Origin of the sequence: Variovorax sp. LjRoot84, from assembly GCF_964254305.1 — a bacterium.
Lineage (GTDB): Bacteria > Pseudomonadota > Gammaproteobacteria > Burkholderiales > Burkholderiaceae_C > Variovorax.
On record NZ_CAXUTE020000001.1, the window covers coordinates 6,173,075 to 6,213,537 of the forward strand.

The following is a 40,463-nucleotide window of genomic DNA, read 5'->3' on the forward strand; positions in this document are numbered from 1 at the left end:
GCTTGCTCCAGCGCGCGGCCCAGGGTGGCCCAGTACTCGATCTGGCTGGCCACCGACCGGCGCATGGGCTGCGCCGCATTGCGCGCCTTGTCGACCAGCGCGGCCGGAAGCTTGACGGAAGCAAAGGGGGTTGCCGTGGACATGGTTTCACTCCTGATTGGCGCATTTTGCGCCAATCCGCAAAATCAGGTCAAGCAGCGGCTCCACCGGCCGCTGCCAGATGTCCGCGCGTGAACGCTTCTTCGAAGATCGAATAGCCCGACCAGTCGCTGTGCGCGAAGGCGAGCCGGCCGGCGGCGACGCGCTCACGCGCGCCGAGCTGGCCGAGCAGGCCGAGCAGGCCGGGCGCCGGTATCGCCATCGCATGGCCGTAGCGCGTGATCTCGATGCGGGTGGCGAGCCCGGCGAGGTCTGGATGGGGCAGCGAGAGTTCGGCCAGCAGGTCGTCGCGCCAGGCCGTCCATGGGCGATCGAGCAGCCGGCGGCGGCCGTCCGGCCCATCGTAGGCACTCGGGCCGAGCGGGCGATACCAGCTCAGCACGGTGGCACCCGGCGTGGGGTCCAGCGCCTGGTGGCGCGCGTCGACATAGCCGAGCCCGCGCGTGCCGTAGATCACGTTGTCCCAGCTCGGCGCCGCGCCGGGCCGGTCGGCCAGTGGAGCTCGCAGATGCGCGTTGGCGACCAGCCACGGCGCGTAGCCCAGGTGCGCGGCCGCGTGGCGCAACAGCTCGGGCGGGTTCTCGACCAAGCGCGCGGCGATGAACATCGGCAACGCAACGATGCAGCGCTCGGCCTGCCAGCGCACGCGGGAACGGGTGGCGACATCGAAGGCATCGACCTCGACCCCGGAACGGGTGTCCGCGATGCGCACGACGGCATGGCCCGCCTTCAAGCGATCGCCGAGCGGGTCGACGAGCCGGCGCGTGAGCCAGCCGTTGCCCTCGGGCCAGGTCAGCACCGCATCGCGCTCGGCGCCATCGTCTCCCGGCGCATGGAAGCCATGGCGGCTGGCGAAGTAGTGGATGCCGGCCCAGGCCGAGACCTGGGCGATGCCGGCGCCGTAGTCGTCGCGGCAGCTGTAATCGAGGTACCAGCGCAGATGCGGATCGGTAAAGCCTTCGCGATCGAGCCAGACACCGAAGGGGACGGCGTCCAGCGCCAGCAAGAGCGGCGCAGGTTGCGCCCGCAGCACGGGTATCGAGAAACGCGCCGTGTGCCGCAAGGCCTCCACGCGCTGCGAAAACCGGCGGTACTGCGTCAGCGTGGCCTCGCCCACGCCCTGCACGGGCAACAGGCCGTCCTGCCACGTGCCCTGGAAAAACAGGCGTTCCTGCGGGCTGTGGCACAGGTGGCGCTCCTCGTATTCCCAGCGGCCCGCCACGCGCCGGCGCATGCCCAGTTCTTCGAGCAGGTCCTGCACTTCATGCGCCTCGCTGCCCGGCACCGGCAGGTAGTGCGCGCCGAGCGGGCAAGCGATGCCGCCGACCTGGCCGCCGCGGCTGTTCCCGCCGGCCGTGTCCTCGAGTTCGAGCAGCACGAAGTCCTCGATGCCGGCGAGCCGCAACGCCCGTGCGGCGGCGAGGCCGGCCACGCCGCCGCCGGCGATGACGACGCGCGCACGGCGCACGCCGGCAGGCGCGCCGGCGCGCCAGGCGCCATCGCGCAACGCGTGGCCGCGCTCTACATCGATGCCGGTGAAGCCGCCTTCAATCACGTGTGGCGCCTCGCAGCCTCCAAGGGCTGCGGCCCCGGCAGCCGTAGCTGCAAGGAATTCGCGGCGCTTCATCCAGCAGCTCCTGTTCGGGGAACACCGCGCAACCGGCTTTGCCGGGCCGCTGGTGTTGCCCCCTGCAAGGGGGTTGGCGGCCACACGAAGTGGGCAAGCCTGGGGGTGGGTTCCATCAGTGACCCGTGACCTTGCCCCATTCCTGCTCGTAGGTCGTGACCAGCGTCTGGTTCGACAGCCGGTTCACTTCGGCCGGCACGCGTGCCATGTCGCGCGGGAACTCGAACAGTTGCAGCAACGCGGGCAGCGCAAGAAAGCGCAGCCCCTCGGGCATGGCATCGGGCAGCCGGTAGGGCCGCCGGCTCGCGATGATGTAGCCCCACTCGCCGAAGCTCGGCACATGGGCGTGATAGGGCGTCGCCAGAAGGCCCACCGACTCGACGGTGGCGGCCACGGTCCAGAAGCTCTTGCGCGCCACCAGCGGCGAGGTGGTCTGGACTACGGCATAGCCGCTCGCGGACAGCCGCCTGTCGAGCAGCGCATAGAAGGAGTTGGTGTAGAGCTTGCCGACCGCGAAGTTGGTCGGGTCGGGGAAATCGACCACGATCACGTCGAACATCTCGCTGGTCTGCTGCAGCCACTGGAAGGCGTCGGTGTTGACGATGCGGACCTTCGGCGACTTCAGCGCACCGCCGTTCAGCGCCGCCAGGGTCTCGTGCTCGCTGAAAAGCCGCGTCATGTGGGGATCGAGCTCGACCAGCGTGATGCTTTCCACCGAGGGGTACTTGAGGATCTCGCGCACCGCCATGCCGTCGCCGCCGCCGAGCACGGCAACTTTCTTCGGCGCACCGTGCGCGGCCATCACAGGATGCACCAGCGCCTCGTGGTAGCGGTACTCGTCGCGCTCCGCGAACTGCAGGTTGCCGTTGAGGAACAGGCGATGTCCGGCGGCGCCGCGCGTGACCACGATGCGCTGGTAGGGCGAACTCGCGCTGAACACGATGCGATCCTGGTAGAACTTGTCTTCCGCCAGCGTCGTGATGTGCTCGGAGAACACGAAGGCGCCGGCCAGCGTGGCCAGCGCCAGCACGCAGGCCAGCGCATGCGCGCCGACGCGGCGCAGCTCATGGCGAAACAGCCAGAGCGCCCACAGCGCCACCGCCGCGTTCATGAGGCCGAAGAGCAGGCCGGTGCGGATCATGCCGAGCTGCGGCACCAGGACCAACGGGAAGGCGACCGACACCGCCAGCGCGCCGAGGTAGTCGAAGGTCAGCACCTGCGAGACCAGCTCCTTGAGCATCACGTTGCGCCGCAGGATGCGCATCACGAGCGGGATCTCGAGCCCGACCAGCGTGCCGACCACCAGCACCAGCCCGTAGAGCAGCAGGCGGAAGGCGCCAGGGACGTAGGCGTTGGCGATGAAGAGCAGGGCCGGCAGCGCGCCGCCGACGAGCGCCACCATCAGCTCGATGCGCAGGAAATGCGCTGGCAGCTGGCGCTCGAAGTAGCGCGAGAGCCAGGAGCCCACGCCCATCGCGAACAGGTAGGTGCCGATGATGGTGCTGAACTGCAGCACCGAGTCGCCGAGCAGGTAGGAGCTCAGCGCCGCCGCGCTCAGCTCGTAGACCAGCCCGCAGGCCGCGACCACGAACACGCTGGCGAGCAGCGCGACTTCGACGGGCTGCGGGCCACTCCCCGCAGCGGGGCGCGCGGACATGGGCGCTTCGTTCATCGGTCGCCGCCGGGCCGCCCCAAGGCGGCCGAGCCTCCCCCGCGGGGGGTGGCGAAGCACACGTTGTGGCAAGCCGGGGGGCTCAATGGATCGCTGCGGCCACGATGACGCAGATGCCGAGACTCATCGCGGCCACCACCAAGCCGAGCGCCACGTTCTGCTTCTCGACGATCTCCTGCCACAGGTCATAAGGCGTGAGCTTGTCGATGATCAGGAAGGTGACCCAGAACACCAGCACGCCGACGACCGCGTAGAGCAGCGAGCCCAGGAAGGCCGCGGGCCGTAACCATTCAATTCCCAACATGAGGACCTCCGGAAAAAAACGTCATTTGTGGCCGCCGCCACTTGAATAGCCGCCAAAAGAGCCTCCCGAGCTGCGCGAACCGCCGCTCGAACTGCTGCAGGTGCTCAGGATGATCAACAGGATGATGATCACCACGATGATCAGGATGATCGTGCCGCAGCCGAGGCTGGAGGCTGCGCTCACGGGCAGCGCATCGCTGCGCTTGAACATGTCTTTCTTGCCGTCGAGCTTGAACGCGGCGGCCACGGCCGCGCTGTCGACCTTGCTGCCCGAGGACCAGGTCAGCTCCTTGGCCGAACGCTCCATCGACAGCAGCGCGCTGCCGCTGGCGAAATCGCGATTGAAGCTCTTCTGTCCGCGCTCGACCTGCCAGTAGAACTCGCCCGCCACGTAGCCGGTCTCGGCGTTGTAGGCGTACTGCTGCTGATAGACCTTGCCGAGGTAGGTGGCCCGCGAGCCGTTCTCGGCCATGGTCGGCGCGCCCGTGGTGGGCTTGACCATGCTCCAGCCGTCTTCGGCATCGACCAGGAAGCTGAAGCCGCGCTTCTTGTTGTAGAGCAGGTACTCGTTCCAGCCGAAATGCTCGTCGTCGCCGGGTGCCACGCCCATGCGGTGCTGGAAGCCGACGACCTGCCACTGCGCACCCAGGAACTGTCCCACGGTGCCGATCGGAATCAGCGGCTGGACCGGCTCGTCCTGTACGGCATGCTTCAGCTCGCCGCCGATGCCCTGCGTCAGGTCGATGATGCTGTTGCAGGCGCGGCAAGTGATGCTCTTGCTGTCCGCCAGGTTGACGGTGACCGGCGAGCCGCAGTTCGGGCAATTGAAGCTGCGGCCCTTCTCGTCCTTGGCCGATTCGTCGCGCAAGCCGGTGAGCTGCAGGTCTTCGAGCTGCACCGCGCGGCCGAGGTAGGCGCCCGGCGGCTGGGTGTCGTAGTCGAGGCTGAGCACCAGCCCCTTGTCGCTGCGCAGCTCGACCACCGCGAAGGGCCGGCCGAGTTCGGGCAGCCGTGGCAGCTCGCCCTGCGCCGAGACCAGCCTGACCTGCTCGTTCGAGGCCACCGTGTAGCTCTGGCCGTTGAAGGCGGTGGTGGCGCCGACGCGCAGCTCGGCCGGATCCGGGGCCTCGCGCTGCAGCTCGAAGGGCAGCGAAAAGACGAAGGCGCCGTTGTCCTCGCTCAGGATGCCGGTGCGGTCGCCGTCGAGTGCCGCGATCCACTCGGTCCAGCGCCCGCCGTCGTAGCTGTACTGCAGGCGCCCGACCAGCGTGAAGGGCTGCTCCTGGATGCGGCCGGCGGCGAACAGCTGCAGCGGGCTGAAGTCGTCGAACAGCTCCGCCATCTTGCCGGTGCGCGCGAGCGTGTCGCCCTGGCGCACCACGGTGCTCTGGCAATAGGGGCAGACGGCGTGCGTCGACTGCGCCGAACGGAATTCGACCGGCGCGCCGCAGCCGGGGCAGGGCGCGCGGTAGTAGCGCTGCTGGGAGGAGTCGGTGGCCACGAAAGGCGACGGCAGGGGCCCGCTCGCTGCGAGCTCGTCGAAGAGGGCTTCGACAAGCTCAGCCCGAACGGAACGGGCTCAGACCAGCTTTTTCAGCAGATCCGCCTTCTTGGCGTCGAATTCTTCCTGCGTGAGGATGCCCTTGGTCTTCAGTTCGCCCAGCTTCTCGAGTGTGGTCATCACGTCGGCCGGGCTGACCACCGCGACCGCGGCTTGCGCCGGCGCAGCGACCGGTGCGCCGGGCGCGCCCTGGCTCAGGCCCTGCGCGAGGTTCTGCGCCAGCACCTGGCCCAGCGCCACGCCGGCGCCCAGACCCATCGCGTCGCCCGCGATGCCGCTGCCGCCACCGGCGCCCTCGGCGAACTTCGGGATGGCCTGCGCCGTCTGGTACTGCATGAACTTGCTCATGTCGTTGCCGACCATGCCCATGCCGATCTTCTGGTCGAGGATCTTCTGCAGCTCTTCCGGCAGCGAGACGTTCTGGACCGTGATGGCCTCGAGCTTGATGCCGATCTTGGCGAACTCGGGCACCAGCTGCGCCGCGAGCGCCTGCGCGAACTGGATTTGGTTGGCTGCCAGGTCGAGAAAAGGCACGCCGCTGGAAGCGATCGCGTTGCTGATGTTCTGCAGCACCAGGCCGCGCAACTGGCCGTCGAGATCGGCCACCGAATAGATGTCGCGCGTGCCCGAGATCTCGGTGTGGAACAGCTTGGCGTCGCCGATGCGGAAGCTGTAGTTGCCGAAGGCGCGCAGGCGCACGGCGCCGAAATCCTTGTCGCGGATCGTGATCGGCTGGGGCGTGCCCCATTTCTGGTCGACCTGCTGGCGCGTGCTGAAGAAATAGACGTCGCTCTTGAACGGGGACTCGAAGAGCTTGTCCCAGTTCTTGAGGTAGGTGAGCACGGGCAGCGTCTGCGTCGTGAGCTTGTACATGCCCGGACCGAACACGTCGGCCACCTGGCCCTCGTTGACGAACACCGCGATCTGCGACTCGCGCACGGTGAGCGAGGCGCCGTTCTGGATTTCCATCTCGGCCATCGGGAAGCGCCAGGCCAGTGTTCCGTCGCCGGTCTCAGTCCACTGGATGATGTCGATGAACTGTTTCTTGATGAAATCCATCAGCGCCATGGTCGTCGCTCCTCGTCAGGTTTTTCTGAGCTGGGCATATTGCCACATCGGCTTGACGCCTCGGCGCTTTTTGCCGCCCTGCGCCTCGGGCCGTGCCCTTGGAGCCCGAGGTCTACAATCGGCGCCCCTCACAAGAAGCGTTGCACGGAGCCAAGGCACATGTCAGATCTGACCTCCCCGATTTCCACGCCCGAAGACAAGCGCGCCGAATTGCGCCGGGCCGCGCTCGAATACCACGAGCTTCCGGTCCCGGGCAAGATCGCGATCGCGGCGACCAAGCAGATGCTCAACCAGCGCGACCTGGCGCTGGCCTACTCGCCCGGCGTGGCGGCACCTTGCGAGGAAATCGTCAAGGACCCGGTCAACGCCTTCAAGTACACCGCGCGCGGCAACCTCGTGGCGGTCATCACCAACGGCACCGCCGTGCTGGGCCTCGGCGACATCGGGCCGCTGGCCGCCAAGCCGGTGATGGAAGGCAAGGGCGTCCTGTTCAAGAAGTTCGCTGGCGTCGACGTGTTCGACATCGAGATCGACGAGAAGGATCCGGCCAAGCTGGTGGAGGTCATCGCCGCGCTGGAGCCGACCTTCGGCGCCATCAACCTCGAAGACATCAAGGCACCGGACTGCTTCTACGTCGAGCGCGAGCTGCGCAGGCGCATGAAGATCCCGGTCTTCCACGACGACCAGCACGGCACGGCGATCACGGTGGCGGCCGCCATGCTCAACGGCCTGAAGGTGGTGGGCAAGGACATCTCGCAGGTCAAGCTCGTCACCTCGGGCGCCGGCGCCGCGGCGCTGGCCTGCCTGAACCTGCTGCTGAAGGTCGGCCTGAAGCGCGAGAACGTGTTCGTGACCGATCTCGCCGGCGTGGTCTACGAAGGCCGCACCGAGCTGATGGACGACGACAAGCGCCAGTACATGCAAAAGACCTCGGCGCGCTCGCTGGCCGAGGTGATCGAAGGCGCCGACGTGTTCCTCGGCCTCTCGGCCGGCGGCGTGCTCAAGCCCGCGATGGTGGCGAAGATGGCGGCCAAGCCGGTGATCTTCGCGCTGGCCAATCCCAACCCCGAGATCTCGCCCGAGGACGCGCATGCCGTGCGCAGCGACGTGGTCATGGCCACCGGGCGCACCGACTACCCGAACCAGGTCAACAACGTCCTGTGCTTCCCCTACATCTTCCGCGGCGCGCTCGACTGCGGCGCGACCACCATCACCGACGAGATGGAAGTCGCAGCGGTGCATGCCATCGCCGAACTCGCGCAGGCCGAGCAGAGCGAGCGCGTGGCTGCCGCCTATGTCGGCGAAAAGCTCAGCTTCGGTCCCGAGTACCTGATTCCGAAGCCCTTCGACCCGCGGCTCATGATGAAAATCGCGCCGGCCGTGGCCAAAGCCGCGGCCGAGAGCGGCGTCGCACTGCGCCCGATCGCGGACCTGGACGCCTACCGCGACAAGCTGCAGAGCTTCGTCTACGCCTCGGGCACCACGATGAAGCCGATCTTCGACGCCGCCAAGCGCGCGCCGAAGAAGCGCGTCGCCTACTGCGAGGGCGAGGAAGAGCGCGTGCTGCGGGCGGCACAGATCGTGGTGGACGAAGGCCTCGCCCGTCCCACGCTGATCGGCCGGCCCGCGATCATCGCCCAGCGCATCGAGAAGTTCGGCCTGCGCCTCAAGGAAGAGCTGGACTACGACATCGTCAACGTCGAGCACGACCATCGCTACCGAGACTTCTGGCAGACCTACCACCGCATGACCGAGCGCAAGGGCACGACGGTGCAGACCGCCAAGATCGAGATGCGCCGCCGCCTGACGCTGATCGGCGCCATGCTGCTGCACAAGGGCGACGTGGACGGCATGATCTGCGGCACCTGGGGCACCACCGCCATCCACCTGCATTACATCGACCAGGTGATCGGCAAGCGCCCGGGCGGCTGTCCCAACACGCCGCAGGACGTGCCGATCTATGCCTGCATGAATGGCCTGCTCCTGCCCGACCGGCAGGTATTCCTGGTCGATACGCACGTCAACTACGACCCGACGCCCGAGGAGCTCGCCGAGATCACCACCATGGCGGCCGAGGAAATGATGCGCTTCGGCCTCAAGCCGAAGGCGGCGCTGCTGTCGCATTCCAACTTCGGCAGCAGCAACCAGCCCAGCGCGGTCAAGATGCGCCAGACCCTCGATCTGCTGCGTGTGCAAGCGCCATGGCTGGAAGTCGACGGCGAAATGCACGGCGACGTCGCTTTGGACGGCAAGCAGCGTGCCGCCGTCATGCCGCACAGCGCGCTGGCCGGCAACGCCAACCTGCTGGTCTTCCCGAACATCGATGCGGCCAATATTTCCTACAACCTGCTCAAGACGGCGGCAGGCGGCAACATCGCCATCGGCCCGGTCCTGCTCGGCGCGGCCAAACCTGTGCACATTCTCACGGCGAGCGCGACTGTTCGCCGGATCGTGAATATGACAGCCCTCACAGTTGCCGACGCAAACGCCGAACGATAGGCGCAAACGCGACAGCGGTCGCTAACTTCAAAGACCCGCATAGACCCTGGCGCCTGCTCAAAGATTGAGCAGGCGCTTGCTATTTGTGCGCCCCTGGTGCACACTTGCGGCCTTGAATTTGCGGGTTAACCCGAAGGTTGCCCCCCGATTCGGCCCTCGCTCTTTTCCTTCTGGTGCCCCATGGCGGCTTACGCCTCGATCACGTCCCGTGTCTCCAAGTTTGTGCTCACTAGCTTGATGCTCGTAGCCCTCACTGCCGGAGCCCAGGCCCGTGAATGGTCCGGCACCCACGCCGTTCAGCCGGCACAGGAAACGATCGCTCTGGCCGAATTGCCGGTGCAGGGCCAGCGCACTTATGGGGCCATATTGAACGGTGGTCCCTTCCGGCATGAGAAAGACGGCACGGTGTTCGGCAACCGCGAACGCTTGTTGCCGCGAGAGCGACGAGGCCACTACCGAGAGTACACGGTCGATACACCCGGCTCGCGCGATCGTGGTGCACGGCGCATCGTCTGCGGAGGCGAGCGCACGGCGCCGGCGATGTGCTGGTACACGGCAGACCACTATGCAAGTTTCAGACGGATCGTGCCATGAGCAATGAATTGGATTGGAGCGGCGCACCCAAGCGCTCAGAAGAAATGATGACGACGACAACTATGGAAAGACCAGCGGAGATGACCCTATCCCTTCGTTCCGTGCGACCTAACATCGTGCAGTCGATTCGCGCCTTTCGCGTGAGCGACCTGCAGGAGGCGGCGCATGCGGCGGGCCAGCACTTCCTCTATGCCAACCTGGGCAACGCCCAGACCAAGCAGGACGTGCTCGATCTGATCGCTCAGCAGTTCACCTTTCCGCAGCATTTCGGCAAGAATTTCGACGCGCTGTACGACTGCATGACCGACCCGCTGCATAAATCAGGCCCGCAGCCCGGCTTCGTCATCGTGCTCGAGCAGATTCCGGCCAATGCCAAGTTCGACAAGGAAGCCCGCGAGCAACTGCTCGACATCTTCCGCGACGCTGCCGACTACTGGGGGGACCGGAAGATACCGTTCAGGTGCTTCTATTCTTTTCTGTAGCCCGTTCTGCACACACCAGCCAAGCAGAACGGGCTAACGAGGCTCAACAGAACGCTGCCGCTCCGGTTTCCGGCATCGATCTCCCACCCACCGACCCGGCGGCCGAAAAGATGCCGACCGACAAACTGGTCGACGTGTCCCCCCTGGCGCTGCGCATGAGCAGCCCCTTCAACGCCGGCTATTGGCTCGCCGCAGCCTGACGGCACCACGCCAAGAAAAAGCCCGTCTTCGACGGGCTTTTTTCATGGCGGGACGGCCTGTGCGAGCGCAACGTATTCATCCACTGGGACCTCCTCGGCGCGACGCTGCGTGTCGAAGGTGCCGGCAAAGCCGTGCTGCTCAAGCCACTTGCCCAAGGTGTGGCGCAGCAGCTTGCGGCGCTGGCTGAAAGCGACCTGGACGATCTCGCCGAGCCGCGCCGCATCGACCTGCGGCGGCGCAGCAAAGGGCACCATGCGCACCACCGCGCTGTCGACGCGCGGCGGCGGCTCGAAGCTCTCCGGCGGCACGAACAGCACGTTGTCCATCGCATAGCGCCACTGCAGCATCACGCTGAGGCGGCTGTAGTCCGAGGTGGCCGGCTTCGCGACCATGCGGTCGATGACTTCCTTCTGCAGCATGAAATGCTGGTCGGCAATCAGGTGCGCATAGCCCAGCAGATGAAACAGGATCGGCGTCGAGATGTTGTAGGGCAGATTGCCCACCACGCGCAGGGCCGCTGCCGGGGGCTTGACCAGGCTGGCCGCCAGGGCAGCGAAGTCCACCTTCAGGACGTCGGACTCGATCACCTCGAGCTGGCCATGGGCGCGCAGCCGCTGCGCCAGGTCGCGGTCGAGTTCGATCACTGTGAGCCGCCCCAGGCGCTCCACCAGCGGTTGCGTGAGCGCCGCGAGGCCCGGCCCGATCTCGACCATGGCATCGCCCGGCTCGGGTGCGATCTCGCGCACGATCGCGTCGATGATGCCCGCGTCGGACAGGAAATGCTGCCCGAAGCGCTTGCGCGCGATGTGTTTCACCTCAGGGCGTCACCGCGTCAGGACTGCGGCGGCTCGCGGTATTCGACGTAGGCCCGCGCCCGGATTTCCTGCGCCCAGGTTTCGAAGGCTTCCTCGACCTTCTTCTCGCGCAGCACGGCACGGGCGGCTTCGCGCTGCTCGGCCTGGCTCAGCTTGGCGTCGCGCCGCGCGACCACCTGGATCAGGTGCACGCCGAAGCGCGAAACGACAGGATCGCTGACCTGGCCCGGCGCCAGCCGGTTCATCGCCTCTTCGAACTCGGGCACGAACTGGCCGGGGCGCGACCAGCCCAGGTCGCCGCCCTCCTTGGCGCTGGCATCCTGCGAGTTGTCCCGCGCCAGGCCGGCGAAGTCGCCGGTGCCCTTCTGGATCCGCTCCTTGAACTCGGCCAGCTGGGCGACGGCTTGCGCCGTGCTGCGCTTGGCATCGCTGCGCAGCAGGATATGGCGCACCTGGGTCTGCGTGACGACGGCATCGGCGGCGCCGGGCTGGCTCTTGGCCAGCACCTTGAGCACGTGGAAGCCGGCGCCCGAGCGGATCGGCCCTGCGATGCCGTTGACCGCCGTCGATTGCGTCGCGTCGACGAACAGGCTCGGGTAGCGGTCGGCGCTGCGCATGCCCAACGCGCCGCCGACGGCGCGATCCGGCGAATCGGAGAATTCCTGCGCGAGCTTGGCGAAGTCTTCACCGGCGCGGGCACGCTGCGCGACGCCCTGCGCACGCTGCTGCAGCGAAGCGACTTGCGCGTCGCTCGCGCTCTCGGGCACGGCGACCAGTACCTGGGCGATATTGATGTTCTGCGTCGCGGCATTGGGGGAGGTCCGCTGGTCGCGGATGAACTGGTCGACCTCGATATCGCTGACCTTGACCTTGGCCTCGACCTCGCGGTCGCGCAGGCGCGTGAGCAGGAGCTGGTCACGCAGGTCGTTGCGGAAGGTCTGCGGCGAGATGCCCTCGGCCGCGACGCGGCTGCGCAGCTCGACCAGGCTCATCTGGTTCTGGCGCGCCACCGTCTGTTCGGCCTGGTCGATCGCGAGTTCGTCGACCTTGATGCCGGCTTCCTTGGCCTGTTGCAGCTGGGCGCGTTCGGCGATGAGCCGTTCGAGCACCAGGCGCGTGAGCTCGGCGCGCGGCACGCGCTGCGCCTCGGCGTTTTCCTTCAGGATTCGCTCGACCCGCGTCTGCACTTCGGTGTTGGTGATGGGCTCCGAATTGACCAACGCCACGATGTATTCGGCCGAGCGCTGCACCGGCGCTGCCGGCGGGGCGGTGCGCGGTGCGGCGGGCGCCGGTGCGAGGCGCGGACCTGCACGAATGATGTCCGTGATGCCGAGGCCGGGGCGCTGCCCTTGTCCTTGCGCGCCGGCCGCCGCGGCCAGCGTTGCGAGGCACGCCAGGGTGAGGATGGAGCGGATGTGGTTCATGGCAAGAAGCTCAGTCGTAATTGGTGAAGCGGCTCGGTGCAGCCACCGGTTGACGCAGGGGCTGGTAGCGCTGGATGTTCTGTGTCAGCGTGCGCTTCGGGCTCGAACCGATGGCGGCGAATCCGACGAACTCCAGCTGGAACATGATGCGCGTCGCGGCCGTGATTTGGCCAGTGCTGATGCGTTCCAGCACCACGCGGCCGATCCAGCAGCAGCCGTCGTATTCGAAGCCGAGCACGCCGTCGGTGAGCTTGCGGTCCTGCAGACTGTAGTTGAGACGGCCGACGGCGTACCAGCGCCCGCCGCCCTGGCCGCGGCCCGGACCGAGGTCTTGGCCCTTGTCGCCCCACAGGTCGTTCAGTGGCCATTGCCAGCTCACATCGATCGACTTGTTGCCGTCCGTCGCGGTCGGCGTGCTGTTCGCCTGGTAGCGGTAGGCCGCGCTGATGTTCCGATACGAGCCGGGGTTGTAGCGCGCGCTGATCGCCGTCCGCGTCGACTTGTGGTCGTCAGGGTTGTACTGCAGCGTGGTGTCCACGCTCCATTTCGGCGTCCAGTTGATCTGGGCACCGAGCAGCACGTCGCTGAGCCGGTCGGTCACGGCGGTGGTATTGGGCAGCGTGACGCGCTGGTCGCTGAAGCGCAGGCGCTGGGCAATGCCGAAGCGCGCGGCTTCGGCGCCGCTTTCGGGATCGATCAGGCGCGTCGTCACGCCCAGCGTGAGCAGGTTGCTGTCCGAGATGCGGTCGTTGCCGGAAAACGCGTTCTCGGTGTAGACGGTCGCGAAGTTGAAGTCGTTGGACGCCGAGTCGTAATTCGGCAGCAGGCTCTGGTCACGGTAGGGCGTGTAGACGTAGAACGCGCGCGGCTCCAGCGTCTGGCGGAACGCGCGGCCGAAGAAGTTGGCGTCGCGCTCGAAGATCATGCCGCTGTCGAGGCTGAAGGTCGGCACCGTCCGGCTGGCCGAGCTCGCGCCGTTGGCGAGCGGTGCCTCGAACTGGTAGGAGGTCGTATGCAGCTGCACCTTCGGAATGACGAAGGTGCCGGGCGTGAGAAAGGGCCGACTCAGCGACGCCAGAGCAAAGACGCGCTCGCCGTTGGGCTGGCCCTGCTGCACCGGGTCGGCGCGGAAGCGCGTGTAGTCGGTGTTGAGCGAGAAATCGAAACCGTGCCAGTCGTACTTGTTGTAGTTGGCGGTGATTTGCGGCAGCCGGTCGTAGGGCGGCAGGATGGGCGAGGGCGCGTACTGCAGCGTCTGGTAGCTCAGCGTGCGTGCGGCGCCGCTCCAGTCGCCCTTGCTCCAGTTGAGCGAGGCATCGTTGGACAGCAGGCGCTGCGTCAGCGAGGGTGTGCGCGTGAAGTCGCGCCAGTAGTCGTCGTCGCTGACGCGGTTGAAGTTGATCGTGGCGCCCAGCGAGTCCAGGCCGTAGGACTTGGCATCGAAGGTCTGCTGGTGGTGCGTCCAGATGCCCCAGCGCTTGCGGTTGCGCAGGCTGTCGGTCGGCATGTAGTCGACGCGGGCCTCGCCGCTGTACTTCTCCTCGAGGTAGCGGAACTCGGTGCCGAGATTCACGCCGCGCTTGCTCATCAGGTTCGGGTAGAAGGTCGCGTCGCGATTGGGCGCGATGTTCCAGTAGTACGGCGCTGTGATGTCGACACCGTTCACGCTGTCGATGCCGATGGTCGGCGGCAGCCAGCCGCTCTTGCGGTCGTTGCCGAGCGGAAAGCTCAGCGACGGAAAGGGCGGGGTGCTGATGCCCATGAAGCTCAGGCGCGCATCGGTGGCGACGCCGACGTTCTCTTCGGTGTCGGTCGTGAGGGTCGCGGCGCTCAGCAGCCAGGCAGGCATCCAGCCAGGATAGTCTTCGCGCCGGCAGGTGGTGTAAGTGGCGCGCCGGGCGACCGAGATGTTGCTGTCGACGAAGTCGATACGCTCGGCATCGCCCCCGCCGCCCGTCGCCAGGAAGCGATAGCGCACGTTGTTGAAGAAGCCTTCGAAGGTCTCGAGCTTGAGCTCCAGTTCGGGCCCCTCGTAGACGTTGCCGGCCTGGTTGACGCGGACGTTGCCGCGCGCCTTGGCGAGGTCGTCGGGCTGGTAGTACTCGAGCCGGTCGGCATGAATCACGGTCTCGCCGCGGCGCAGGGAGGCGTTGCCTTCGACCACCGTTTCGAGATCGGGCCGCCCGGAAATGCGGTCGCCGTCGACAAAGCTCGGCAATTGGCCGCGCTGCGCCTGCGGGATGGTCTCGACGAGTTGCGGGGTGCGCTTGAGAGTGAGCGGCGCGTCCAGACCGGCGTCCTGTGCCGACGCGCCGTGCGCTTGAAGCAGTGCCAGCGACAGCACGGCCAGCGGCAAAGGCGGGCGGCACCGGCGCCAGGCAGCTCGGGTCAGGTCAGGCATCGGTACGGAACGGAGAGGTCTTCGGGGAATTGGCGCCAGCGGCTGGCGGGTTGCGGAGGTCCGCGCCGGGCGGATTTGTAGAATCGATTATCCATGACAGCTTCCCCGCCCCCGGCCAGCGGCGCCGCGACGCCTTCCTACCCGTTCAGCTGGAGCGATCCGGAGCGCGCCAAGGCTTTCGCGCAATGGCTTGAACACATCGCAGAGCGGCATCGGCTGTTGCCCGCGACCGTGCGCCTCGCCTCGGCCGACGCGAGCTTCCGGCGCTACTTCAGGATCGACACCAGCGACGCCGCGATGACGCGGATCGTGATGGACGCGCCCCCTGCCCAGGAGAACAGCGCCCCGTTCGTGCACGTCGCCAAGCTGATGCGCGCGGCCGGCCTGACCGCACCGCAGGTGCTCGAATGGGACGAGGCCCAGGGCTTCCTGCTGCTCGACGACCTCGGCCGGCAGACCATGCTCGAGGTGATCGACCCGGCCGATGCGGATGCGGCACGGCCGCTCTACGCCCAGGCGATCGATGCGCTGATCCGCTGGCAGCTGGCGTCCAGGCCCGACGTGCTGCCGCCCTACGACCGGGCGTTGCTGGAGCGCGAGCTGGCGCTCTTTCCGGAGTGGTACATCGCGCGGCACCGCGGCATGCGGGTGGAAGGCCAGCTGCAGGAGCGCCTGGAACGCAGCTTCAAGCTGATCGTCGAGAACAACCTGGCCGCGCCGCGCGTCTACGTGCACCGCGACTTCATGCCACGCAATCTGATGATCACCGGTGGCCCCACGCTCGGGGTGCTGGATTTCCAGGACGCGGTCCATGGCCCGATCACCTACGACATCGCGAGCCTGATGCGCGATGCCTTCCTCAGTTGGGACGAAGACTTCGTTCTCGACATCACGGTGCGTTACTGGGAACAGGCGCGCAAGGCCGGGCTGCCGGTCGACGAGGACTTCGGCGCCTTCTACCGCGCAGTCGAGTGGATGGGCCTGCAGCGCCACCTGAAGGTCGCCGGCATCTTCGCGCGGCTGACGCTGCGCGACGGCAAGCCGAGGTACCTGGCCGACACCCCACGCTTCATCGCCTACATCCGGGCGACCGCCGGCCGCTACCGCGAACTCACGCCGCTCTTGCGCGTGATCGACGAGGTCGAAGGCACGCAGGCCGCCACCGGCTTTGCGTACGGGCGGATGTGACGCCGCGCTTCCATTGCGCCGTGACCCTGGCCGCCGGCAGCGCGCTGGCGCTGCCGCCCGGCGCCGCACGCCACGTGCAGGTGCTGCGCATGCAGCCGGGCGATGCGCTGACGCTGTTCGACGGCAGCGGCGGCGAGTACGCCGCCACGGTGGAGCGCATGGGCCGCAGCGAAGTGACGGTCCAGGTCGAGAATCACATCGCCGTCGAGCGGGAGGCGCCGCGCGCCGTGCACCTGGCGATCGGCATGCCGGCCAACGAGCGCATGGACTGGCTGGTCGAGAAGGCCACCGAACTCGGCGTGGCGAGCATCCAGCCGCTGATGACCGCCCATGGCGTGCTGCGCCTGGCGGGCGAGCGCGCCGACAAGAAGCGCGCGCACTGGGAGGCGATCGCCATCGCCGCCTGCGAACAATGCGGCCGCAACCGCTTGCCGCTGATCCACCCGGTGCGCGCCCTGGCCGGCTGGATCGACACGCCGCCGATCGACGACGCGGAGCGCTTCGTCCTGAGCCTGGCCGAGGGCACCTGCGACATGCGCGAGATCCGCGAGCGGACGTCGGTCACCGCGCTTCGCGGCGCATGCGTTCTGAGCGGCCCCGAGGGCGGCCTGAGCGCCGCCGAGGAGCAGGATGCGATCGCGCGCGGCTTCGCACCGCTCACGCTCGGGCCGCGCGTGCTGCGCGCCGAGACTGCGGCCCTCGCGGCGCTTGCATTGCTTGCGAGCCAGTGACCAGAATTTCTTCTCTTCCCCCATCACCCCATCGAGCCCAAGGCCGCCAACGCATGTCTTCCCTCCATTCCGTTCCGTCGCGCCTCGCGCCCGTTCTGCTTGCCGCCCTTTGCGTCGCCGGCGCCGTCCATGCGCAAGGCACGGCCGTGGCGCCGACGCCCACGCAGGTGAAGCCGGCCGTCGACCAGGCCTATACGCAACTCCTGGCCGCGCCCGCCGTCAAGCAGCTGCTCGATGCGGTCAAGGCCGACCACGAGCGTTCGATCGAGGACCTCAAGCTGCTCACCGAAATCGAAGCGCCGCCCTTCAAGGAGCAGAAGCGCGCCGAGGCCTTCCTCGCCCGCATGAAGGCGCTGGGGCTCGCGGATGCGCGCATCGACAGCGAGGGCAACGTGGTGGGCCTGCGCAAGGGCACGGGCAACGGCCCCAAGCTCCTGGTCTCGGCCCATCTCGACACGGTCTTTCCCGCCGGCACCGACGTCAAGGTGAAGGAGCGCGACGGCAAGCTCCACGCGCCCGGCATCTCGGACGACACGCGCGGCCTCGCGGTGCTCCTGTCGTGGCTCAAGGTGCTCAACGACAACAAGGTGCAGACCGTGGGCGACCTGCTCTTCGTCGGCAACGTCGGCGAAGAGGAGCTGGGTAACTTGCGCGGCATGAAGGCCATCTTCCGCGACCACCTCGACATCGACGGCATGGTGGGCGTGGAGCCCGCGCCCGACGGCACCGTGCTGGTCCTCGGCACCGCCAGTCATCGCTACGAAGTGAGTTTCAAGGGACCCGGCGGCCACAGCTATGGCGCCTTCGGCCAGGTGCCCAGCGCGATCCACGGCATGGGCCGCGCGATCGCCAAGATCGCCGAGATCAAGACGCCCAGCTTTCCGAAGACCACCTTCACCGTCGGCACCGTCGGCGGCGGCACCTCGGTCAACACCATTGCACCCGACGCGCGCATGGCGGTCGACATCCGCTCCGACGAGATGGGCGCGCTGCTCGACACCGAGAAGAAGGTGCTGGCCGCGTTCGAGGAAGCGGTGGCGGAGGAAAACAAGCGTTGGAATGTGACGACGCTCGCCGTGTCCAACAAGCTGATTGGCGATCGGCCGGGCGGGCGCACGCCCTCAGAGTCGCCGATCGTCGAAGCGGCCATCCGCTCGAACAGCGCCTTCGGCCACAAGACCCTGCTGACCGGCGCGAGCACCGACGCCAACGTGCCGATGTCGCTCGGCATTCCGGCCATCATCATCGGCGGCGGCGGCAAGACCGGCGGCTTTCACGCGCTCTCCGAATGGATCGACATGACAGACGGGTGGAAGGGCGCGCAGAATTCCCTGGCGACCGTGCTGGGGCTGGTCGGCGTGCAAGGCGTGAGCGAGCCCCTGCTGCCGAAGCGTGCGCCGCGGTCGAAGTAGGCCATCTCCCCCATTACTTTAGGAGCCCACCATGGGATTGCTCGATTCGGTACTCGGACAGGTGCTCGGCGGTGCACAGCCACAGGCCCAGGACGGCAGCATAGGCAGCCGCGGCGGCATGGGCGGCGGACTCGGTGATCTCGGCGGCCTCGCGGGTGCGCTCGGCGGGCTGCTCGCCAACAATGGCGAGCAGGGTGGTCTGGGCGGCCTGGTCTCGAAGTTCGAGCAGGCCGGCATGGGCGACGTGATCGGCTCCTGGGTCGGCAAGGGCGAGAACGCGCCGATCTCGGGCGGGCAGCTGCAGGACGTGCTGGGCAGTGACGTGATCTCGAGCATCGCGCAAAAGCTCGGCATCAACGCGGCGACGCTGCTGCCGATGCTGGCCACGCTGCTGCCCACGCTGATCGATCAGCTCACGCCGAAGGGCCAGGTGCCGGCCGAGGGGCTGGGCAACCAGGACGACCTGCTGTCCTCGTTGAGCGGCCTGCTGCAGAAGGGTTGAACAGATCTCGATGAAGCGCAATCTCTGGCTGCTCGCCGTTTGCCAGGGCTTGTTCCTGACCAACAACGTCACCTTCATCGCGATCAACGGCCTCGTGGGCCTGGCGCTCGCACCGCGCGGCTGGATGGCCACGCTGCCCGTGATGGGCTACGTGGTTGGCGGCGCACTCGCTACCGGCCTGGTGGCGCGCACGCAGCAGCGCTTCGGGCGGCGCCACTCGTTCCAGATCGGCCTTGCGGTGGCGCTGGGCTCGGCTCTGCTGTGCGCGCAAGCCGCGGTCTGGAAAGACTTCTGGTTGCTGTGCTTCGCCACGGTGGTGGCCGGCTACTACAACGCGAACGCCAGCCTCTACCGTTTTGCCGCCGCCGAATTGGCCGCTCCTGACGGGCGCGAAAAGGCGGTCTCGCTGGTGATGGCAGGCGGGCTGCTCGGCGCCGTGGCGGGCCCGAACCTCGCGGCCGTCACGCGTGACTGGTTCCCCGTGCCCTTCGCGGGCGCCTATCTGGCGCTCGCAGCGGTGGCGCTGCTCGCGATGGGCCTGATGCACTTCATCGACTTTCCCGCTCCGCCGCCCAAGAGCACGACCACCGGCGGCCGCTCGCTGGCCGAGATCGCGCGCCAGCCGGTGTTCATCGTCGCGGCGGTGTCGGGTGCGCTCGGCTTCGGCGTCATGAACCTGCTGATGGCCGCGACGCCGATCGCGATGCAGATCTGCAGCCTGCCCTTCGGCGACATCGCGCTGGTGCTCGAATGGCACGTGATCGGCATGTTCGCGCCGGGCTTCTTCACCGGCCACCTGATCCGCCGCTTCGGCGCGCTGCCCGTGATGGGCGTGGGGCTCGCGCTGAACCTCGGTTGCATCGCAGTGGCACTCTCGGGCGTGGATCTGCATCAGTTCCTGATCGCGCTGTTCATGCTCGGCGTGGGCTGGAACTTCCTCTTCACCGGAAGCACGACGCTGTCCCTGTCGGCCTACACGGCCGAAGAAAAGGACCGCGCCCAGGGCGCACTCAACTTCTGCATATTCGCGACGCTGGCACTGAGCTCCTTCGCCTCGGGCGTGCTGGTCACCACGCAAGGCTGGCGGCTGCTGAACCTCGGCTCGCTGGTGCCGGTGGTGCTGACGGGTGCGGCGCTGCTGTGGCTTGCACGCCGACAGCGGAGTACAGCAGTGGCGGCGACCGTCTAGGCTGAAGTTCCTTTCCAGAGCCGCACGCCCAAGCACCTGCAGCTACACCTGATCGTGGACAACTACGGCACCCATACCCACCCCGACGTGCAGGCTTGGCTGGCGAAGCACCCGAGGTTCGTCATGCACTTCACGCCCACCAGTGCGTCGTGGCTCAACATGGTCGAGCGCTTCTTCCGCGACATCTCCGAGAACCGCATCCGGCGCGACAGCTTCACCAGCGTGCCCGAACTGGAGTTGGACATCGATCTGTATGTGACCCAGCACAATGCCAACCCCAAGCCGTTCATCTGGACGGCCAGCGCGACCGACATCCTGGCCAAGGTCACGCGCGCCAAAGCTGCGCTGGCACGGACCACAAGATAAGTACATATCTGAGTGGCGCACTACACTAGGACTCGGTGGCGTGGTATGACTAGCGGCCTCGTACGTTGGTTGGCTTGCCGCGAAATTGATTCGCGCCGCGAACTCGCGTGCCGCCCATGACGGGGAGGGCAGCTACTCTCGAATAGTGAAGACCACAACCAGGTAGCTCACCGGATGTTGCAACACCTCCTCAATCCCGTGCAGTACGCTGGCCTCGAAGAGCAGAGAGTCGCCCTCGCGAACCTCCGCGACCCGTTCCCCAAAGCGATAGCGTACCCGGCCGGTCTTCATGTGAAGGAACTTCATTCCCGGGTGCTGAAAGCTTACGTAGGGCTTTGCGTTCTCTAGCAGTTCAACGAGGTACGGTTCGACAAAGAGATTGCCGGACAGCACATGTCCCAGTAGCTGGTATCGGTAGTCAGCGACGGCACCGCTGCGATCGACAATGACTCCTTCGCCTGCTCGCACGAACGACAGGTCGTTTCTGGCTGGTTGGTCGGAGAAGAAGCGGGAAAGCGGCACATCAAGGCCAGCTGCGATCCGCCTGAGGGTCTCGACAGAAGGTGAAACTAAGCCGCGTTCGACGCGGGATAGCATGGAGCGAGATATCCCAGTGGCTCGCGACATATCGCCGGCCGTCTGATCGGACGCAACGCGTAAGGCCTTGATCTGTTCGCCGAGCCTGAGTACGTATTCGCTTTTCGCCGCTGCGGCGGGGCGCTGCGGGTTGGCACGAGCAACTGCTTGAAGCATCGCAGACCTTCTGGCAGCTGGTAACGGAAAGGCCAGGAGAGATTTGTGCACAGGCCTGCCTGGGCGGTTGATGGGGGTGGCCACGGCTGTTGCTCAACAAATAGATGCTACTTAACGTCTGTCGACTTTAAGTCATCCAAACGTAATTCTCAACCGCATGAGCGGTGGGGCAAGAACCTTGGAATCGGCGAGGGCCAGACTGGCCCGGCATCTTCGCGCGCTGCGTGCGGAGCGTGGACTTTCCCAGGAAGCATTGGCTGACATCGCCGCTCTGCACCGAACTTACGTTGGTTCAGTCGAGAGAAAGGAGCGCAATGTGTCGCTCGATAACATTGAGCGCCTTGCGATTGCGTTGGGTGTAGATGTGGCCGAGCTGCTCGCCAGGTAGCCGCGAGGTCTAGGGCTAGGCAGACGGGAAGCGCTCGCCGAGCCAGCGCTCCAGGGTCTCGAACACCGGCGTCGCATCGCGCTCGTTGAAGATCTCGTGATAGAGCGCCGGAAAGCAGATGGCGCTGAGCACTGAAGCCGGCGCGGCGGCCACGAAGGCGCGGCTGGCCGCAGGCTTCACGAGGCGATCGTCGCCCGCGTAGATCAGGAGCGTCGGCACCTGCCATTGCGGCGCGGCCGCCTGAACGACCGCACCTTCGTCGGCCAGAAAGCGCGCGAGCCGGGCGCCGATGCGATCGTGGCACAGCGGATCGTCGCGGTAGGCCTGCACCACGGCCGGGTCGTGCGAGAGGTAGTGGTCGTCGAGCCCGTTGCCCACGCGCAGATCGGGCGCCACACGCGACAGCAGCGCGATCAGGAATTTCTGGAACGCGCCGAGGCCCGGATCCAGCCCCGGCGATGAAAGCACCAGCGCATCGACCTTGCGGACCGCCCGCGCCACGAAGCTTGCGGCGACCAATCCACCGAGGCTATGGCCCAGCAGCACCAGCGGCAGGCCGGGATGGCTGCGCCGCGTGTCGTCGACCACGAGCGCGAGATCGTCGACCAGCCGCATCACGCTGGGCAAGCCCCCGCGTGGACCGCTCGATGCGCCGTGGCCGTGGTGGTCGGCGGCACGCGCCGCGAAGCCCCAGTCGTTGAGCCGCTCGGCCACGCGCCGGTAACGGCCCGCATGCTCGCCGATGCCGTGCACCAGCAGGACGATGGCCTTTGCAGGAAGGTCGGAGGGCAGCGGCCACTCGTGGACGGCCAACGTTTCGCCGTCCGGCGTGCGCAGCGTGCTGTTCTGCGTGGGCTGCGGCTTCAAGCGGCGAGGGCGTGCGCCGCCGGCAGCGCGGCGATCACCTCGGCCACCGCCGCGGTCAGCTTCTTCGCATAGGGCACATGCAGGAACTCGTTGGGGCCGTGCGCATTGCTCTTGGGCCCCAGCACGCCGCAGACCATCATCTGCGCCTTCGGGAAGCCGACGCTCAGCATGTTCATGAGCGGGATGGTGCCGCCCTGGCCGATGTAGCCGCAATTGGCGCCGAAGTGCGCCTGCGACGCTGCATTGAGTGCACGCTCGAACCAGGGTGCGGTGCCGGGCGCGTTCCATCCGGTGGCGCCGCCGTTGCTGTCGAAGGTGACCCTGGCCTGGTAGGGCGCGTTGTCTTCGAGCAGTGTCTTGAGCTGCTGCACCGCCTGATCGGCATCGACCAGCGGCGGCAGGCGCAGCGAAAGCTTGAAGGCGGTGTAAGGACGCAGCACGTTGCCCGCATCCTTCAATGCCGGGAAGCCTTCGGCACCCGTCACCGAGAGCGTCGGCTTCCAGGTGCGGTTGACCAGCGCCTCCACCGGGTCGCTGGTGGTCGGCAACGCGAACGCGGTCGCGCCGCCGCAGTCGTAGTGCGCCCACGGAAAGCGCTTGTAGACCTCGTCGCCGAGGATGGCTGCAGTGGCCTGCGCCTGCGCGAGCCTTTCGGCCGGCACCTCGCAATGGAAGCTCTCCGGCAGCAGGCGGCCGGTCTTGCTGTCTTCGAGGCGGTCCAGCACCTGCCGCATGATGCGGAAGCTCGAGGGCACGAGGCCGGAGGCATCGCCGGAGTGCACGCCCTCGGTCAGGATCTCCACCTTCAGCGTTCCGCTCGCCATGCCGCGCAGCGAGGTGGTGAGCCACAGCTGATCGTAGTTGCCGGCGCCCGAATCGAGGCAGATCACGAGGCCCACTTCGCCGAGGCGCGCACGCAGCGCGTCGATGTAGGGCAGCAGGTCGTAGGAGCCGGATTCTTCGCAGGTTTCGATCAGGCCCACGATGCGCGGATGCGCCACGCCCTGCGCCTTGAGCGCCTGCAGCGCCGCCACGCTCGCATACACAGCGTAGCCGTCGTCGGCGCCGCCGCGGCCGTAGAGCAGGCCGTCTTCGTATTTCGGCGTCCACGGCCCGAGGTCGTTGCGCCAGCCGGTGAACTCGGGCTGCTTGTCGAGGTGGCCGTACATCAGCACGGTTTCCTTCATCTCGGTGCCGGTGGCCGGCACTTCGAAGAAGAGCACCGGGGTGCGGCCTTCGAGCCGCACGATCTCGAGCTTCAGGCCCTCGACTTTTTGCGCCTCGACCCATCTGGCCGCGTTCTGAAGAACGGTTTCGAGATAGCCGTTCTGCACCCAGTCCTTGTCGAAGCCGGGCGACTTGGCCGGGATCGCGATGTAGCCGGTGAGTTGCCTGAGGATGTCCTGGTCCCACTTGGACGAGACATCTGACAAGGCACGCTCGGCATCGAGCAGGCCAGAGGGCATTTCGCGGTGCAGGGGAGCGTTCATGGGGTCTCCGCGTGTGAGAAGGGGCGTGGCGAATTATGGGCGCAGCTCGCCAAACCCGCAGGCCTTGGGCTAATCTCGCCGCTGCTTCAGAGTGGCAGCTTTTTCGAAAGGCGAGATCTTGAGCAGTACGAACAAGCGCATCCGCGTCGGCATCGGAGGTTGGACCTACGAGCCCTGGCGCAACAATTTCTATCCCGCCGGGCTGCCCCAGAGCCAGGAGTTGAGCTACGCCAGCCGGCAGCTCACGGCGATCGAAGTCAACGGCACCTACTACAGCAGCTTCAAGCCGCCGACCTTCAAGAAGTGGCATGACGAGACGCCCGACGATTTCATGTTCTCGCTCAAGGCATCGCGCTTCGCGACCAACCGCAAGCAGCTGTCGGCGGCCGGCGAGTCGATCGCGCGTTTCGTCGAGAGCGGCATCGCAGAACTGGGCAACAAGCTGGGGCCGATCGTCTGGCAGTTCATGCCCACCAAGGCTTTCGATGCGGAGGATTTCGAGGGCTTTCTCGCGCTGCTTCCGAAGAAGGAGGGCAGCCGCACGCTGCACCACGTGCTCGATGTCCGGCACGAGAGCTTCATGACGCCGGAGTACCTGGCGCTCGCGCGCAAGTACGAGGCCGCGACGGTCTTCACCGACGCCGACAAGTTTCCGTCCTTCGCCGACCTGACCGGCGAGTTCGTCTATGCGCGCCTGATGATGAGCGACGCCAAACTGAAAAGCGGCTATGCGCCGAAGGCGCTCGATGCATGGGCCGAGGCAGCCAAGACCTGGGCCGAGGGCGGTTCGCCGGCTGCGTTGCCGCGCGTCGAGAAGGCCGCGCCGACGGCGGCCGCAGCGCGCGACGTGTTCATCTACTTCATCAACGGCGCAAAAGAAAAGGCACCGGCCGCAGCAGGTGCCTTGATTCAGCGCCTGGACTGAACTGAAGTCGCGTCAGGCGGCGGCTTGCAGTGCCGGCTTGGCACTGCTGCTGCTGCTGCCGGCGGATGCGCCGAAGCTGATCTCGCCGGACAGCTGGCCACCTTCTTCGACCACGATCTTGCCGTAGCGGATCTTGCCGGTGACCTTGCCGGTGGAGTGGATGACGAGCTTTTCGCGCACGGTGAGATTGCCGTCGAAGAGGCCGCGAATCTCGGCGATGTCGATTTCGGCCGAGCCCTTGAACGCGCCTTGTTCGGCGATCTGCATGACACGCGAATCCATCGTCGCTTCGACCAGGCCTTCGACCACGAGCGTGTCGCAGTCGGTGATCTCGACACCCTTGAGCTTGATGTTGGGGCCGACGGTGAGCTTGCTGCCGCCTTCCTTGGCGGTGCTCGCTGCCGCATTGGCCGCTTGGGCCGACAGGTTCGAAGGATTGACCGGCGTGCCCGAAAGGTTGGTGCCGGAACCCATCAGCGGCGCGGGACGGGAGGGGAGGGAGTCGGCGTCGCGATCACGCTTGCCGAAGAAGGGGGACTGTGTGGCCAATGGGGAGCTCCTCAAAAGGGCTATCGTAAGAAGGCGCTTACGGCGCTTCGCACTTCATTGCGCAAGAAGCGTAACTGAATACGTCTCGAACACGCGTCATTGGGAACTTTCGTCTGCGTGAAGGGCGCGTCAACAATGTCAGCGCTCCTCACTTCAGACTCTGAATCGCGCGCAGGAGGGCTGTTCGACCTGATCTTGATCGCCGTGATTGTCACGAGCGTGACGGTCGTCATCCTCGCGCGACGAACTTCTATGGCGTGATCGCCCGCTGCCAGACGGCGCGCCCTTGCGCAGCATCGTCGACCCTGGCGATGAAGCCGGCGGCTTGGGGCTCGGGCAGCGTGAGCGAGAAGTGCACCATGCTGTCGTGGCGAACTTCGACCAGCGTGGCGCCGGCCGCCGCGATCTCGCGGCGCAGCGCGCCTTCGAGCGCGTACGGCACGGCGCACTGCAAGCCGCACTGGCGCACCAGCGGCACCAGCACTGCACCGGCGAGCGCCTGCGCGATGCTGTCGGTGTAGGCACGCACCAGCCCGCCCGCGCCGAGCTTGATGCCGCCGAAGTAGCGAACGACCGTTGCGAGCACACCTTCGAGTTCGTGATGTCGCAGCACTTCCAGCATCGGCCGGCCGGCGGTGCCACCGGGCTCGCCGTCGTCGTTGGCCGCGGATTGCCCTCCGGCCATCAGTGCCCAGCAAACATGGGTCGCGCCGGGATGCGCGCTGCGCAGTGCATCGACGACCGCCTGCGCCGCGGTACGATCGGCGACCGGCTGGACGCAGCCGATGAAGCGGCTCTTCTTGACGAGCAGCTCGCTGTGCTGCGGCGCGGCGAGCGTGAAGGGCATCGTTCGCCCGCTAGCGTTCGCGTTCGAACTTGAAGACCGCCGTGCTGGCGCGCGCATTCGGCAGCCAGCGCACCTCGGCGCCCTCCTGCAGGCCAAAGGCATCGAGCACCCGCAGCCGGTTCTTGCGCGCGAGCACCTCGAAATCCTTGAAGGTACCGACGCGGATGTTGGGCGTGTCGTACCACTGGTAGGGCAGGCGTCGCGTGACCGGCATTCGGCCGCGGGCGATGCTGATGCGGTTCGGCCAGTGCGCGAAGTTGGGGAAGGCGACGATGCCGATGCGGCCGACGCGCGCGGTTTCGCGCAGCATCACTTCGGCATTGCGAAGGTGTTGCAGCGTATCGATCTGGAGCACGACGTCGAAGGAGGCGTCGTCGAACATCGCGAGGCCTTCGTCGAGGTTGAGCTGGATCACGTCGACGCCGTGCCGTATGCATTGCAGCACGTTGCCGTCGGCGATCTCCACGCCGTAGCCGCTGCAGCCGCGTTCGCGCTGCAGCAGGTCGAGCAGCGCACCGTCGCCGCAGCCGAGGTCGAGCACTCGCGAGCCCTCGGGGACGAGCCGGGCGATCACGCGCTGGGTGTCCAGATCGCTCATTGGAAAACCTCCGCGCTGCGCGCTGCGGTATTCGCCTTGGGAACGGCCCGGCGGCTCATGCGGCCGCTCCCTCTTTCACGATGCGCTCGAAGTAGGAGCGCACCACGCTCATGTAGCGCACGTCGTCGAGCAGGAAGGCGTCGTGTCCGTGCGGCGCATCGATTTCCGCGTAGCTCACGTTGCGGCGGTTGTCGAGCAGGGCCTTCACGATCTCGCGGCTGCGTGCCGGCGCGAAGCGCCAGTCGGTGCTGAAGCTCACGAGCAGGAACTTGGCCGTGGCCTGCGCCAGCGCGGCGCGCAGATCGCCGCCATACGCACGCGCAGGATCGAAGTAGTCGAGCGCGCGCGTGATCAGGAGGTAGGTGTTGGCGTCGAAGTACTCGCTGAACTTGTCGCCGTTGTAGCGCAGGTAGCTTTCGATCTGGAACTCGACCTCCTGGGTCGAGTAGAGAAAGTCCGCGCTCGACACTTCGCCCTCGACCGCACTGCGCAGCGCGCGACCGAACTTCTCGTTCATGAGGTCGTCGCTCTGGTAGGTGATGTGACCGATCATGCGGGCGATGCGCAGGCCGCGCTTGGGGATCACCCCATGCTCGTAGAAGTGGCCGCCGTTGAAGTCGGGGTCGGTCACGATGGCGCGGCGCGCGACTTCGTTGAACGCGATGTTCTGCGCCGTCAGGCTGGGCGCGCTGGCGATCACCACCGCATGGCGCACGCGCTCGGGATATTGCAGCGCCCACGACAGCGCCTGCATGCCGCCGAGGCTGCCGCCCATCACCGCAGCGAGCGACTGGATGCCCATCGCGTCGAGCAGCGCAGCCTGCGCGCGCACCCAGTCCTCGACCGTGACCACCGGGAAATCGGCGCCATAGACACGCCCGGTCGCAGGATTGACATGCATCGGCCCGGTGGAGCCGAAGCAGGAGCCGAGGTTGTTGATGCCGATCACGAAGAAGCGGTCGGTGTCGACCGGCTTGCCGGGGCCGATCATGTTGTCCCACCAGCCCTCGGACTTGTCCTGGCCCGCGTAGACGCCGGCCACATGGTGCGAAGCGTTCAGCGCATGGCAGACGAGCACCGCGTTGCTGCGCTCGGCATTGAGCGTGCCGTAGGTTTCGTAGGCCAAGGTGTAGTTGGCAATCGATGCGCCGCTGCTGAGAGGCAGCGGGCCTGCGAACGGCATCGATTGCGAGGAGACGACCAACGACATGAATGAAAAAGACCCGGCCTCGCCAAAAACGAGCCGGGTCCGGCATCCGTCTTTAGCTGCATTTGTTAAGCGCCCGCAAGCTGGAGCAAATCGGCGCGTCCGACGAGTATATGCGGCTCAGCCCCAGCCTATCAACGCGGCGGCGCCGAGCATGAGGAACAGCACGGCGGAGACGCCGTGAACCAGGCGGATCGGCACGCGCTTCACGATGCGCTCGCCGAGCCATACGACCGGCGCATTCGCCAGCATCATGCCGAACGTGGTGCCCAGCACCACCCAGACATAGGCGCTCACGTAACGCGCGGCGAGCATGACGGTCGCGATCTGCGTCTTGTCGCCCATCTCGGCGAGAAAGAAGGCCGTCACGGTGGTGCCGAACACGCCGAAGTGCGAAGCCTTCGGCATATCGTCCTCGTCGAGCTTGTCGGGGATCAGCATCCAGAGCGCCATCGCGATGAAAGAGCCGCCCAGAATCCAGCGCAGCACATCGGGCCCGAGCGTGTGCGTGACCCAGTTGCCCACCGCGCCCGCGAGTGCGTGGTTCAGCACGGTCGCGGTGAAGATCCCCAGCACGATCGGCCAGGGCCTGCGGAACCGTGCGGCGAGCACGAGCGAGAGCAATTGGGTCTTGTCGCCCATTTCGGCGAGCGCGACCACGCCGGTCGCAACGAGAAAAGCTTCCACGAGAAAGGGGTTCCTTGGGCCGAAGGACGAGGACGCAATTGACCGTGCAACGCCTTCGGCCATATCCGAAGTTGCACGGTCAAAGGTCTCGCCAGGTGGAACACTGCCTGCGCCATGTCCTGCACGGGGCAGGACAAGTCTGTTGACGCAAACCCTTCTCGCGATGGAAGGCGGCTACTCCCCAATGACCGCACGATTGTAGTGCAGCACCGAGGATGCTTGTAAGCGTGCGCTAGCTTTCGAAAAATTTCGAGCGCGGCGCGGTTGCGGGCAAATTCCTACTTGCGCTCGAAGCATTTCACACATAATGCACGAGCCTCCCTTCAGATTTCGGGGCGGTGATTCGGTGATCGGTCAGTTTCGCGCGGCTCGGCGGATTTCGTTTGGGTGGTGCTCTCGGGACTCCATCGCTTTTCTTGATGTGTTTATAGGAGTCCCTTGATGGGCAACAAACTGTACGTCGGTAACCTGCCTTATTCGGCACGCGACGATGATCTCCACAACGCCTTCAGCCAGTTCGGCACCGTGGCAAGCGCCAAGGTCATGATGGAGCGCGACTCCAGCCCCCCGCGTTCCAAGGGCTTCGGATTTGTTGAAATGGGCAGCGATGCAGAAGCGCAAGCGGCCATCAAGGGCATGAACGGCCAGGACATGGGCGGCCGCAGCGTCGTCGTGAACGAAGCGCGCCCGATGGAAGCCCGTCCGCCGCGCAGCGGCGGCTACGGCGGTGGTGGTGGCGGCGGATATGGCGGCGGCGGTGGCGGCTACGGTGGTGGTGGCGGCGGTCGCAGCGGTGGTGGCGGTTACGGCGGCGGCGGCGGTGGTTACGGCGGCGGTGGCCGCAGCGGTGGTGGCGGCGGCGGCGGCGATGGCGGTTTCCGCAGCCCGTACGGCGCCGGTCCGCGCGGCGGTGGTCGCGGCGGCTACGGCGGCGGCGGTGGTGGCGGCGGCAACGGTGGCAACAGCGGCTACTGAATTCCGCGCCCCACAAGCAGCAGAAGAAAGGCTCCCTCGGGAGCCTTTTTTGATGGTGATGCGACAGACAGCGCCAGGCTCATTCGCCACGCCGCTTTTTGCGCCCGCGCCCCTGCACCGCGCGGTCGAACAAGGCGTTGGGCAGCAGGCGCATGAGCTTGGCGACCACACCCATCTGCCACGGAATCACCCGGTAGCTGGCGCCGGCCTCGATCGCACGAAAGGCCCGATCGGCGAAGTCGTCGGCTCGCATCAGAAAGGGCATGCCGTAGCGATTGCCTTGCGTCAGCGGGGTGTCGACGTAGCCAGGGCAAAGGGTGACGACCTTGACGCCGCCGGCGCGCAGCTCACCGCGCAAACTCTCGCAGTAGGCCACCACACCCGCCTTGCTGGCGCAGTACGCGCCGTGGCCGGGGAGGCCGCGAATCGACGCGACGCTGCCGATGCCGACCAGCCGGCCGCTGCCGCGCGCCCTCATCGCGGCAATGAAGGGATGGAAGGTCGCGGCCAGGCCGACGTTGTTGATCGCAAATGTCCGCGCGAGCACGTCGAGATCGCCGCGGTCCTCGGTGTCGATGCCCACACTGATGCCGGCATTCGCGATCACCACATCCGGGACACCTTGGTGCGCGATGCAGGCAGCGCCCGCTGCGGCGATGCTGTCGGTGCACGCGACGTCTGCACCGTAGATCCGGTAGCGCTGGGCATCGATCTTGGCGGAGCCGGCCCAGGTTTCGATCTCGGCCGTGCGCCGCGCCACCAGCGCGAGGCTATAGCCAGCTTGGTAGAAGCGCGCGGCCAGCGCCTGGCCGATGCCGCTCGACGCACCGGTGATGAAAGCCAGCCGCGTCAATGCTTCGCCCCGGGCGCTGCCGCCGAAGGCATCAGCAGGCCTCGCACGCGGCCCTGCAGGTTGGCGACGCCCGTCAGGTTGTCGTAGTGCAGCGAGTCGGCCGTGAACTGGTCGGCACCGCGTATCAGGGTGACCGGCTTGTGCGACTTGACGCGCTCCGTGTCCAGGAAGGCGTGCAGGAATTCGCCGCGGAATTCCAGGCGCGGTATGGGCTTGCCGCCGGCCGAGACGGCAGCCTCGCGCACCACGATCGCATTGCCGAAGAGCTGGATCTCGCTGCCGTCGCCGTTCGACAAGCCACGGTTGGCGGTCGCTCGGGTCGTCAGTCCCTCGGGGGAAACGGAGCGCAGCCGGACCTGGTCCACCTCCATCGTGTCGTTGTCCGGATAGTGTCGGCCTTCGGTGCCGAACAGCTCGCTGCGCAATTCGCCGTTCGGCAGGAAATTCTTGATCACGAAGCCGCGCATGAAAAAGTCGGGCTCGTGCTTGGGCGCCTCCTTGGCCGCCGGCTCAAGCAGCTTCGGCGCGTTGCGCACCAGCCAATAGGTACCCAGAGCCAGCGTGGCCGTCAGGATGATCGGCAGGTAGATGGTGAGGCGATCGAAGCCGTCCCGCAGCAGATTCCAGACTACCTTCACCTTCATGCCGCCGGGCCCCGTGCGCCGTCCAGCAGCCGCCGGTAGTGGCCGCCCGCCGTGAGCAGCAGGTCGCAGAATTCGCGCGCCGCACCTTCGCCGCCGCGCGCCGCGGTCACGTGGTGCGCGATGGCGCGCACCTCGGCATGGGCGTTGGCAGGCGCGGCGGCGAATGCGGCGCGGGTCAGCACGGGCAGGTCGGGCCAGTCGTCGCCGATGGCGGCGGTCTGCATCCAGTCGAGGCCAAGCGCTGCGAGCATGGCCTCGGCGGCCGGCAGCTTGTTTTCGGTGCCGTAGCGCACGTGCTCGATGCCCAGCGCCTGCAGGCGCACGCGCAGCGGCTTCGAGTCGCGCCCCGTGATCACCGCCGGCGTGATGCCCGCGGCACGCAGCAGCTTGAGGCCGTAACCGTCGAGGATGCTGAAGCGCTTGAGGGTTTCGCCCTGCTCGCTGAAGTAGACGCCGCCGTCGGTCAGCACGCCGTCGACGTCGAAGAAGGCGACGCGGATGTCCTGCGCGGCGAGCAAGGCCTCCGCCTTGAATTCGAGCGCCATCAAATGACTTTCGCGCGCATCAGGTCGTTGATGCTGAGCGCGCCGATCAGAATGCCGCCGGCGTCGACCACCAGCACGCTCGTGATGCGGTGCTGTTCCATCAGCTCGGCCGCCTCGGCCGCCAGCGCATCGGCACGCAGCGTGCGCGGGCCCCGATGCATCACATCGGCCGCGGTCATGGCGCGCAGGTCCGCGCCGGTCTCGACCTGCCGGCGCAGATCGCCGTCGGTGAAGATGCCGATCGCGCGGCCATCGGGATCGACCACGGCCGTCGCGCCGAGGCCCTTGGAACTCATCTCGCGCATGATCTCGCTGAGGCTGGCGCCGGGCCCGACGCGCGGCACGTCGTCGCCGGAGCGCATGACGTCGCCCACGTGGGTGAGCAGCTTGCGGCCGAGCGCGCCGCCCGGATGCGAACGGGCGAAGTCTTCGGTGCCGAAGCCGCGCGCATCGAGCAAGGCGACGGCGAGCGCGTCACCGAGCGCCATCTGCGCGGTGGTGCTGGCGGTGGGCGCCAGATTGAGCGGGCAAGCCTCTTTCTCGACGCCGCTGTCGAGCACGATGTCGGCATGGCGCGCCAGCGTCGAGTCGGCCCGTCCGGTGATCGCGATCAGCGGCACGCCTTGGCGCTTGACCACGGGCAGGATGGTGGTGAGCTCCTCGACTTCGCCGCTGTTCGAAATCGCGAGCACGAGGTCGACCGCCTTGATCATGCCGAGATCGCCGTGGCTCGCTTCCGCCGGATGCACGAACATCGCCGGCGTGCCGGTCGAGGCGAGCGTGGCCGCGATCTTGCGGCCGACATGGCCGCTCTTGCCCATGCCCATGACGACCACGCGGCCCCGCACTTCGAGGATTTTTCGAACGGCGTCGACGAAGCTCGCGCCCACGCGCTGCTTGAGGCCGAGCACGGCTTCTGCTTCGATATCGAAAGTAATGCGCGCCCGCGCGAGCATCGCGTCGGGTTCGGCCGCAGAGGCCAGGTCGGGGCGGGAGCTCATCGCGGGATTTTATCGGTCAAGGCTTCGCCAGGCTGAACTGAGGGGTTCACATTCAGTAGCATCGGCCCATGTCCTCGTTCGATCTCACGCTGATGTACCTCTTGGCTGCGGTAATCGGCGTGGTCGTCTGCCGGTACCTCAGGCTGCCGCCGATGCTCGGCTACCTGGGGGCCGGCGTGCTGATCGGACCGCACGCCCTGGCATTCGCGCAGAACTCGGAGGGCATCCGGCACCTGGGCGAGTTCGGCGTCGTCTTCCTGATGTTCGTCATAGGGCTGGAGTTCAACCTGCCCAAGCTGCGTGCCATGCGCAAGCACGTGTTCGGCCTCGGGCTGCTCCAGGTGATGCTGACGATGGCGATCGCGACCGTGGGCGCGTTGTGGCTCGCCACCTGGCTGCCGCCGGCCTGGCACCTGGGCTGGCAGACGGCGCTGGCGCTTTCGGGCGCGCTCACCATGAGCAGCACTGCGATCGTCGTGAAACTGATGGCCGAGCGGCTCGAACTCGAGAGCGAACATGGCAAGCGCGTGATGGGCGTGCTGCTGTTCCAGGATCTCGCGGTGGTGCCCTTGCTGGTGCTGATTCCGGCGCTCGGGGCGCCGCCGGAGACGATGCTGAAGGCGCTCGCCTTCGCCTGGCTCAAGGCCAGCTTCTTGGTCGCCGTGCTGCTCTACGGCGGTCCGCGCGTGATGCGCTGGTGGCTCACGATCGTCGCGCGCCGGCGCAGTGAAGAGCTGTTCATGCTCAACCTGCTGCTCGTCACGCTGGGCTTGGCGTGGCTGACCGAGCTTGCGGGCCTGAGCTTGGCGCTGGGTGCCTTCGTCGCCGGCATGCTGGTGTCGGAAACCGAATTCAAGCACCAGGTCGAAACCGACATCCGGCCCTTTCACGACGTTCTGCTGGGGCTGTTCTTCATCACGATCGGCATGTCGCTCGACTGGCACATCGTGGTGGAGCAATGGGCCCTGGTCGCCGGGCTGCTCGTCTTGCCGCTGGCCTTCAAGCTGATTCTGGTCACGTTGCTGGCGCGCGTACTCGGGGCGACGGCCGGCGTGTCGCTGCGCACCGGGCTCTACCTTGCGCAGGCGGGCGAGTTCGGTTTCGTGCTGCTGACGCTGGCGCAGGGTCAGGAGCTCTTGCCGTCGTGGCTCGCGAACCCGGTGCTCGCGTCGATGGTGCTGTCGATGCTCGCAACGCCCTTCATCATCATGTACAGCAATCGCATCGTGCGAAAGCTGGTGGCGAGCGACTGGCTGCAGCAGTCGCTGCAGATGACGACGATCGCGCGCAAGACCATCAACACCGCGAAGCACGTGATCATCTGCGGCTATGGGCGCTGCGGGCAGAACCTGGCGCGCGTACTGGAGCGCGAGGGCATTCCGTACCTGGCGCTGGACCTCGACCCGGATCGCGTGCACCAGGCCGCCGCGGCCGGCGACTCGGTGGTCTTCGGCGACGCGGCACGGCTGCAGGCGCTGATGGCGGCCGGCCTGGCGCGCGCCAGCGCGGTGGTCGTGACTTATCTCGACGTGCCGGGCGCGCTCAAGGTGCTGGCCAACACGCGCGCGCATGCGCCGCAGGTGCCGGTGATCGTGCGCACGCAGGACGATCGCGATCTCGAAAAGCTGCAGGCCGCCGGCGCGACCGAGGTGGTGCCCGAAGCGATCGAAGGCTCTCTGATGCTGGCAAGCCACGCGCTGGCGCTGGTCGGCGTACCCATGCGGCGCGTGATCCGCGTGGTGCAGGACCAGCGCGACGCGCGCTACAACCTGCTGCGCGGCTACTTCCACGGCGCCGACGACGACAACGCCGACGAGCTCGACCACGAGCGGCTCAACAGTTTCACGCTCACCGCCGGCGCGCGCGCGGTGGGCCAGCCGCTGGATCGGGCAGCACTGCAGGCGGTGGGCGTGCGGGTGGCCAGCTTGCGGCGGCGCGACGGCAAGGCCGAGGAGGCGCGCGACGACACGGTGCTGGCGGACGGCGACACGCTGGTGCTCTCGGGCAAGCCGGGCGCGCTCGCCGTGGCGATCGAGATGCTGCAGAAGGGCTGAGAATACTGCCCGCGCAGGCCGGCCTTCAGTTGAGCAGGCTCGGATTGCGCTTCTCTTCGTCGATCCGCTGCTGGCGCCGCACGCCATCGCACTGGGCGCTTGCCCTGTATTCGGCCTTGGCGCACTGCGCGACCATGCAGCGCGCACGGCCGAAGAAGCCCTGGCCTGCGCATGCCGTTTCCGGGCTCGCGGGAGCAGCGGGTTCAACCGGTGCTGCCGCCACGACGGGTGCAGGCGCGACGGCAGCGGGCGGCGGCGCGGCAACCGGTGCAACCGGCGCAGCTTTGCGTGCCCTGGGTGCAGCGGTGACCGTGGGCTTGGCCAGTTCGGCCCGCGGAGATGGCACGGCTTGCTCCACCGGCGGCGGAACGGGAGCGGCCGGCGGTGAGGGCTCGGCCGCCGGCGCCTCGGCGACGGGCGCGGATACAGGCGGGGGCGCAGGCGCGGGCGCGGGGGACGGCACGACGACCGGCGTCGGCGCAGCGGCCTGCTGCGTCGCAGGCGGCGAGCTGGCGCTTCGTTGGCCGTACGCGTACCAGCCGCCTGCCGCAAGCACGGCCACCATCAGCACACCGAAGACACCCATCCAGACGCCATTGGATTTGCGCGCGCCGGGGAGTGCGGCTGCATGCAGCGCCGCCTTCGGCGCGCTTGCCCGCACGGCGGGTGGTGGTCGCGGGATAGGCTTTGGCTTTGGCTTGGGCCCGGCCTTGGGCGCAGGCGGCGGCGGCGGCGGCGGCGGCGAAGAGGCCGCCGTGCCCATCACGACCGTGACTTCATCCGCCGCGGGCGCCGGCGACAGCGGCATGCGCTCGGTGATGGGCCACCCGTCACTGCCGGAGGGACGCTCTTCGGCGGGTGCGGGTGCACCGGGCGCCGGCTGCGAGACCAGCCTGTGGCCGCAACCCTTGCAGAACTTCGCGCCGTCACGGTTTTCCGTCTGACAGGAAGCGCACACCACGGCCATCTACAGCGACTCCGATGCGAAAAGCTTCAAGTCACCGCGACGCGCTTGGGCCGGTTGACCATCCGCCTGGCGATGACGGCGCCGAGCGCCAATGCCATTTCCAGCGCGAGGTTGGGCTGGCGATTCGACATTTCCGAGAAGCGGATGGGCGTCAGCCGCCAGACGCGGGCGGCGCCCGTGGCCACCACGTTGGCCGAGCGCGGCAGCCTGGAGAAGAAGGCTCCTTCGCCGACCACCGATCCCGGATTGAGGATCGCGAGCCGCATCTGGCCCGTGTCGCCGATCAGGTGCACGCTGAGCGCGCCGCTCTCGATGAAGAAGAGCGTGCGATCGTTGGCGCCCTGGTCGATCAGCACCTGTCCGGCGGCCAAGTCGAACGGCTGCAGATAGCTGGCCAGCGTTTCCCACTGCTGTGGGTTGAAAGCCGGCGCAAAAGCGTCGTAACTGGTGTTCTGCGCAATGGCGCGGCAAAGATCCTGAATGCTCGATGACATGTTGCAAACCCTGCTGTGCGTCCTGGAGTATCTGCGATCGCTCTAATTTGTGGTGACGGAAGTCACAAGCACTAACACTTTTCGTCTACTTTCCGATACAAAACCGGGAAAAAATCACGCCCAGCAAGTCATCCGCGCCGAATTCCCCAGTGATTTCGTTGAGCGCATTCTGCGCAAGACGCAGCTCTTCGGCCAGAAGATCCAGCGCCTGCGCGCGCGCCGCCAGATGCTCGGCCGCCACGGCGATATGTTCTCCGACCCGCGACAGCGCTTGCACATGGCGTGCCCGAGCGAGGTAGACGCCTTCAGGCACGGCTTGCCAACCCGCGACCTCGAGCAGGCGGCGCCTGAGCGTCTCGATGCCGAACCCTGTCCTGGCAGAAAGGCTGATGCCGGTATGCGCTGCGGCCGAAGGCGCCGCGTCCTGCTTGCTCCATATATCGAGCACCGGCACGCTCGCAGGCAGCTTCTCGCTCAGCAGGCGCATGATCTCGGCGTCCGCCTCCGCGTATTCCGGCCGCTCGGCGCGTGTCAGGTCATGCAGGAAGAGCACGGCATCGGCACCCTCGATCTGCCCCCATGCGCGCGCGACGCCGATCTGCTCGACCTCGTCGGCGCTGTCGCGCAGGCCTGCCGTATCGACCACGTGCAGCGGCACGCCCTGGATCTGGATGGTCTGCGATACCACGTCGCGCGTGGTGCCCGGAATCGAGCTCACGATGGCGAGCTCGGCTCCGGCCAGCGCGTTGAGCAACGAACTCTTGCCCGCGTTAGGCTGACCCGCGATCACGACCTTGATCCCTTCGCGCAGCAGCGCACCCTGACGCGCACGCTGCTGGACCGCGCTCAGCTGCGTCTGCAGCGACACCAGCTGGCCCTGGGCATCGGCCTTCTGCAGGAAGTCGATTTCTTCCTCGGGAAAATCGAGCGTCGCCTCGACCAGCATGCGCAGGCGGATCAACGCGTCGCGCAGCGCATGGATCTCCATCGAGAACGCGCCCGAGAGCGAGCGACCCGCACTGCGCGCCGCCGCCTCGGTGCTCGCATCGATCAGATCGGCGATGGCCTCGGCCTGCGCCAGGTCGATCTTTCCATTGAGGAAGGCGCGCTGGCTGAACTCGCCCGGCTCGGCGACCCGCAGGCCCGCCAGCCGCGGCCGGCCGGTCGCGGGATCGGATTCGGTGGCGGCTTCCAGGCAGCGCGCGAGCAGCAGTTGCAGCACCACCGGCCCGCCATGTGCCTGCAGTTCGAGCACGTCTTCGCCGGTGAAGGAGTGCGGTGCCGGAAAGTGGATGGCCAGCCCGTGATCGATGGCCGCGCCGCCGGCATCGCGGAAGGGCAGGTAGGTGGCTTCGCGCGGCTTGAGGCTTCTCGCGCAGACGGCCTCGATCAATGGCGCCACCCGTGCGCCGGACACGCGAACGATGCCGACCGCGCCGCGGCCCGAAGCCGTGGCGACGGCGACGATCGGATCGGTGGTGCGCGCAAGCATGGGTGAGGATTCTTTCAGCAAAAAGGGCCGCTTCCGCGGCCCTTGTTCGAAATCGGCGCTCGGCAGCGGCTATTTGCCCAGCACGCCCAGGCGCTTGTTGATGAACCACTGCTGCGCGATCGACAACACGTTGTTCGTGATCCAGTACAGCACCAGGCCGGCCGGGAAGAAGATGAACATCACGCTGAACGCCAACGGCATGATCCACATCAGCTTGGCCTGCATCGGATCGGGCGGCGTCGGGTTGAGCCAGGTCTGGAACAGCGAGGTCGCGGTCATCACGATCGGCAGGATGAACCAAGGGTCGGGTGCCGACAGGTCGTGGATCCAGCCGATCCACGGCGCGTGGCGCATCTCGACCGAGGACAGCAGCACCCAGTAGAGCGCGATGAACACCGGGATCTGGACCACGATCGGGAAGCAGCCGCCCATCGGGTTGACCTTTTCCTCGCGATAGATGCGCATCATCTCCTGCTGCATCTCCTGCGGCTTGTCCTTGAGCCGCTCGCGCATTTCCATGATCTTGGGATTGATGGCCTTCATCTTCGCCATGCTGGCGTAGGCCTTGGCGTTGAGCCAGTAGAACGCGGCCTTGAGCAGCACCACCAGCGCAACGATCGCCCAGCCCCAGTTGCCGAGCATGCCGTGCAGCTTGTCGAGCAGCCAGTAGAGCGGCTTGGAAATGATCGTGAAGATGCCGTAGTCCTTGACCAGCTCCAGCCCCGGCGCGACGGCCTCGAGCGTCTTCTCGGCCTGCGGACCGACGAAGAGGTCAGCGTCGATCGCCTTGCTGGCGCCCGGCGCGACCGGGCCGGCCGAAGTGATCATGCCGACCGCGTAAAGGTTGGTGTCAACCTTGCGCGCGAACAGGTCGCGCTGGACGCCGTCCTTCAGCAGCCAGGCGCTGGCGAAGTAGTGCTGCACCATCGCCACGTAGCCGTTGGTCGACTCCTTCACGAAGTCGGCCTTGTTGTTCTCGATGTCCTTGAACTCGATCTTCTGGAACTTCTTGGTCTCGGTATAGACGGCCGGACCGGTGAAGGTCGAATAGAAGGACGACTCGCCCGGCGGCTTGTTGCCGTCGCGCACGAGCTGCAGATAGAGCTGCGGCGACACCGGCGCCGTGCCGGTGTTGACGATCTCGTGGCGCACGGTCATGTCGTAGGCGCCGCGCTTGAGCGTCCAGGTCTTGATCAGCTTGACCCCGCCCAGGTCGGGCGATTCGAAGCGCAGCACCAGTTCATTGGCGCCGTCCTTCAGCGCGCGCTCGCCGGTGAAGGTCATCGGCGTCTTGTGCGTGGGGAAGGCGCCGCCGATCAGGCCGGTCTGCGCCACATAGAAGCGGTTCGGACTCTGGTCGAGCAGGATGAAAGGCTTGTCCTTCTCCGTCAGGTCGTCGTGCTGGATGAACTCGCTCTGCGCCAGCGAGCCGCCTTCGGTATCGAAGGTCAGCTTGAGCACGTCGGTGCTGACCACGACTTTCTCGCCCGCCGCAGGCGCCGTCGTCGTGCCGCCCGGAACGGCTGCGGCGCCGGTGCTGTTGCTGCCGGCCGCCGCAACGCTGGCCGGCGGCACCGCACCGGAAGCCGCGCCGGCGGGCGGGGCTGCCGGTGCCGTCGCACTCACGGGAGGCTTGGTCGACGGCAGGAAGGTGGGGTTCTTGCCGTTGTAGACCTGCCATTGGTCCCACAGCAGCACCAGCGAGAAGCCAAAAATCACCCACAGGATGGTGCGGCGGATATCGTTCATGAAGAAGACTTCTTGTCGTCGGAAGAGAGAAAGGAGAACAGCGAGCCCGAAGCCGGGGTCTGGCGCTGCGCCTTGGGGGGAACCGGATCGTGGCCGCCCTGGCACCAGGGCTGGCAGCGGACGAGGCGGCGCAGGGTGAGATAGCTGCCGGCGGCTGCGCCGTGCTGCTCGAGCGCCTCGATGGCGTAGACGGAACAGGTGGGCTCGAAGCGGCAGGATGACCCAAGCCACGGGCTCAGCAACAGGCGATAGGCCTTCACGAGGCCGATCAACAGGCGCCGCATCATGCGCGCGCCGCGGCAGCCCGCTCCAGCAATTGCTGGAGCTCGGCGCGGACGGCGGCCTTGAGCTTGTCGGAGGTCGCGCTCACGAATTCCTTGCGATCGAAAGCAGAACGCAGGCGCACGACATGCGCCGCGGGCGGCAAGAAAGCTTCGGAGGCGGCGCTCACTTGATAGATCTGGCGCTTGATGGCGTTGCGGGTGACCGCACGGCGGGCCCAGCGTTTGGGGACCATTGCGCCGAGCCAGACGACCTGCGTTTCAAACAGTGGCGTGGCACCCGGCTGCGCATCGAGCGCGCAACGGTGCAATGCGAAGTGGGCGGTGCGCGCCACGGTAGCACCTGCGAGGACGGCCTGGAATTGCGCGCGGGTCTTGAGCCGCTGCATGGGAGCCAAGCGCAAAGCGCCGACGGACGATGACGGCGGCAGCGCTACGACTGGCAACGGTAACTACAGTCGCCGTTAGACGGCGAGGCGCTTGCGGCCCTTGGCGCGGCGCGCGTTGATGACGGCGCGGCCGCCGCGGGTCTTCATGCGGACCAGGAAGCCGTGGGTACGGGCGCGGCGGACTTTGGATGCTTGGTAAGTGCGTTTCATGATGGTTTTCCTGCTTGACCCGGAGGCCGGTTTTCCGACCCAGGGATCCGGGGTGGTGCTGCAAAGTGCTGCTAGTTGCAGCTCATACCCCGAAACACACAAAGAGGTTTTCAGGGAAACCCGCGATTATCGCAAACATTCTGCCGAACAACAATCCGAGGCCGCTTTCACGCCGTTTTCGTGCTCGCCGCAACGGTGTGGATAAGGTTTTGACAAGTTAGAATCGACGACCCATCACGGGTGCGACTATCCACAAACACAAAACGAAAAATGGCCGAGGGACACACCACATTTCAGAGCACCC

Annotated in this window: 40 protein-coding genes, 1 pseudogene and 1 riboswitch (1 of these 42 cut by a window edge); of the genes and pseudogenes, 13 read left to right on the plus strand and 28 right to left on the minus strand. The window is 66.9% G+C overall.

Features of this window, described 5'->3' with window-relative positions; translation table 11 throughout:
• From ACSQ9I_RS30435 to ACSQ9I_RS30460, 6 genes are all read right to left on the minus strand, one after another.
• On the minus strand, window positions 1-143 hold the 5' end (the start) of the coding sequence (locus ACSQ9I_RS30435) for a TA system antitoxin ParD family protein (protein ID WP_436306201.1). Its footprint begins 226 nt before the window's first position; only the first 143 of its 369 coding nucleotides appear in the window; it begins with the start codon at window positions 141-143; its stop codon lies beyond the left edge, outside the window.
• 47 nt (window positions 144-190) lie between these two features.
• The gene (locus tag ACSQ9I_RS30440; protein ID WP_436315665.1) at window positions 191-1,786 is read right to left on the minus strand and encodes an FAD-dependent oxidoreductase; all 1,596 of its coding nucleotides are present in this window, start codon (window positions 1,784-1,786) and stop codon (window positions 191-193) included.
• Between the two features lie 115 nt (window positions 1,787-1,901).
• The gene (locus ACSQ9I_RS30445) at window positions 1,902-3,443 is read right to left on the minus strand and encodes a polyamine aminopropyltransferase (protein WP_436315666.1); all 1,542 of its coding nucleotides are present in this window, start codon (window positions 3,441-3,443) and stop codon (window positions 1,902-1,904) included.
• A 97-nt stretch (window positions 3,444-3,540) separates the two neighbouring features.
• Window positions 3,541-3,762, minus strand: coding sequence for a DUF350 domain-containing protein (locus ACSQ9I_RS30450; protein WP_093107114.1), 222 nt, complete (start codon window positions 3,760-3,762; stop codon window positions 3,541-3,543).
• Between the two features lie 21 nt (window positions 3,763-3,783).
• Window positions 3,784-5,262, minus strand: coding sequence for a DUF4178 domain-containing protein (locus ACSQ9I_RS30455; RefSeq protein WP_436315667.1), 1,479 nt, complete (start codon window positions 5,260-5,262; stop codon window positions 3,784-3,786).
• Window positions 5,263-5,340: 78 nt separating this feature from the next.
• On the minus strand, window positions 5,341-6,390 hold the full coding sequence (locus ACSQ9I_RS30460; RefSeq protein ID WP_436294122.1) for an SPFH domain-containing protein: 1,050 nt from the start codon (window positions 6,388-6,390) through the stop codon (window positions 5,341-5,343).
• 159 nt (window positions 6,391-6,549) lie between these two features.
• Between ACSQ9I_RS30460 and ACSQ9I_RS30465 the strand changes: the two genes are divergently transcribed.
• The 3 genes from ACSQ9I_RS30465 (at window position 6,550) to ACSQ9I_RS30475 (ending at window position 9,965) form a co-directional block, all read left to right on the plus strand.
• A complete protein-coding gene (locus ACSQ9I_RS30465; protein ID WP_436315668.1) occupies window positions 6,550-8,889 on the plus strand; it encodes an NADP-dependent malic enzyme in 2,340 nt (779 codons plus the stop codon).
• Window positions 8,890-9,069: 180 nt separating this feature from the next.
• Entirely contained in the window at window positions 9,070-9,483 is a 414-nt protein-coding gene (locus ACSQ9I_RS30470; protein WP_093107106.1) for a ribonuclease domain-containing protein, read from the plus strand.
• A 47-nt stretch (window positions 9,484-9,530) separates the two neighbouring features.
• Window positions 9,531-9,965, plus strand: coding sequence for a barstar family protein (locus ACSQ9I_RS30475; RefSeq protein ID WP_093107358.1), 435 nt, complete (start codon window positions 9,531-9,533; stop codon window positions 9,963-9,965).
• A 242-nt stretch (window positions 9,966-10,207) separates the two neighbouring features.
• Here the strand turns inward: ACSQ9I_RS30475 and rsmA are convergent, their stop codons facing one another.
• From rsmA to ACSQ9I_RS30490, 3 genes are read right to left on the minus strand one after another with little or no spacing between them, the layout of a single operon-like run.
• Window positions 10,208-10,981, minus strand: coding sequence for a 16S rRNA (adenine(1518)-N(6)/adenine(1519)-N(6))-dimethyltransferase RsmA (gene rsmA / locus ACSQ9I_RS30480; protein ID WP_093107105.1), 774 nt, complete (start codon window positions 10,979-10,981; stop codon window positions 10,208-10,210).
• A gap of 17 nt (window positions 10,982-10,998) precedes the next feature.
• Window positions 10,999-12,405, minus strand: a complete 1,407-nt coding sequence (locus ACSQ9I_RS30485; protein WP_436315669.1) for a peptidylprolyl isomerase — start codon at window positions 12,403-12,405, stop codon at window positions 10,999-11,001.
• A gap of 10 nt (window positions 12,406-12,415) precedes the next feature.
• Window positions 12,416-14,806, minus strand: coding sequence for an LPS-assembly protein LptD (locus ACSQ9I_RS30490; protein WP_436306209.1), 2,391 nt, complete (start codon window positions 14,804-14,806; stop codon window positions 12,416-12,418).
• Window positions 14,807-14,899: 93 nt separating this feature from the next.
• Between ACSQ9I_RS30490 and ACSQ9I_RS30495 the strand changes: the two genes are divergently transcribed.
• The 6 genes and pseudogenes from ACSQ9I_RS30495 to ACSQ9I_RS30520 all read left to right on the plus strand — a co-directional run.
• The gene (locus ACSQ9I_RS30495) at window positions 14,900-15,994 is read left to right on the plus strand and encodes an aminoglycoside phosphotransferase family protein (protein WP_436315670.1); all 1,095 of its coding nucleotides are present in this window, start codon (window positions 14,900-14,902) and stop codon (window positions 15,992-15,994) included.
• Complete coding sequence (locus ACSQ9I_RS30500) at window positions 15,991-16,725, plus strand: 16S rRNA (uracil(1498)-N(3))-methyltransferase (protein ID WP_436315671.1); 735 nt, start codon at window positions 15,991-15,993, stop codon at window positions 16,723-16,725. The genes ACSQ9I_RS30495 and ACSQ9I_RS30500 overlap by 4 nt, the downstream gene beginning before the upstream one ends.
• A gap of 53 nt (window positions 16,726-16,778) precedes the next feature.
• On the plus strand, window positions 16,779-18,137 hold the full coding sequence (locus tag ACSQ9I_RS30505; protein WP_436315672.1) for a M20/M25/M40 family metallo-hydrolase: 1,359 nt from the start codon (window positions 16,779-16,781) through the stop codon (window positions 18,135-18,137).
• Between the two features lie 31 nt (window positions 18,138-18,168).
• Entirely contained in the window at window positions 18,169-18,639 is a 471-nt protein-coding gene (locus ACSQ9I_RS30510; protein WP_093107094.1) for a YidB family protein, read from the plus strand.
• A gap of 10 nt (window positions 18,640-18,649) precedes the next feature.
• Complete coding sequence (locus ACSQ9I_RS30515; RefSeq protein ID WP_436315673.1) at window positions 18,650-19,828, plus strand: MFS transporter; 1,179 nt, start codon at window positions 18,650-18,652, stop codon at window positions 19,826-19,828.
• Window positions 19,829-19,852: 24 nt separating this feature from the next.
• Window positions 19,853-20,194 (plus strand): annotated as a pseudogene (locus ACSQ9I_RS30520) (transposase); the annotation flags it as partial.
• A 132-nt stretch (window positions 20,195-20,326) separates the two neighbouring features.
• On the opposite strand, the gene ACSQ9I_RS30525 reads toward ACSQ9I_RS30520, so the two are convergent.
• Window positions 20,327-20,947: a helix-turn-helix domain-containing protein gene (locus tag ACSQ9I_RS30525; protein ID WP_436294848.1), complete on the minus strand. Its 621-nt coding sequence runs from the start codon at window positions 20,945-20,947 to the stop codon at window positions 20,327-20,329.
• 157 nt (window positions 20,948-21,104) lie between these two features.
• Between ACSQ9I_RS30525 and ACSQ9I_RS30530 the strand changes: the two genes are divergently transcribed.
• Window positions 21,105-21,335: a helix-turn-helix domain-containing protein gene (locus ACSQ9I_RS30530; RefSeq protein WP_436294847.1), complete on the plus strand. Its 231-nt coding sequence runs from the start codon at window positions 21,105-21,107 to the stop codon at window positions 21,333-21,335.
• A 15-nt stretch (window positions 21,336-21,350) separates the two neighbouring features.
• Here the strand turns inward: ACSQ9I_RS30530 and ACSQ9I_RS30535 are convergent, their stop codons facing one another.
• Window positions 21,351-22,202 carry a lysophospholipase gene (locus ACSQ9I_RS30535; RefSeq protein WP_436315674.1) on the minus strand — a complete coding sequence of 284 codons (852 nt, stop codon included), beginning with the start codon at window positions 22,200-22,202 and terminating at the stop codon, window positions 21,351-21,353.
• On the minus strand, window positions 22,199-23,692 hold the full coding sequence (locus tag ACSQ9I_RS30540) for a M20 family metallopeptidase (protein WP_436315675.1): 1,494 nt from the start codon (window positions 23,690-23,692) through the stop codon (window positions 22,199-22,201). The genes ACSQ9I_RS30535 and ACSQ9I_RS30540 overlap by 4 nt, the downstream gene beginning before the upstream one ends.
• Before the next feature lie 115 nt (window positions 23,693-23,807).
• Between ACSQ9I_RS30540 and ACSQ9I_RS30545 the strand changes: the two genes are divergently transcribed.
• Window positions 23,808-24,617, plus strand: coding sequence for a DUF72 domain-containing protein (locus ACSQ9I_RS30545; RefSeq protein ID WP_436315860.1), 810 nt, complete (start codon window positions 23,808-23,810; stop codon window positions 24,615-24,617).
• 12 nt (window positions 24,618-24,629) lie between these two features.
• Here ACSQ9I_RS30545 and ACSQ9I_RS30550 read toward each other — a convergent pair whose 3' ends face one another.
• From ACSQ9I_RS30550 to ACSQ9I_RS30570, 5 genes are all read right to left on the minus strand, one after another.
• On the minus strand, window positions 24,630-25,166 hold the full coding sequence (locus tag ACSQ9I_RS30550) for a bactofilin family protein (RefSeq protein ID WP_436294844.1): 537 nt from the start codon (window positions 25,164-25,166) through the stop codon (window positions 24,630-24,632).
• A gap of 250 nt (window positions 25,167-25,416) precedes the next feature.
• Window positions 25,417-26,013: an IMPACT family protein gene (locus tag ACSQ9I_RS30555; protein ID WP_436315676.1), complete on the minus strand. Its 597-nt coding sequence runs from the start codon at window positions 26,011-26,013 to the stop codon at window positions 25,417-25,419.
• A gap of 10 nt (window positions 26,014-26,023) precedes the next feature.
• Window positions 26,024-26,611, minus strand: coding sequence for a methionine biosynthesis protein MetW (gene metW / locus ACSQ9I_RS30560; protein ID WP_093107082.1), 588 nt, complete (start codon window positions 26,609-26,611; stop codon window positions 26,024-26,026).
• Between the two features lie 55 nt (window positions 26,612-26,666).
• The gene (gene metX / locus ACSQ9I_RS30565) at window positions 26,667-27,821 is read right to left on the minus strand and encodes a homoserine O-succinyltransferase MetX (protein WP_436315677.1); all 1,155 of its coding nucleotides are present in this window, start codon (window positions 27,819-27,821) and stop codon (window positions 26,667-26,669) included.
• A 117-nt stretch (window positions 27,822-27,938) separates the two neighbouring features.
• Complete coding sequence (locus tag ACSQ9I_RS30570; RefSeq protein ID WP_436306217.1) at window positions 27,939-28,505, minus strand: TMEM165/GDT1 family protein; 567 nt, start codon at window positions 28,503-28,505, stop codon at window positions 27,939-27,941.
• A 6-nt stretch (window positions 28,506-28,511) separates the two neighbouring features.
• Window positions 28,512-28,700: riboswitch (yybP-ykoY riboswitch) on the minus strand.
• A gap of 246 nt (window positions 28,701-28,946) precedes the next feature.
• Between ACSQ9I_RS30570 and ACSQ9I_RS30575 the strand changes: the two genes are divergently transcribed.
• Window positions 28,947-29,480, plus strand: a complete 534-nt coding sequence (locus ACSQ9I_RS30575; RefSeq protein WP_436306218.1) for an RNA recognition motif domain-containing protein — start codon at window positions 28,947-28,949, stop codon at window positions 29,478-29,480.
• 79 nt (window positions 29,481-29,559) lie between these two features.
• On the opposite strand, the gene ACSQ9I_RS30580 is transcribed toward ACSQ9I_RS30575, so the two are convergent.
• Genes ACSQ9I_RS30580 through ACSQ9I_RS30595 form a run of 4 tightly spaced genes read right to left on the minus strand, consistent with a single transcriptional unit; the run spans window position 29,560 to window position 32,523 of the window.
• Complete coding sequence (locus ACSQ9I_RS30580) at window positions 29,560-30,333, minus strand: SDR family oxidoreductase (RefSeq protein WP_436315678.1); 774 nt, start codon at window positions 30,331-30,333, stop codon at window positions 29,560-29,562.
• On the minus strand, window positions 30,330-30,977 hold the full coding sequence (gene lptC / locus ACSQ9I_RS30585; protein ID WP_436315679.1) for an LPS export ABC transporter periplasmic protein LptC: 648 nt from the start codon (window positions 30,975-30,977) through the stop codon (window positions 30,330-30,332). The genes ACSQ9I_RS30580 and lptC overlap by 4 nt, the downstream gene beginning before the upstream one ends.
• Window positions 30,974-31,522 (minus strand): KdsC family phosphatase, encoded by a 549-nt coding sequence (locus ACSQ9I_RS30590; RefSeq protein WP_436294837.1) that lies wholly within the window; start codon window positions 31,520-31,522, stop codon window positions 30,974-30,976. Before ACSQ9I_RS30590 ends, lptC begins: the two co-directional genes overlap by 4 nt.
• The gene (locus ACSQ9I_RS30595) at window positions 31,522-32,523 is read right to left on the minus strand and encodes a KpsF/GutQ family sugar-phosphate isomerase (protein ID WP_093107070.1); all 1,002 of its coding nucleotides are present in this window, start codon (window positions 32,521-32,523) and stop codon (window positions 31,522-31,524) included. Before ACSQ9I_RS30595 ends, ACSQ9I_RS30590 begins: the two co-directional genes overlap by 1 nt.
• A 68-nt stretch (window positions 32,524-32,591) precedes the next feature.
• Here ACSQ9I_RS30595 and ACSQ9I_RS30600 point away from each other — a divergent pair, with 68 nt between their 5' ends.
• Complete coding sequence (locus ACSQ9I_RS30600) at window positions 32,592-34,577, plus strand: monovalent cation:proton antiporter-2 (CPA2) family protein (RefSeq protein ID WP_436315680.1); 1,986 nt, start codon at window positions 32,592-32,594, stop codon at window positions 34,575-34,577.
• 25 nt (window positions 34,578-34,602) lie between these two features.
• Here the strand turns inward: ACSQ9I_RS30600 and ACSQ9I_RS30605 are convergent, their stop codons facing one another.
• From ACSQ9I_RS30605 to rpmH, 7 genes are all read right to left on the minus strand, one after another.
• A complete protein-coding gene (locus ACSQ9I_RS30605; protein WP_436315681.1) occupies window positions 34,603-35,544 on the minus strand; it encodes a zinc ribbon domain-containing protein in 942 nt (313 codons plus the stop codon).
• Window positions 35,545-35,570: 26 nt separating this feature from the next.
• Complete coding sequence (locus ACSQ9I_RS30610) at window positions 35,571-36,038, minus strand: Crp/Fnr family transcriptional regulator (RefSeq protein ID WP_436315682.1); 468 nt, start codon at window positions 36,036-36,038, stop codon at window positions 35,571-35,573.
• An 85-nt stretch (window positions 36,039-36,123) separates the two neighbouring features.
• A complete protein-coding gene (gene mnmE, locus ACSQ9I_RS30615; protein ID WP_436315683.1) occupies window positions 36,124-37,530 on the minus strand; it encodes a tRNA uridine-5-carboxymethylaminomethyl(34) synthesis GTPase MnmE in 1,407 nt (468 codons plus the stop codon).
• Window positions 37,531-37,599: 69 nt separating this feature from the next.
• Window positions 37,600-39,279: a membrane protein insertase YidC gene (gene yidC, locus ACSQ9I_RS30620; RefSeq protein ID WP_436315684.1), complete on the minus strand. Its 1,680-nt coding sequence runs from the start codon at window positions 39,277-39,279 to the stop codon at window positions 37,600-37,602.
• Window positions 39,276-39,566, minus strand: coding sequence for a membrane protein insertion efficiency factor YidD (gene yidD / locus ACSQ9I_RS30625; protein WP_093107057.1), 291 nt, complete (start codon window positions 39,564-39,566; stop codon window positions 39,276-39,278). The genes yidC and yidD overlap by 4 nt, the downstream gene beginning before the upstream one ends.
• Window positions 39,563-39,949, minus strand: coding sequence for a ribonuclease P protein component (locus ACSQ9I_RS30630; RefSeq protein WP_436315685.1), 387 nt, complete (start codon window positions 39,947-39,949; stop codon window positions 39,563-39,565). The genes yidD and ACSQ9I_RS30630 overlap by 4 nt, the downstream gene beginning before the upstream one ends.
• Window positions 39,950-40,024: 75 nt before the next feature.
• Window positions 40,025-40,159, minus strand: a complete 135-nt coding sequence (gene rpmH, locus ACSQ9I_RS30635) for a 50S ribosomal protein L34 (RefSeq protein WP_007834827.1) — start codon at window positions 40,157-40,159, stop codon at window positions 40,025-40,027.
• Window positions 40,160-40,463: the final 304 nt, after the last annotated feature.

Bases quoted from the DNA above. Each gene is read 5' to 3' on its own strand.
- ACSQ9I_RS30440 (WP_436315665.1), bottom strand. From the start codon at position 1,786: ATGAAGCGCCGCGAATTCCTTGCAGCTACGGCTGCCGGGGCCGCAGCC.
- ACSQ9I_RS30445 (WP_436315666.1), bottom strand. From the start codon at position 3,443: ATGTCCGCGCGCCCCGCTGCGGGGAGTGGCCCGCAGCCCGTCGAAGTC.
- ACSQ9I_RS30450 (WP_093107114.1), bottom strand. From the start codon at position 3,762: ATGTTGGGAATTGAATGGTTACGGCCCGCGGCCTTCCTGGGCTCGCTG.
- ACSQ9I_RS30460 (WP_436294122.1), bottom strand. From the start codon at position 6,390: ATGGCGCTGATGGATTTCATCAAGAAACAGTTCATCGACATCATCCAG.
- ACSQ9I_RS30465 (WP_436315668.1), top strand. From the start codon at position 6,550: ATGTCAGATCTGACCTCCCCGATTTCCACGCCCGAAGACAAGCGCGCC.
- ACSQ9I_RS30470 (WP_093107106.1), top strand. From the start codon at position 9,070: ATGGCGGCTTACGCCTCGATCACGTCCCGTGTCTCCAAGTTTGTGCTC.
- ACSQ9I_RS30475 (WP_093107358.1), top strand. From the start codon at position 9,531: ATGACGACGACAACTATGGAAAGACCAGCGGAGATGACCCTATCCCTT.
- ACSQ9I_RS30485 (WP_436315669.1), bottom strand. From the start codon at position 12,405: ATGAACCACATCCGCTCCATCCTCACCCTGGCGTGCCTCGCAACGCTG.
- ACSQ9I_RS30490 (WP_436306209.1), bottom strand. From the start codon at position 14,806: ATGCCTGACCTGACCCGAGCTGCCTGGCGCCGGTGCCGCCCGCCTTTG.
- ACSQ9I_RS30495 (WP_436315670.1), top strand. From the start codon at position 14,900: ATGACAGCTTCCCCGCCCCCGGCCAGCGGCGCCGCGACGCCTTCCTAC.
- ACSQ9I_RS30505 (WP_436315672.1), top strand. From the start codon at position 16,779: ATGTCTTCCCTCCATTCCGTTCCGTCGCGCCTCGCGCCCGTTCTGCTT.
- ACSQ9I_RS30510 (WP_093107094.1), top strand. From the start codon at position 18,169: ATGGGATTGCTCGATTCGGTACTCGGACAGGTGCTCGGCGGTGCACAG.
- ACSQ9I_RS30515 (WP_436315673.1), top strand. From the start codon at position 18,650: ATGAAGCGCAATCTCTGGCTGCTCGCCGTTTGCCAGGGCTTGTTCCTG.
- ACSQ9I_RS30525 (WP_436294848.1), bottom strand. From the start codon at position 20,947: ATGCTTCAAGCAGTTGCTCGTGCCAACCCGCAGCGCCCCGCCGCAGCG.
- ACSQ9I_RS30530 (WP_436294847.1), top strand. From the start codon at position 21,105: ATGAGCGGTGGGGCAAGAACCTTGGAATCGGCGAGGGCCAGACTGGCC.
- ACSQ9I_RS30540 (WP_436315675.1), bottom strand. From the start codon at position 23,692: ATGAACGCTCCCCTGCACCGCGAAATGCCCTCTGGCCTGCTCGATGCC.
- ACSQ9I_RS30555 (WP_436315676.1), bottom strand. From the start codon at position 26,013: ATGCCCTTCACGCTCGCCGCGCCGCAGCACAGCGAGCTGCTCGTCAAG.
- metW (WP_093107082.1), bottom strand. From the start codon at position 26,611: ATGAGCGATCTGGACACCCAGCGCGTGATCGCCCGGCTCGTCCCCGAG.
- metX (WP_436315677.1), bottom strand. From the start codon at position 27,821: ATGTCGTTGGTCGTCTCCTCGCAATCGATGCCGTTCGCAGGCCCGCTG.
- ACSQ9I_RS30575 (WP_436306218.1), top strand. From the start codon at position 28,947: ATGGGCAACAAACTGTACGTCGGTAACCTGCCTTATTCGGCACGCGAC.
- lptC (WP_436315679.1), bottom strand. From the start codon at position 30,977: ATGAAGGTGAAGGTAGTCTGGAATCTGCTGCGGGACGGCTTCGATCGC.
- ACSQ9I_RS30590 (WP_436294837.1), bottom strand. From the start codon at position 31,522: ATGGCGCTCGAATTCAAGGCGGAGGCCTTGCTCGCCGCGCAGGACATC.
- ACSQ9I_RS30595 (WP_093107070.1), bottom strand. From the start codon at position 32,523: ATGAGCTCCCGCCCCGACCTGGCCTCTGCGGCCGAACCCGACGCGATG.
- ACSQ9I_RS30600 (WP_436315680.1), top strand. From the start codon at position 32,592: ATGTCCTCGTTCGATCTCACGCTGATGTACCTCTTGGCTGCGGTAATC.
- ACSQ9I_RS30605 (WP_436315681.1), bottom strand. From the start codon at position 35,544: ATGGCCGTGGTGTGCGCTTCCTGTCAGACGGAAAACCGTGACGGCGCG.
- ACSQ9I_RS30610 (WP_436315682.1), bottom strand. From the start codon at position 36,038: ATGTCATCGAGCATTCAGGATCTTTGCCGCGCCATTGCGCAGAACACC.
- mnmE (WP_436315683.1), bottom strand. From the start codon at position 37,530: ATGCTTGCGCGCACCACCGATCCGATCGTCGCCGTCGCCACGGCTTCG.
- yidC (WP_436315684.1), bottom strand. From the start codon at position 39,279: ATGAACGATATCCGCCGCACCATCCTGTGGGTGATTTTTGGCTTCTCG.
- yidD (WP_093107057.1), bottom strand. From the start codon at position 39,566: ATGATGCGGCGCCTGTTGATCGGCCTCGTGAAGGCCTATCGCCTGTTG.
- ACSQ9I_RS30630 (WP_436315685.1), bottom strand. From the start codon at position 39,949: ATGCAGCGGCTCAAGACCCGCGCGCAATTCCAGGCCGTCCTCGCAGGT.
- rpmH (WP_007834827.1), bottom strand. From the start codon at position 40,159: ATGAAACGCACTTACCAAGCATCCAAAGTCCGCCGCGCCCGTACCCAC.